This window comes from Pseudomonas sp. TWR1-1-4 (assembly GCF_049897165.1).
Taxonomy (GTDB): Bacteria; Pseudomonadota; Gammaproteobacteria; order Pseudomonadales; family Pseudomonadaceae; genus Aquipseudomonas; species Aquipseudomonas canadensis.
In genome coordinates, this window is the sequence record NZ_JAFCVS010000004.1 from 564,789 (window position 1) to 621,217 (window position 56,429).

Annotated in this window: 52 protein-coding genes and 1 pseudogene (2 of these 53 cut by a window edge); 21 read left to right on the plus strand and 32 right to left on the minus strand. The window is 61.3% G+C overall.

Annotation, left to right across the window (positions count from 1 at the left end):
* The 5 genes from ACP7C6_RS14815 to yiaY all read right to left on the minus strand — a co-directional run.
* Positions 1 to 400, minus strand: the 5' end (the start) of a protein-coding gene (locus ACP7C6_RS14815; RefSeq protein WP_028619310.1) for a hydroxymethylglutaryl-CoA lyase. It extends 542 nt beyond the left edge of the window; only the first 400 of its 942 coding nucleotides appear in the window; its start codon is at positions 398 to 400; the stop codon falls past the left edge of the window.
* Positions 397 to 1,590 (minus strand): CaiB/BaiF CoA transferase family protein, encoded by a 1,194-nt coding sequence (locus ACP7C6_RS14820; RefSeq protein WP_028619309.1) that lies wholly within the window; start codon positions 1,588 to 1,590, stop codon positions 397 to 399. Before ACP7C6_RS14820 ends, ACP7C6_RS14815 begins: the two co-directional genes overlap by 4 nt.
* 186 nt (positions 1,591 to 1,776) lie before the next feature.
* Positions 1,777 to 2,685, minus strand: a complete 909-nt coding sequence (locus ACP7C6_RS14825) for a LysR family transcriptional regulator (RefSeq protein ID WP_068937602.1) — start codon at positions 2,683 to 2,685, stop codon at positions 1,777 to 1,779.
* Positions 2,685 to 3,359 carry an NAD(P)H-binding protein gene (locus ACP7C6_RS14830; protein ID WP_426108934.1) on the minus strand — a complete coding sequence of 225 codons (675 nt, stop codon included), beginning with the start codon at positions 3,357 to 3,359 and terminating at the stop codon, positions 2,685 to 2,687. The genes ACP7C6_RS14825 and ACP7C6_RS14830 overlap by 1 nt, the downstream gene beginning before the upstream one ends.
* Before the next feature lie 91 nt (positions 3,360 to 3,450).
* A complete protein-coding gene (gene yiaY, locus ACP7C6_RS14835; RefSeq protein ID WP_426108935.1) occupies positions 3,451 to 4,599 on the minus strand; it encodes an L-threonine dehydrogenase in 1,149 nt (382 codons plus the stop codon).
* A 123-nt stretch (positions 4,600 to 4,722) separates the two neighbouring features.
* On the opposite strand from yiaY, the gene ACP7C6_RS14840 reads away from it, so the two are divergent.
* On the plus strand, positions 4,723 to 5,739 hold the full coding sequence (locus tag ACP7C6_RS14840) for a DUF4917 family protein (protein WP_426108936.1): 1,017 nt from the start codon (positions 4,723 to 4,725) through the stop codon (positions 5,737 to 5,739).
* 99 nt (positions 5,740 to 5,838) lie between these two features.
* Here the strand turns inward: ACP7C6_RS14840 and ACP7C6_RS14845 are convergent, their stop codons facing one another.
* Positions 5,839 to 6,366: a helix-turn-helix domain-containing protein gene (locus ACP7C6_RS14845; protein WP_122686406.1), complete on the minus strand. Its 528-nt coding sequence runs from the start codon at positions 6,364 to 6,366 to the stop codon at positions 5,839 to 5,841.
* 105 nt (positions 6,367 to 6,471) lie between these two features.
* Between ACP7C6_RS14845 and ACP7C6_RS14850 the strand changes: the two genes are divergently transcribed.
* The 6 genes from ACP7C6_RS14850 (at position 6,472) to ACP7C6_RS14875 (ending at position 13,487) form a co-directional block, all read left to right on the plus strand.
* Entirely contained in the window at positions 6,472 to 7,254 is a 783-nt protein-coding gene (locus ACP7C6_RS14850) for an aldolase (RefSeq protein ID WP_028619303.1), read from the plus strand.
* Between the two features lie 28 nt (positions 7,255 to 7,282).
* Entirely contained in the window at positions 7,283 to 8,161 is an 879-nt protein-coding gene (locus ACP7C6_RS14855) for a dihydrodipicolinate synthase family protein (protein WP_122686404.1), read from the plus strand.
* A gap of 115 nt (positions 8,162 to 8,276) precedes the next feature.
* The gene (locus ACP7C6_RS14860) at positions 8,277 to 8,816 is read left to right on the plus strand and encodes an RNA polymerase sigma factor (protein ID WP_016975119.1); all 540 of its coding nucleotides are present in this window, start codon (positions 8,277 to 8,279) and stop codon (positions 8,814 to 8,816) included.
* The gene (locus ACP7C6_RS14865; RefSeq protein WP_426108937.1) at positions 8,813 to 9,784 is read left to right on the plus strand and encodes a FecR family protein; all 972 of its coding nucleotides are present in this window, start codon (positions 8,813 to 8,815) and stop codon (positions 9,782 to 9,784) included. The genes ACP7C6_RS14860 and ACP7C6_RS14865 overlap by 4 nt, the downstream gene beginning before the upstream one ends.
* Positions 9,785 to 9,912: 128 nt before the next feature.
* A complete protein-coding gene (locus ACP7C6_RS14870; RefSeq protein WP_426108938.1) occupies positions 9,913 to 12,483 on the plus strand; it encodes a TonB-dependent hemoglobin/transferrin/lactoferrin family receptor in 2,571 nt (856 codons plus the stop codon).
* 104 nt (positions 12,484 to 12,587) lie between these two features.
* The gene (locus tag ACP7C6_RS14875) at positions 12,588 to 13,487 is read left to right on the plus strand and encodes a DMT family transporter (RefSeq protein WP_305384053.1); all 900 of its coding nucleotides are present in this window, start codon (positions 12,588 to 12,590) and stop codon (positions 13,485 to 13,487) included.
* An 83-nt stretch (positions 13,488 to 13,570) separates the two neighbouring features.
* On the opposite strand, the gene ACP7C6_RS14880 is transcribed toward ACP7C6_RS14875, so the two are convergent.
* From ACP7C6_RS14880 to ACP7C6_RS14895, 4 genes are all read right to left on the minus strand, one after another.
* Positions 13,571 to 14,773 (minus strand): class I SAM-dependent methyltransferase, encoded by a 1,203-nt coding sequence (locus ACP7C6_RS14880; RefSeq protein ID WP_305384051.1) that lies wholly within the window; start codon positions 14,771 to 14,773, stop codon positions 13,571 to 13,573.
* 292 nt (positions 14,774 to 15,065) lie between these two features.
* A complete protein-coding gene (locus tag ACP7C6_RS14885; protein WP_122724794.1) occupies positions 15,066 to 15,683 on the minus strand; it encodes a TPM domain-containing protein in 618 nt (205 codons plus the stop codon).
* A 28-nt stretch (positions 15,684 to 15,711) separates the two neighbouring features.
* A complete protein-coding gene (locus ACP7C6_RS14890) occupies positions 15,712 to 16,440 on the minus strand; it encodes a TPM domain-containing protein (RefSeq protein ID WP_028619296.1) in 729 nt (242 codons plus the stop codon).
* An 18-nt stretch (positions 16,441 to 16,458) separates the two neighbouring features.
* Complete coding sequence (locus tag ACP7C6_RS14895) at positions 16,459 to 17,070, minus strand: LemA family protein (protein WP_028619295.1); 612 nt, start codon at positions 17,068 to 17,070, stop codon at positions 16,459 to 16,461.
* A 225-nt stretch (positions 17,071 to 17,295) separates the two neighbouring features.
* On the opposite strand from ACP7C6_RS14895, the gene bglX reads away from it, so the two are divergent.
* Complete coding sequence (gene bglX / locus ACP7C6_RS14900) at positions 17,296 to 19,587, plus strand: beta-glucosidase BglX (protein WP_426108939.1); 2,292 nt, start codon at positions 17,296 to 17,298, stop codon at positions 19,585 to 19,587.
* A gap of 130 nt (positions 19,588 to 19,717) precedes the next feature.
* Here bglX and ACP7C6_RS14905 read toward each other — a convergent pair whose 3' ends face one another.
* The 9 genes from ACP7C6_RS14905 to ACP7C6_RS14945 all read right to left on the minus strand — a co-directional run bounded on the left by ACP7C6_RS14905 (position 19,718) and on the right by ACP7C6_RS14945 (position 28,467).
* Positions 19,718 to 20,875 (minus strand): phospholipase D-like domain-containing protein, encoded by a 1,158-nt coding sequence (locus ACP7C6_RS14905; RefSeq protein WP_028619293.1) that lies wholly within the window; start codon positions 20,873 to 20,875, stop codon positions 19,718 to 19,720.
* Between the two features lies 1 nt (position 20,876).
* Positions 20,877 to 21,467 (minus strand): YceI family protein, encoded by a 591-nt coding sequence (locus ACP7C6_RS14910; RefSeq protein WP_311894960.1) that lies wholly within the window; start codon positions 21,465 to 21,467, stop codon positions 20,877 to 20,879.
* Positions 21,468 to 21,519: 52 nt separating this feature from the next.
* Positions 21,520 to 22,278, minus strand: a complete 759-nt coding sequence (locus tag ACP7C6_RS14915; protein ID WP_311894959.1) for an IclR family transcriptional regulator — start codon at positions 22,276 to 22,278, stop codon at positions 21,520 to 21,522.
* A 64-nt stretch (positions 22,279 to 22,342) separates the two neighbouring features.
* Positions 22,343 to 23,785 carry an amidase gene (locus ACP7C6_RS14920; RefSeq protein ID WP_426108940.1) on the minus strand — a complete coding sequence of 481 codons (1,443 nt, stop codon included), beginning with the start codon at positions 23,783 to 23,785 and terminating at the stop codon, positions 22,343 to 22,345.
* Positions 23,782 to 25,092: a citrate-proton symporter gene (locus ACP7C6_RS14925; protein ID WP_308908454.1), complete on the minus strand. Its 1,311-nt coding sequence runs from the start codon at positions 25,090 to 25,092 to the stop codon at positions 23,782 to 23,784. The genes ACP7C6_RS14920 and ACP7C6_RS14925 overlap by 4 nt, the downstream gene beginning before the upstream one ends.
* Before the next feature lie 59 nt (positions 25,093 to 25,151).
* On the minus strand, positions 25,152 to 26,327 hold the full coding sequence (locus tag ACP7C6_RS14930) for a M20 aminoacylase family protein (protein WP_068936498.1): 1,176 nt from the start codon (positions 26,325 to 26,327) through the stop codon (positions 25,152 to 25,154).
* A gap of 259 nt (positions 26,328 to 26,586) precedes the next feature.
* Positions 26,587 to 27,006 carry a hypothetical protein gene (locus ACP7C6_RS14935; RefSeq protein ID WP_240039847.1) on the minus strand — a complete coding sequence of 140 codons (420 nt, stop codon included), beginning with the start codon at positions 27,004 to 27,006 and terminating at the stop codon, positions 26,587 to 26,589.
* 76 nt (positions 27,007 to 27,082) lie between these two features.
* Positions 27,083 to 27,397 (minus strand): hypothetical protein, encoded by a 315-nt coding sequence (locus ACP7C6_RS14940; RefSeq protein ID WP_028619286.1) that lies wholly within the window; start codon positions 27,395 to 27,397, stop codon positions 27,083 to 27,085.
* On the minus strand, positions 27,394 to 28,467 hold the full coding sequence (locus ACP7C6_RS14945) for a serine hydrolase domain-containing protein (RefSeq protein WP_426108941.1): 1,074 nt from the start codon (positions 28,465 to 28,467) through the stop codon (positions 27,394 to 27,396). The genes ACP7C6_RS14940 and ACP7C6_RS14945 overlap by 4 nt, the downstream gene beginning before the upstream one ends.
* Positions 28,468 to 28,653: 186 nt before the next feature.
* Here ACP7C6_RS14945 and olsB point away from each other — a divergent pair, with 186 nt between their 5' ends.
* Both olsB and ACP7C6_RS14955 read left to right on the plus strand, forming a co-directional pair.
* The gene (gene olsB / locus ACP7C6_RS14950; protein WP_003172415.1) at positions 28,654 to 29,409 is read left to right on the plus strand and encodes an L-ornithine N(alpha)-acyltransferase; all 756 of its coding nucleotides are present in this window, start codon (positions 28,654 to 28,656) and stop codon (positions 29,407 to 29,409) included.
* The gene (locus ACP7C6_RS14955) at positions 29,409 to 30,197 is read left to right on the plus strand and encodes a lysophospholipid acyltransferase family protein (protein ID WP_068936501.1); all 789 of its coding nucleotides are present in this window, start codon (positions 29,409 to 29,411) and stop codon (positions 30,195 to 30,197) included. Before olsB ends, ACP7C6_RS14955 begins: the two co-directional genes overlap by 1 nt.
* Positions 30,198 to 30,270: 73 nt before the next feature.
* On the opposite strand, the gene ACP7C6_RS14960 is transcribed toward ACP7C6_RS14955, so the two are convergent.
* Positions 30,271 to 30,864: an ACP phosphodiesterase gene (locus ACP7C6_RS14960; RefSeq protein ID WP_122814825.1), complete on the minus strand. Its 594-nt coding sequence runs from the start codon at positions 30,862 to 30,864 to the stop codon at positions 30,271 to 30,273.
* A 154-nt stretch (positions 30,865 to 31,018) separates the two neighbouring features.
* Here ACP7C6_RS14960 and ACP7C6_RS14965 point away from each other — a divergent pair, with 154 nt between their 5' ends.
* The 3 genes from ACP7C6_RS14965 to ACP7C6_RS14975 are packed head-to-tail and all read left to right on the plus strand — an operon-like array spanning position 31,019 to position 33,610.
* Positions 31,019 to 31,345: an ArsR/SmtB family transcription factor gene (locus ACP7C6_RS14965; protein WP_016975101.1), complete on the plus strand. Its 327-nt coding sequence runs from the start codon at positions 31,019 to 31,021 to the stop codon at positions 31,343 to 31,345.
* 13 nt (positions 31,346 to 31,358) lie between these two features.
* Positions 31,359 to 32,525: an MFS transporter gene (locus ACP7C6_RS14970; protein ID WP_426108942.1), complete on the plus strand. Its 1,167-nt coding sequence runs from the start codon at positions 31,359 to 31,361 to the stop codon at positions 32,523 to 32,525.
* A gap of 29 nt (positions 32,526 to 32,554) precedes the next feature.
* A complete protein-coding gene (locus ACP7C6_RS14975; protein ID WP_028619281.1) occupies positions 32,555 to 33,610 on the plus strand; it encodes an alkene reductase in 1,056 nt (351 codons plus the stop codon).
* 234 nt (positions 33,611 to 33,844) lie between these two features.
* Here ACP7C6_RS14975 and ACP7C6_RS14980 read toward each other — a convergent pair whose 3' ends face one another.
* Positions 33,845 to 34,477: a TetR family transcriptional regulator gene (locus ACP7C6_RS14980; protein ID WP_010212311.1), complete on the minus strand. Its 633-nt coding sequence runs from the start codon at positions 34,475 to 34,477 to the stop codon at positions 33,845 to 33,847.
* Between the two features lie 286 nt (positions 34,478 to 34,763).
* On the opposite strand from ACP7C6_RS14980, the gene ACP7C6_RS14985 reads away from it, so the two are divergent.
* From ACP7C6_RS14985 to ACP7C6_RS15005, 5 genes are all read left to right on the plus strand, one after another.
* The gene (locus ACP7C6_RS14985; protein ID WP_028619280.1) at positions 34,764 to 35,912 is read left to right on the plus strand and encodes an efflux RND transporter periplasmic adaptor subunit; all 1,149 of its coding nucleotides are present in this window, start codon (positions 34,764 to 34,766) and stop codon (positions 35,910 to 35,912) included.
* A 3-nt stretch (positions 35,913 to 35,915) separates the two neighbouring features.
* Positions 35,916 to 39,077 carry an efflux RND transporter permease subunit gene (locus ACP7C6_RS14990; RefSeq protein ID WP_028619279.1) on the plus strand — a complete coding sequence of 1,054 codons (3,162 nt, stop codon included), beginning with the start codon at positions 35,916 to 35,918 and terminating at the stop codon, positions 39,075 to 39,077.
* Positions 39,074 to 40,531 carry an AdeC/AdeK/OprM family multidrug efflux complex outer membrane factor gene (gene adeC, locus ACP7C6_RS14995; RefSeq protein ID WP_311894947.1) on the plus strand — a complete coding sequence of 486 codons (1,458 nt, stop codon included), beginning with the start codon at positions 39,074 to 39,076 and terminating at the stop codon, positions 40,529 to 40,531. Before ACP7C6_RS14990 ends, adeC begins: the two co-directional genes overlap by 4 nt.
* Positions 40,532 to 40,702: 171 nt before the next feature.
* A complete protein-coding gene (locus ACP7C6_RS15000) occupies positions 40,703 to 41,953 on the plus strand; it encodes an OprD family porin (protein ID WP_028619278.1) in 1,251 nt (416 codons plus the stop codon).
* Between the two features lie 84 nt (positions 41,954 to 42,037).
* A complete protein-coding gene (locus ACP7C6_RS15005) occupies positions 42,038 to 42,937 on the plus strand; it encodes a polysaccharide deacetylase family protein (RefSeq protein WP_068935542.1) in 900 nt (299 codons plus the stop codon).
* 133 nt (positions 42,938 to 43,070) lie between these two features.
* Here the strand turns inward: ACP7C6_RS15005 and pcaC are convergent, their stop codons facing one another.
* From pcaC to ACP7C6_RS15025, 4 genes are all read right to left on the minus strand, one after another.
* Complete coding sequence (gene pcaC, locus ACP7C6_RS15010; protein WP_068935540.1) at positions 43,071 to 43,469, minus strand: 4-carboxymuconolactone decarboxylase; 399 nt, start codon at positions 43,467 to 43,469, stop codon at positions 43,071 to 43,073.
* 205 nt (positions 43,470 to 43,674) lie between these two features.
* Positions 43,675 to 44,466 (minus strand): 3-oxoadipate enol-lactonase, encoded by a 792-nt coding sequence (gene pcaD, locus ACP7C6_RS15015; protein ID WP_028619275.1) that lies wholly within the window; start codon positions 44,464 to 44,466, stop codon positions 43,675 to 43,677.
* A 10-nt stretch (positions 44,467 to 44,476) separates the two neighbouring features.
* Positions 44,477 to 45,832 (minus strand): 3-carboxy-cis,cis-muconate cycloisomerase, encoded by a 1,356-nt coding sequence (locus tag ACP7C6_RS15020; protein WP_068935538.1) that lies wholly within the window; start codon positions 45,830 to 45,832, stop codon positions 44,477 to 44,479.
* A gap of 10 nt (positions 45,833 to 45,842) precedes the next feature.
* Positions 45,843 to 47,138: an MFS family transporter gene (locus tag ACP7C6_RS15025; RefSeq protein ID WP_028619273.1), complete on the minus strand. Its 1,296-nt coding sequence runs from the start codon at positions 47,136 to 47,138 to the stop codon at positions 45,843 to 45,845.
* Positions 47,139 to 47,231: 93 nt separating this feature from the next.
* Between ACP7C6_RS15025 and ACP7C6_RS15030 the strand changes: the two are divergent.
* Positions 47,232 to 47,339, plus strand: a pseudogene (locus ACP7C6_RS15030) (outer membrane lipoprotein carrier protein LolA); the annotation flags it as partial.
* A 7-nt stretch (positions 47,340 to 47,346) separates the two neighbouring features.
* On the opposite strand, the gene pcaG reads toward ACP7C6_RS15030, so the two are convergent.
* The 7 genes from pcaG to pcaR form a co-directional block, all read right to left on the minus strand.
* The gene (gene pcaG, locus ACP7C6_RS15035) at positions 47,347 to 47,913 is read right to left on the minus strand and encodes a protocatechuate 3,4-dioxygenase subunit alpha (RefSeq protein WP_068935536.1); all 567 of its coding nucleotides are present in this window, start codon (positions 47,911 to 47,913) and stop codon (positions 47,347 to 47,349) included.
* A gap of 1 nt (position 47,914) precedes the next feature.
* A complete protein-coding gene (pcaH, locus tag ACP7C6_RS15040) occupies positions 47,915 to 48,619 on the minus strand; it encodes a protocatechuate 3,4-dioxygenase subunit beta (RefSeq protein ID WP_016975086.1) in 705 nt (234 codons plus the stop codon).
* Positions 48,620 to 48,636: 17 nt separating this feature from the next.
* Positions 48,637 to 49,839, minus strand: a complete 1,203-nt coding sequence (pcaF, locus tag ACP7C6_RS15045; RefSeq protein ID WP_177003547.1) for a 3-oxoadipyl-CoA thiolase — start codon at positions 49,837 to 49,839, stop codon at positions 48,637 to 48,639.
* Positions 49,836 to 50,615, minus strand: a complete 780-nt coding sequence (locus ACP7C6_RS15050) for a CoA-transferase subunit beta (RefSeq protein ID WP_028619270.1) — start codon at positions 50,613 to 50,615, stop codon at positions 49,836 to 49,838. The genes pcaF and ACP7C6_RS15050 overlap by 4 nt, the downstream gene beginning before the upstream one ends.
* Positions 50,615 to 51,472, minus strand: a complete 858-nt coding sequence (locus ACP7C6_RS15055; RefSeq protein WP_028619269.1) for a CoA transferase subunit A — start codon at positions 51,470 to 51,472, stop codon at positions 50,615 to 50,617. The genes ACP7C6_RS15050 and ACP7C6_RS15055 overlap by 1 nt, the downstream gene beginning before the upstream one ends.
* 254 nt (positions 51,473 to 51,726) lie before the next feature.
* A complete protein-coding gene (locus ACP7C6_RS15060; RefSeq protein WP_068935531.1) occupies positions 51,727 to 53,067 on the minus strand; it encodes an MFS transporter in 1,341 nt (446 codons plus the stop codon).
* Between the two features lie 145 nt (positions 53,068 to 53,212).
* On the minus strand, positions 53,213 to 54,055 hold the full coding sequence (gene pcaR / locus ACP7C6_RS15065) for a pca regulon transcriptional regulator PcaR (protein WP_028619267.1): 843 nt from the start codon (positions 54,053 to 54,055) through the stop codon (positions 53,213 to 53,215).
* Positions 54,056 to 54,616: 561 nt separating this feature from the next.
* On the opposite strand from pcaR, the gene ACP7C6_RS15070 reads away from it, so the two are divergent.
* Entirely contained in the window at positions 54,617 to 54,817 is a 201-nt protein-coding gene (locus ACP7C6_RS15070) for a hypothetical protein (protein ID WP_003189295.1), read from the plus strand.
* Positions 54,818 to 55,129: 312 nt separating this feature from the next.
* Positions 55,130 to 56,429 carry the 5' portion of an inorganic phosphate transporter gene (locus ACP7C6_RS15075; protein ID WP_028619266.1) on the plus strand. 176 nt of this gene lie beyond the right edge of the window, so 1,300 of the gene's 1,476 nt are visible here — the first part of the coding sequence; it begins with the start codon at positions 55,130 to 55,132; its stop codon lies beyond the right edge, outside the window.

Sequence of the window (56,429 nt, forward strand, 5' to 3'; positions counted from 1 at the left end):
GGGCAAAACTGACGATGTCATCAAACGCCGCCAACGACGCCTCGCAGCGCATGCGCATATTGGCCAGGTTGTGGGTCTGGCTGGCGGACATCACCAGGTTCAGTTCATCGGCGCGAGACGCGATGGCACGCTGCGCGCCCTTGAGGTTTGGGATCAGCGCCACGTAGATCACACCCGGTTTGCGCTCGATGCCCTGGAACACTTGTTCACCATCACGCAACGCCGGAATGGCCTTGGGCGAGACGAACGAACCGGCTTCGATCCGCGAAAAGCCGGCCTGGGAAAGCTGGTCGATCAGAGCGATCTTATCGGCCGTCTCGACCCAGGTCGGCTCGATCTGCAGACCGTCGCGCGGCGACACTTCCTGCACGATCAGCGCGTCGGAATAATCAGAAATCATTGCACCACTCCCGAGGCTTTCAGGCGTTGGATATCGGCAACCGTCATGCCCAGATCGCCGAGGATAGCGTCGGTGTGCTGGCCCAACGTCGGGCCCTGCCAATTCACGCTGCCGGGGGTTTCCGAGAGCTTGGGCACGATGCCCGGCATCTTCACCGACACACCGCCGGGCAGCTGCGCAGTGAGCAACATGTCACGCGCCTGGTAGTGCGGGTCACTGACGATATCCGCGACGGAGTAGATGCGCCCCGCCGGTACCTCTGCGGCTTCAAGCGCGCTGAGTACTTGGTCGATGGGCAGGCTGCTGGTCCAGTGGGTGATCGCGGCGTCGAGCAATCCACTCTTGGCCGCGCGGCCATCGTTGTGGGCGAACTCAGGCGCGTCAGCCAGGTCGGCGCGGCCGATGGTGGTCATCAGGCGTTTGTAGATCGGGTCGCTGTTGCCGGCGATCACCACATAGGCTCCGTCGGCTGTGAGGTAGGTGTTGGATGGCGCAATGCCCGGCAAGGCGCCGCCGCTGCGTTCGCGCACATGGCCCAGCATGTCGTATTCCGGCACCAGGCTTTCCATCAGGTTGAACACACTTTCGGCCAGTGACACATCGACAATCTGCCCATCGCCCTGCCCCGTCTTGACCCGCAACAGCGACATCAGCGCGCCAATCACGCCGTGCAACGAGGCCAGGGAATCGCCCAGGCTTACACCAACCCGTGCCGGCGGTGAATCCGGATTGCCGGTGGTGTAACGGATACCGCCCATGGCCTCGCCGATGGCTCCGAAACCCGGACGGTCGCGGTAAGGGCCAGTCTGGCCATAGCCGGAAATGCGCACCAGGGTCAGCTTGGGGTTGAGGGCGTGCAGCACGTCCCAGCCCAGCCCGAGTTTTTCCAGGCCACCGGGGCGCAGGTTTTCGATCAGCACATCGGCGTCGCCGAGCAGTTGCTTGATCAGGTCCAAGCCTTCCGGCGACTTGAGGTCCAGCGCCAGGGACTTCTTGTTGCGCGATTGCAAGTACCACCACAGCGACGTGCCTTCGTGCAGCTTTCGCCATTTGCGAAGCGGATCGCCCTGGCCCATGGCTTCGATCTTGATCACCTCGGCGCCAAACTCGGCCATCAGCCGGGCGGCGAACGGCGCGGCAATCAGGGTGCCGATCTCAATCACCTTGATACCGCTCAGGGGAGCCGTCATGGGGTGTACCTCTTATTCTTGGAATGTGACGCCAAGACTAGAGGGCCGGTGCACGGGAAATCCAACCGTCAGTTGGCAACAAGCGTTCTCTAAACGCGAACGCCCCTGTAGGAGCCGGCTTGCCGGCGATGGCGTCCTCGAAACCGGCGGATGCATTGAAATGGCCATCGCCGGCAAGCCGGGCTCCTACAAGGGGTTGTGGAGGTAGTCGAAGAGCAGCCGGCTGACGGGGGACAGCTGCGCCTCATCACGCACCACCAGGATCAGGCTGCGATCCGACCAGTCGTCCGTCAGCGGCACGGCATGCAAACCCAATGCACGACCAAACAGTTCATATGCTTTCTGCGGCAGGATTCCAATGCCCATGTTCGCCTGGACCATCCGGCACATCGCATCGAACCCCGGCACATGAATGCGCAGGCGCAGCATCTTGCCCGCCTCGCGCGCAGCGGCGTGAGTGCGCATGTTGATGGAGCTGGCGGCGTGCAGCCCGACGTAGTCGCTATCCAGGGTTTCGTTGAAGGCCAGGGTTTTGCGCGCTGCCAATGGGTGATCCGCCGGCATCAGCACCACCAGTTTGTCGTGGCGATACGTCACGCTGGGCAGGCCTTTGGTGTCGGTGTCACTGGAGCAGATGCCCAGGTCCGCCACGCCATCCAGCACGCCTTGCACCACCCCATTGCTGGGACGTTCTTCCAGGTCGGTTTTCACTTCGGGATGCCGCTCGGAAAAATCCCGCAGGTCTTCCGGAAGGAACTGAATGATTGCCGACAGATTGGCCAGCATCCGCACATAACCGCGCACGCCGTGGCTGTGCTCGCCCAGCTCCAGGCCCATCTTCTCGACGTTGAACAGCATCTGCCGCGCATGGTGCAACAGGGTTTCGCCAGCGGCAGTCAGCTCCATACCCTTGGCCCGCCGTACGAACAGACTGACGCCCAGCACCTGCTCCAGCTCCATCAGCCGCTTGCTGGCGGCCGATACGGCGATAGCTTCGCGGTTGGCGGCGCGGGTCAGCGTGCCTTCCTCAAACACCGCGACGAACAACTGCAATGTGATCAGGTCCAGCCGCCGCACCAGGCTCTTGTGCAACATCAGCGACGCTCGCTGGCCAGCCGATTGATCGCGGCCTGCTCCACCACCGGCTGCGGCGCGCCTTGGCGCGCCGCCTGCAACATCGCCCGGCCCACCGTTTCGGTACTCACCACCCAACCCGGTTTCAGCCGTCGCACAAACGACAGCAACGGCCCAAACACCGAATAGAAGGACTGATACAACGGCGTCTTCGAACGCACGCCATGCAACGGCTGGATCACTCCCGGACGGAACAGGTACACCGCTTTGAAGGGCAGGCGCAGCAAGGCGTTCTCGGTCTTACCCTTGACCCGCGCCCACATCGACTTGCCCGCTTCGGAGCTGTCGGTACCGGCGCCGGACACATAGATAAACGTCATGTGTGGATTGAGCCGCGCCAACGTGCTGGCGGCGACCAGAGTGAGGTCATAGGTGAGGTGGGTGTACTTGACTTCATTCATCCCCGCCGACGAAACGCCGAGGCAGAAGAAACACGCATCAAAGCCTTGCAGCAGGTTTTCCAGGGGCTGGAAATCCAGCATGTCGCTGTGCAACACCTGGTGCAGCTTGCCGTGTTCCTGGGTCAGGGGCGTGCGGCCGACAGCGACGACTTCCTGCACGTCGGCGGCCAACAGGCACTCACGCAGCACGCCTTGGCCGACCATGCCTGTGGCGCCGAATAACAGAACTCTCATAGGGGGACCTCAGCGGCAAGCCGCAAGCTTCAAGCTCAAGTTGAACGCATTCAGCTTGTAGCTTAACGCTTGCGGCTAAAGGCTGCCCCTATCAAAACGCGCTGCGAAAGATCTCCTCAATCTGACGCTGATCCGCCTGCCGAGGGTTGGTCAGGCCGCAGGCATCTTTCAGCGCGTTGGTCGCCAGTAAAGGAATGTCCTGCAACTTGGCGCCCAGCTCGCGCAATCCTGCCGGGATCTCGACATCATGGGCCAGGCTGCGAATGGCGGCGATGGCGGCTTGGGCGCCCTCTTCATCGGTGATGCCCTTGACATCGGCACCCAACGCACGGCCCACGTCGCTCAGGCGTTTGGCGCTGACGCTGGCGTTGAAGCTTTGCACATGGGGCAGCAACACCGCGTTGCATACGCCGTGGGGCAGATCGTATAAACCTCCCAGTTGGTGCGCCATGGCGTGCACAAAACCCAGGGACGCATTGTTGAAGGCCATGCCGGCGAGGAATTGCGCATAGGCCATGTTTTCCCGGGCGGCCTTGTCGCTGCCGTCGCGCACCGCCAGGCGCAGATTGGCGCTGATCAGTTCGATGGCTTTGATGGCACAGGCGTCGGTGATCGGGTTGGCGGCGGTGGACACGTAGGCTTCGATGGCGTGGGTCAACGCGTCCATGCCGGTGGCGGCGGTAAGACCCTTGGGCATGCCGACCATCAGCGCCGGGTCGTTGACCGACAGCAGCGGCGTGACGTTGCGGTCGACGATGGCCATTTTCACATGGCGGGTTTCGTCGGTGATGATGCAGAAACGTGTCATCTCGCTGGCGGTGCCGGCGGTGGTGTTGATAGCCACCAGGGGCAGTTGCGGTTTGCCGGACTGGTCAACGCCTTCGTAGTCGCCGATATGCCCACCGTTGGTGGCACACAGGGCGATGCCTTTGGCGCAGTCATGGGGTGAACCGCCGCCCAGGGACACCACGAAATCACAAGCGCTTTCCTGCAACAGCGCCAGGCCTTTCTCAACGTTTTCCACATTCGGGTTGGGCTTGGCGCCGTCGTAGATCACCGAGTCGATGTCCTGCATCGCCAGTTTCTCAGCGATCATGCTCGCCACGCCGGCCTTGGCCAGGCCGGCGTCGGTGACGATCAGCGCCTTGCGAAAACCATAGTTGCGAATGGCGGTCATGGCTTCGTCGAGGCAGTCGGTGCCCATGATGTTCACGGCGGGGATAAAGAAGGTGCTGCTCATGGTCAATCCTCAGAGGCGTTATGCCTACAGCATCAACCTGCGCTACCCAGCGCATCTTGATCAGGATCAACGCCGACCCGTGATAAAGTCTCCGTCCAGCCGATTTCGAGTAGACCCGCCGCAATGAAGGATTTCCAGGATATTGACGCCCACCTTGAAGACTGGAGCGCCCTGCGCAGCAGTACGGACTTCAGCGGGATTCTGATCGGCAATGGCGCGAGCCGTGCCATTTGGGAAGACTTTGCCTACGACTCGCTGTTCGAAAACGCTCGCACCGTCGAAGAAAAACCCCTCAGCCAGTCCGAGCTCAGCGTATTCGACGCCCTGCAAACCCGCAGTTTCGAGCAAGCCCTGGGCGCGTTGAAGACCACCAGCCGAGTCAACAAGGCTCTGGCCGTCAGCTCGGCGGCGCCGCGCAATCGCTATTACGCGATCAAGGAAGCCTTGATCAATACCATCCATGCGGTGCATATCCCATGGCGCCTGGTGCAGCCGTCGACGCTGGCGACGATCAACGCTGAGCTGAAGCATTACTCAACGGTATTCACCAGCAACTACGACCTGCTCAACTATTGGGCCATCCTGCACACGCCGGGCATCGACGACCTGTTCCGCAGCGCCGACGCCAGCTTCGACCTGCGTGACACCCGCACCGATGCTACGCGCATCCTCTACCTGCACGGCGGCCTGCACCTGGTGCGCAACCTGGATGGTACCGCGCGCAAACTGCCGACCACCGACAGCACCTTGCTCAGCAGCTTTGCGATCAACAACACGATCAAGACCCTGGACGATGTGCCGCTGTTTGTCAGCGAGGGCAAGGTTGAGGAGAAGCTCAAGACGATCCGCAGTTCGGATTACCTGTCGTTCTGCTATGAGCAGTTGCTCAGCCACGAAGGTGCACTGTGCATCTTTGGCCATGACCTGGGACCGCAGGACAAACACCTGGTGGATGCGATTCGCCAGGCCAGGCTGACCACGCTGGCGATCTCGGTGTCGGGGCGCAGTGATGGGTTTATCCGTCAGCAGAAGCGGCGGTATTCGGAGTTGTTTGAGGGGACTGGCGTGGAACTGAAGTTTTTTGCGGCGCGCACGCATCCATTGGGCAACCCCGCATTGTCCGTCCCTGTCGAACGCTGATCCCCCGAATAACCCATTACCTGTAGGAGCCCGGCTTGCCGGCGATAGCGTTTCTGCGGACGCCATCGCCGGCAAGCCGGGCTCCTACAGAGGATTGCGTCAATCTTCCGCGCTGTGCACCACAACCAGCAATTGTGCCTGCACCGGCCCCACCGAGCGCAACCGATGGGGCTTCTGCGCATTGAAGTGCAGCGCATCGCCGCGCTCCAGGATCACCCGTTCGTTCATGAAGTCCACTTCCACCTGGCCTTCGTGCACAAACAGAAACTCTTCACCCACATGCTCCTTGAAGGTCTTGTCGGTGAACTCCGCCGGCGGGTAGATGATGAACGGCAGCAGGCTGCGTTCGCTGACCTGATGGGCCAGCACCGCATAACCCGGTGACGTGTCCGGCCGCTCATGGCTGCGCACCAGGCTGTAGCTGTCGAGGCTGACGCTGTCTTCGCTGAACAGCTCTTCGACCTTCACGTTCAACGCCTTGGCCAGCTTCAACGCGGCGGCAATCGACGGCGTGTTGAGCCCGCGCTCGACCTTGGACAGGTAACTCTTGGTCATCCCAGACTTTTCGGCCAGGACATCCAACGTCACACCAAGTTTTTTTCTCAATAATTTCAAACGGATAGACATGCGCTGCGATTAATCCATGCAGTAAGCGATGAGCTGTGCTTGCCAATGACACAAAGTGTCATATAGCATCATTAGTGTCATTTGCAGCCACCGAGGGCACCCGATATGGCCAAGACATTAGCACTCCCAAAAGACCAACTGGTCAAGCAAGCACTGGTCCAGATGCAAAACACCCTGGCGGATAATACGTGGACCGTCCGGCAAAAGCTGGCGCTTACATGTCGCATCCTGTTCGAGAACGGCCACGACTCCGGCTTGGCCGGGCAGATCACCGCGCGCGGGCCGGAACAGGGCACCTATTACACTCAGCAATTGGGCCTGGGTTTTGATGAGATCACCGCCAGCAACCTGTTGCTGGTGAACGAGGACCTTGAAGTACTGGAAGGCCACGGCATTCCCAACCCGGCCAACCGTTTTCACAGTTGGGTATACCGTGGGCGGCCGGATGTGAACTGCATCATCCACACCCACCCCACCCACATCGCCGCGCTCTCGATGCTGGAAGTGCCGCTGCAGGTGTCCCATATGGACCTCTGCCCGCTGTACGAAGACTGCGCCTTCCTGGAGGCCTGGCCGGGTGTTCCGGTGGGCAATGAAGAAGGGGAAATCATCACCACGGCACTGGGTGACAAACGCGCGATCCTGCTCTCGCACCACGGTCAGTTGTCCACCGGGGCGAGCATCGAGGAAGCCTGCGTGATCGCGCAGTTGATCGAGCGCGCGGCCAAATTGCAGTTGCTGGCGATGGCGGCCGGTACCATCAAGCCGATCCTGCCCGAGCTGGGGCGCGAGGCCCATGACTGGATCTCCCGGCCCAAGCGTCACGGTGCCGCGTTCAACTACTACGCCCGGCAGAACCTGCGTCAACACGCCGATTGCCTGAACTGACTAGCCCATTTCTGACCGGAGACTTCCCATGTCCAGCCCAACCATCCACGGCATCATCGGCTACACCATCACCCCGTTCAGCGCCGACGGCCAACGCGTTGACCTCGACGCCCTCGGCCGCTCCATTGACCGCCTGATTGACGGCGGCGTACACGCCATCGCGCCACTGGGCAGCACCGGTGAAGGTGCGTACTTGAGCGACGCCGAGTGGGACGAAGTCAGCGCCTACAGCCTGGCCAAAATCGCCCGTCGAGTACCGACCATCGTCAGCGTGTCCGACCTCACCACCGCCAAAGCCGTACGCCGCGCCCGCTACGCCGAGGCCAATGGCGCCGATGTAGTGATGGTGCTGCCGACCTCCTACTGGAAACTCAGCGAAGCAGAAATCATCGCCCACTACGCCGCGATCGGCGACAGCATCGGCGTGCCGATCATGCTCTACAACAACCCGGCCACCAGCGGCACGGACATGTCGGTGGACCTGATCCTGCGCATCATCAAGCAGGTGGCCAACGTGACTATGGTCAAGGAGAGCACCGGGGATATCCAGCGCATGCACCAGTTGCATCGCCACAGCGACGTGCCGTTCTACAACGGTTGCAATCCGCTGGCGCTGGAAGCCTTCGCGGCGGGTGCCAAAGGTTGGTGCACGGCGGCGCCGAACCTGATCCCACAGCTCAACCTGGCGTTGTATGAGGCGGTGTTGGCGAATGACCTCACCCAGGCGCGGGAGCTGTTTTACCGCCAGTTGCCGTTACTGGACTTCATCCTCAAGGGTGGATTGCCAGCCACGATCAAGGCCGGGCTGCGGTTGACCGGCTTGGAAGCGGGTGACCCGCGTCTGCCGGTGTTCCCATTAGGTGAAACCGGGATTGAACACTTGAGAAAACTGCTGACAACCGTCTGAAAAAGGCGGCAGGAGCCGGATATCCGGCTCCGACAAAATAAACGAGACAAATGACAATGGTTCTCGATACCATTCGCGACTTTCTCCAAGTCGTGCTTCGTCAAGAAGGATATCCATGTCTCGTCCCAAGCCCGACCCGCTGTCGGCCGATGCCTTTCGCGGGTTCTATACAGACATTCTGTATTTCCTGCGCAAGCGCACAGACAACGCCAGCGACGCCGCGGACATGACCCAGGATGTCTTCACTCAGTGGCTGGACTACCGCGACCGGGCCAAGGTCGAGCAGCCACGGGCGTTTCTATTCCAGATGGCGCGCAACCTGCTGCGTGATCACTGGCGCAAACAGAAGGTACGGCATACCGTCCACTCTGATCAGGCCGAAATGGACGCCGAGCCTGTCACCGACGAGCAAAACGATCCCATGGCCGCCGTGCAACGCTTGCAACGCCTGGAACAGTTGAAAGAAGTCCTCGCAGAACTCTCGCCCCGCAGGCGAGAAGCCCTTATGCTGCACCGCTTCGAAGGCTTGAGCCAGGCGCAGATCGCCGAGCGCATGGGCATTTCGACCAGCATGGTGGAAAAGCACATCGCGTTTGCCCTGCTGCACTGCAAGCGACGCCTTCAACACGAACCCGGCACGGAGCAGCCAGAATGAACCGCCTGAGCGACACCGACGCCCTGGACATCGAAGACCGTGACGCCATTGATGCCCAAGCCGCCAGCTGGTTTGCCCGCAACCGCAATAATGACGCGGGGCGTGCCGACCGCAAGGCCTTTGCCGCCTGGCAAGCCGAGCCGGCCCATGCCCGCGCCTATGCCGAATTCGAGCAACTGTGGGCAGACCTCGCCCAGTTGCAGCAACTGAACAAACCCGTGGCGCTGCCCAAGCGCAAGCCTTCCGTATGGCGCCCTGCCCTTGCCGTGGCGGCCGCCTTGCTGTGTGCAATCATGGCCACGCCTATCGGCGCGCCCCGCGAGCTGTATCACACCCAGGTCGCAGCCCACGCCAAAGGCCTGCGCACCCTCAATCTGCCCGATGGCAGCACCTTGTATGTGAATGCCAACACCCGCGTGCGGGTGGAGTTCACCGCGTACCAGCGCATCGTGCACCTGGACAAAGGCCAGCTGTACCTCGAAGTGGCCGCCGACAAGGAACGCCCGCTGTTCGTGCAAGCGGGCGAGGCCAATGTGCGCGTGGTCGGCACCGGCTTCGATGTGCGGCGCAGCCAGCAGCAACTGGTGGTCAGCGTCGCCCATGGCCAGGTCGCGTTCGAGCCGGATGCCAAAAGCCCCGTCACCCTATTGGGCGCGCAGCAGCGTGCGATCTTCAGCTACGCCAAGGGCACGTTGCAGCAGCAGACCCTCACCGCCGAAAAGGTGGCCGACTGGCGCAGCGGTCACCTGTCGTTTCGCAACCGCGAGCTGGTCAGCCTGATCGATGAATTGAGTCTGTACCGCCCACAGGCACCGTTGCAGGTCAGTAACGCCGTGGCGCACCTGAAGGTCTCGGGCAACCTGGATGTGAATGATCCCGACGCTCTGCTCAACGCCCTGCCCGCCCTGTTACCGGTGAAAACCGTGGCGTCGGCCGATGGCATCATACGCATCGAACCGAGCAAATAACCTTGCAAAATTCTTATTTGAGAATATTTTGCATTCGCAGGTGTGGTTTTTTCGAGCAGCCGCGTCTTCCCCCGGTCTGCGTTTGATACGCACACCTTTTCGGCCACTTGGCCACACCGGGGGATTTCATGTTTCGCGCGCCTTGCCACGCTTCTCACCTGTTTCTTCGACCGACGCTCATCGCTAGTTGCCTGGTATTCAGCCTCAGTGCACAGGCCGATTCGCTCACGCTGCAACTGCCAGCGCAGTCACTGGCCACATCCCTCAGCCAGGTGGCGCAACAGGCACAGATCCAGTTGCTGTTCGATGAAGAGCTGCTCAAGAACGTGCAAGCCCCCGCGCTCAACGGCGACTTCACGCCGGAAGTGGCGATTCGCACCCTGTTGAAAAACGGCGAATTCACCCTGATCAAGGTCGGCAGCACCTACGTCGTGCGCCCCGAAGAGGCCAAGACCACCAACAGCGGCGTTGTTCAACTGGATGCACTGAGCGTGATTGGTACCGGTAGCCAGGTCGACTCCAGCACCGTGGGCCGCTCCACGCTGAGCCAGGCGGATATCGATCGCTACCAGCCCGATAACATTCCTTCGCTGTTGCAGACCCTGCCCGGGGTATCCATGGGCGGTTCACCCAAGCCGGGCGGCCAGACCATGAACATCCGCGGCATGGGCGATGCCGAGGATGTGCCAATGACCGTGGATGGCGCGGCCAAAAGCGGTTTCGAGCGTTATCAACAAGGCACTATCTTCATTGAACCCGAGTTGATCAAAAGCATTGAGGTGGAGAAAGGCCCTTACTCGCCATATACCGGTAACGGCGGTTTTGGCGGCACGGTCAACATGATCACCAAGGACGCACCGGACCTGCTCAAGGACGGGCAAAATGCCGGGGCGATGGTCAAATACGGCTACGCCAGCAACACCCACGAGCAGGTCTACACCGGCGCTGTGTATGGCCGCACCGACGACGGCCGCATGGATGGCCTGGCCTACCTGACCAAGCGCGACGGCGACGACCTCAAGCTTGCCGACACACCGCCTGACCCACGCAATCAGTACCCGATCAACCCCAAACGCTTGCCCAACAGCGCGCAGGATGTCGAAGGCCAGTTGTTCAAGTTCAACGCGTACTTCACCGACGAACACAGCATGGGCCTGTCTTACTCACGCGCCCAAAGCCAACGTATGACGCCGTTCTCGGCAAAGTCCTATCCATCACCCCCGACACAATCGGCTATCGACCGCTACGGCTACGCCACGGCCGTATCACGCTTCCTGGCCGACCGCGACACGGTGGACACCACCTGGTCGAGCAAGTACGAATACCACCCACTGAACAACCCGCTGATCGACCTGAAGCTGAGCTACTCGGAGTCCAATACCGACCAGACCGATGAGCGCGCCGAGAATGCCGTCATTAGCCTGGCCACCGGCGGACGCAAGATGGACACGTCCTACACCGACCGCATCCTCGAACTGCGCAATACCAGCCTGCTGACCACCGGCCCGTTGGAACACGCGGTGACCACGGGCGTGCAGATCCGCAAGCACAAGCGCGAAACCGAAAGCTGGATGCCGGGCGCAACCTACAACACCCCCAAATACAACTATGGGCATTTCCAGCCGTATTTCATGCCTCACGGCAAGGTCGACACCAACGCATTCTATATTCAGGACGCGATTACCCTGGGCAACGTGACCATTACGCCGTCCCTGCGTTACGACCATGTGCGCAACCGCGGTCAAGCCAATGATGCGCCGTACTACAGCAGCCCTGACCCGAAAGTGGGCCACGACTACAGCGACCGCACTTACACCGGTTGGTCGCCGCGCCTGGCGGCGTTCTGGAACGTGACCCCGGATGTGGCGTTCTTCGCCAGTTGGAACCGCACGTGGCGTGCGCCGGTGATCGATGAACAGTACGAAGTCCAGGGCGCTATCAGCACCCGTAGCGCCACCAGCCTGAACCTCGACCCTGAGCGCATTACGGCGATTACCGCGGGCAACGTCACCAACTTTTCGGGGCTCTTCACCCGCGAGGACAACCTGCAACTGCGCACCACGTTGTTCCATAACCGCATCGAAGACGAAATCATGAAGGCCACCGGCATTGGCTGCGAACGGCAACTGACAGTACCGGGCAGTATCGATTCGGTATGCAGTGACGCGGCATCCAGGACCAACTATCGCAATGTGGGCGGCATGACCATCAAGGGCTTCGAGCTTGAAAGCTACTACGACTCGACCTACCTGTTCGGTTCCCTGACTTACTCCTGGGCCACAGGCAAGCGCGACAACCCCTACACCAACCCCTGGGCGACCAACCTGCACGTATGGGCGCGGGATATCCCACCGGCCAAATGGGTGGTGGTGCTGGGTACCAAGATCCCGAGCTGGGACGCGCAGGTGGGCTGGCAGGGCCAGTTCGTACGCAAGACCGATCGCGTGCCCACCGATGTTTACGCGGGCGGTTTGAACTCCAGCATCGGCGACTTTATCTACGACCAAACGGAGAACGCCAGCTACGACACGCAAGGCCTGTTCGCCAATTGGAAACCGCAGCAGGCCGGTCTCAAGGGCACCGAGATCAATTTCACCGTCGACAACCTGTTCAACCGCTTCTACCAACCTGCACTCAGCGGTGAAGGTGTCTACAGCCAAGGCCGCAACGCCAAGATCAGCATCACCCGCTTCTTCTGAAAAAACTGTACGGATAAATCCGCACCCAGCTGTAGGCCCGCAATCGGCAGGGGATGTGGCTAGATGGGCTTCCCTTGAAGCCCTCTAGATTTCGGTTCTTCCCCATGAGCTCGCGCGAAAACACCGGCATGGCCCTCGGCCTGCTGGGCGTCATCATCTTCAGCCTGACCCTGCCCTTCACCCGCATCGTGGTGCAGGAAATCCACCCGTTGCTCAACGGCCTGGGCCGCGCGTTGTTCGCGGCGATCCCGGCGGCGGCGCTGCTGCTGTGGCGCCGCGAACGCTGGCCGACCTGGCGCCAGGTGCGCGGGCTGTGCCTGGTGATCGCGGGGGTGATTCTCGGCTTCCCGGTGCTGTCGGCCTGGGCCATGCAAACATTGCCGGCGTCCCATGGCGCGCTGGTCAACGGCCTGCAACCGCTGTGCGTGGCGCTGTATGCGGCGTGGCTGTCCCATGAGCGGCCGTCAAAAGCCTTCTGGGCCTGCGCGGCGCTGGGCAGTGCGTTGGTGTTGAGCTATGCGCTGATCACCGGGGCCGGCAGCATCCAGGCAGGTGACTTGCTAATGCTGGGTGCGATTGCCGTCGGCGGCCTGGGCTATGCCGAAGGGGGTCGCCTGGCCAAGGAAATGGGCGGCTGGCAGGTGATCTGCTGGGCGTTGGTGCTGTCAACGCCGGTGCTGATCGGCCCGGTGTGGTACCTGGCGGCGCAGCATCAGGGCGCGGTGTCGATGCGTGCGTGGTGGGCGTTTGGCTATGTGTCGCTGTTCTCGCAGTTCCTGGGCTTCTTTGCCTGGTACGCCGGGTTGGCCATGGGCGGGATCGCGCGGGTCAGCCAGATCCAACTGTTGCAGATCTTCTTCACCATCGCGTTTTCGGCGTTGTTCTTTGGTGAACACATCGAGCCGATCACCTGGCTGTTTGCGTGTGGGGTGATCGTGACGGTGATGCTGGGGCGCAAGACGGCGGTGCAGCCAGCCCCCACGCCAAAAGCCACCCCAATCTAATGTAGGAGCCGGCTTGCCGGCGATGGCGGAGTGTCAGTCACCCTCGCTTTCGCCGGCAAGCCGGCTCCTACAAAAGACCGTGTTCAGGCCAGGTAGCCATCCGCGCGCAGCAGGGTTTCCAGGCAGTGTTCGGAGATGTGGTAGAACGCTTTAAGCTCCTGGATTTTCTCCAGCAACTGCGCATTGTCCACCGGCTCGGCGCGCTTCACGGCAAGAATCATCTTGTTCTTGTTGGTGTGCTCCAGCGAGATGAATTCGAACACCTTGGTTTCATAGCCACAGGCTTCGAGGAACAGCGCACGCAAACTGTCGGTGACCATTTCCGCCTGTTGGCCCAGGTGCAGGCCGTATTGCAGCATCGGCTTGAGCAGCACCGGGCTCTGGATCTGCAGGCGGATCTGCTTGTGGCAGCACGGCGAGCACATGATGATCGACGCACCGGAACGGATGCCGGTGTGGATCGCGTAGTCGGTGGCAATGTCGCAGGCATGCAGGGCGATCATCACGTCCAGTTCGCTGGGCGCCACACTGCGCACGTCGCCGCATTTGAACACCAGCCCCGGATGCTCCAGACGCGCGGCGGCGGTGTTGCACAAGGTCACCATGTCTTCGCGCAGCTCGACGCCGGTCACTTCGCCTTCGGCCTTGAGGGTGTTGCGCAGGTAGTCGTGGATGGCAAAGGTCAGGTAGCCCTTGCCCGAGCCGAAGTCGGCAACACGCACCGGCTGGTCCAGTTTCAAGGGTGACGAGGTGAGCGCGTGGCTGAACACTTCGATGAACTTGTTGATCTGCTTCCACTTGCGCGACATCGACGGGATCAGCGCCTGCTTGGCGTCGGTCACACCCAGGTCGGCGAGGAACGGCCGGCTCAGGTCGAGGAAGCGATTTTTCTCACGGTTATGTTCAGCCGAGGGCGCTTCACGCAGTTGCTGTGGCTTGCTTTTGAACAGCGAGCTTTTGTTCTTCTTGCTGTATTCCAGCTGGGCCTCATCAGTCAGCGACAGCAGGTGCGCGTTCTTGAAAGAGGTCGGCAGCAACTCGGCAATCGCCGCCACACCGTCTGCCAGCGGGAAATTCTTGGTGATGTCGCGGGTCTTGTAGCGGTAGACGAACGACAGGCAAGCCTGCTCCTTGACCGTTACCGGCTTGATGAGCAGCCGCTGCAACTCGGCCTCCTCACCGACGTACTTGGCCAGCACCAGCTTGATAAAGGCGTTCTGCGCGAGGCTTGCGCTGAGCAGTTCGATGAACTGGGCGTGATGATCCGGTTGAACAGTGACAGACATGAACAAAAACGCCTCGGGCAGGGAATGCCGGGCATTTTAGGGGGGATGGGGGATTAGGGCACGGGGTTATTTGATCAACGGTCGGCACTCAACCCCCGGCAAACACAAAACATAGGGTGAGCGGGCTTGTTGTGGTGAGCGGGCTTGCCCCGCGCTGGGCTGCGAAGCAGCCCTGAATCCAGGCACCGCATTTTGTCTAGAATGAATGGGGTGGTTTTATTGGGGTGGCTGCGCCACCCAGCGCGGGGCAAGCCCGCTCACCACAATAAGCCCGCTCACCACACAATTGACCTTATTCGAGTACCACCAGGCGGTTGGGCAGCTCATTGCGGGTCTGCGTCACCGGCACATGCACCTTCAACAACTCACCGCAGGCCTCGATGCACGCAATGAACCCCGCCAACGTCTGCCCCTGTTTCACCTGCTGGGTAAACGCCTTGACGATCACATCCCAGCTGCCGTCATCCAGCCGTTTGGAAATGCCGTCATCCACCAGGATCTCCACGTACCGCTCCGCCTCGCTGACAAAAATCAGCACGCCAGTGCTGCCCAGGGTGTGGTGCAGGTTCTGCTCCAGGAACTGCCGCCGCGCCAGGTTGGACGCGCGCCAGTGGCGCACCGAACGGGGGATTAGCCGCGTGGTGACCTTGGGCAGGCGGAACACCAGGCACAACACGATGAACGTCGCCCATTGCGCCAGCAACAAGGTGTACATGGTCAGGTAGCCCGACAGGTAATGCACCACGCCGGGTACCACCAACGCGATCAGGCTGGCCCACAACAGCGGGATGTAGGCGTAGTCATCGGCGCGGGCGGCCAGTACAGTCACCAGCTCAGCGTCGGTGGTTTTCTCGACGCGGGCGATCGCTTCCGCGACTTGGCGCTGCTCGTGTTCAGTCAGTAATGCCATGGTTGTGCTTGCTCTCTCGTTATTATCATCACCAGCCGCCTGAAGCCCCGCCGCCGCCGAAGCCGCCACCGCCGCCCCGGAAACCACCGCCGCCTCCCCCACCGCCACCGCCACGGCCACTGCTGCTGAGAATCGCCAGCAAGATCGCGCCCACCGGCAGGCCCATGCGATTGCATAGCCACAACACGCCGATCAGCAGGATAAACAAGCCGATGGAAAACCCGGGATTATCCTTGGCAAAGTTGGCATCCGCCACATGGGCCGGCACGGCCAGTGGCTCGCCGCCCACCACCTGCACCATCGCGGCCACGCCGTCGCTGATGCCTTTGCTGTAGTTGCCGGCCTTGAACGCCGGCGCAATCACTTGGTTAATGATCACCCACGACTGCGCATCCGTGAGTACACCTTCCAGCCCATAGCCGACTTCGATGCGCAATTTGCGCTCATCGCGGGCGACGATCAACAGCGCGCCGTTGTCCTTGCCCTTCTGGCCGATGCCCCACTCGCGGCCCAATTGGTAACCGAAGTCTTCAATGGGCACGCCTTGCAGGTCGGGCACGGTGACCACCACGATCTGGTCGCCGGACGTCTGCTCCAGTGCCTGCAACTGCTGGGTCAGTTGCTGGCGCGTGGCCGGGTCGATCATTTGGGCGTTGTCCACCACCCGCCCGGTCAGCGCCGGGAAGGTCAGCGCCGCCTGGGCCGCACCGACGCAGGCCAACAGCCACAGCGCCAGGCCTATCCGTAATAAACGCATCGACACCTCAGTGCAGCCTTATTTGAACTTCACTTGCGGCGCTTTATCGGCATCGGCACTGGTGGCTTCAAACGTGGCGCGGATCGGCAAGTCGCTGTACATCACGCTGTGCCACAGGCGGCCAGGGAACGTGCGGATCTCGGTGTTGTAGGCCTGCACCGCCTGGATAAAGTCGCGACGGGCCACGGCAATACGGTTTTCGGTGCCTTCAAGCTGCGATTGCAGGGCCAGGAAGTTCTGGTTGGCCTTCAGGTCCGGGTAGCGTTCGGACACCACCATCAAACGGCTGAGTGCGCCGCTCAAGCCGTCCTGGGCCTGCTGGAACTGCTTGAGTTTTTCCGGGTTGTCGAGGGTGCTTGCATCCACCTGGATCGAGGTGGCCTTGGCCCGCGCTTCAATCACCGCGGTGAGGGTGTCTTGCTCATGGGCGGCGTAGCCCTTGACCACCTCCACCAGGTTGGGGATCAGGTCGGCGCGGCGTTGGTACTGGTTTTGCACCTGGCCCCAGGCGGCTTTGGCCTGTTCATCCAGTGTGGGAATGTTGTTGATGCCGCAACCGCTCAATACGGTACTAATCAGTAACAAAACTGCGGCTTTCACGCCCCAGCGGTAGCCTTGTGCTGCTTGCATGGTGTTTCTCCTGGCGAACCTTGGTGGAATGTGGCAACGGTAAGGCATAATCCGCTGCCGCGACTGGATTGCATCAGATCAATCAGCTAAAAAGATGCCCAGCACAAATAAGAGTTCAGAAGTGTGGTGCATTTTCTGCAATAACACTCGAACAACAACATATGTTCCCCACATTTTGGCAGATCAGCGCATTTTCGCTGTGCAGTGAGCCGAAAAAGGATATTCATGAAAAAGCTGTGTTTGCTCGGCCTTGTTGCCACTCTGGCCAGTCACCCCGTATGGGCAGAAACAAAGCCTGCTGCGCTTAAAGACAAGGACGCCTTTGTCAGCGACCTGCTCAAGCAGATGACCCTGGATGAAAAGATCGGCCAATTGCGCCTGATCAGCATCGGCCCCGAGATGCCCCGCGAGCTGATCCGCAAGGAAATCGCCGCCGGCCGCATCGGTGGCACGTTCAACTCCATCACCCGCCCGGAAAACCGTCCGATGCAGGACGCGGCCATGCGCAGCCGCCTGAAGATCCCGATGTTCTTCGCCTACGACGTGATCCACGGCCACCGCACGATTTTCCCGATCAGCCTGGCCCTGGCGTCCAGCTGGGACATGGACGCCATCGGCCGTTCCGGGCGCATCGCCGCCCAGGAAGCCGCCGCCGACAGCCTCGACATCACCTTTGCGCCAATGGTCGACATCTCCCGCGACCCGCGCTGGGGCCGCACCTCCGAAGGCTTCGGTGAAGACACCTACCTGGTCTCGCGCATTGCCGAAGTGATGGTCAAGGCGTTCCAGGGTGTCAGCGCCGCGAATGCCGACAGCATCATGGCCAGCGTCAAGCACTTCGCCCTGTATGGCGCGGTGGAAGGCGGCCGCGACTACAACGTGGTCGACATGAGCCCGGTCAAGATGTACCAGGACTACCTGCCGCCTTACCACGCGGCCATCAAGGCCGGTTCCGGCGGCGTGATGGTGGCGTTGAACTCGATCAACGGCGTGCCCGCCACCGCCAACACCTGGCTGATGAACGACCTGCTGCGCAAGGACTGGGGCTTCAAGGGCCTGGCCGTCAGCGACCACGGCGCGATCTTCGAGCTGATCAAGCACGGCGTGGCCAAGGACGGACGTGAAGCCGCCAAGCTGGCGATCAAGGCCGGCATCGACATGAGCATGAACGACTCGCTGTATGGCAAGGAATTGCCGGGGCTGCTCAAGTCCGGCGAGATCGAGCAGAGCGACATCGACAACGCCGTGCGCGAAGTGCTCGGCGCCAAGTACGACATGGGCCTGTTCAAGGACCCGTACCTGCGCATCGGCAAGGCCGAGGATGACCCGGCCGACACCTACGCCGAAAGCCGCCTGCATCGCGCCGAAGCCCGTGATATTGCACGCCGCAGCCTGGTCTTGCTGAAAAACCAGAACAACACCCTGCCGCTGAAAAAATCCGCGACCATCGCCCTGGTCGGCCCGCTGGCTAAAGCACCGATCGACATGATGGGCAGTTGGGCCGCCGCCGGTAAACCGGAACAATCGGTGACCCTGCTCGACGGCTTGAACGCGGTGATCGGCGAAAAAGGCAAGATCATCTATGCCCGTGGCGCCAACATCACCAACGACAAGGCCGTGGTCGACTACCTGAACTTCCTCAACTTCGATGCCCCGGAAGTGGTGGATGACACCCGCCCAGCCCAAGTGATGATCGACGAGGCCGTCAAAGCCGCCAAGGATGCCGATGTCGTAGTCGCTGCCGTGGGCGAATCCCGTGGCATGTCCCACGAATCCTCCAGCCGCACCGACCTGAACATCCCGCAAAGCCAGCGCGACCTGATCAAGGCCCTGAAGGCCACCGGCAAGCCGCTGGTACTGGTACTGATGAACGGTCGTCCCCTGTCGATTCTCGAAGAGAACCAGCAAGCCGACGCGATCCTGGAAACCTGGTTCGCCGGCACCGAAGGCGGCAACGCGATTGCCGACGTGCTGTTTGGTGACTACAACCCGTCGGGCAAGCTGCCGATCACCTTCCCACGCTCGGTGGGCCAGATTCCGACCTACTACAACCACCTGACCATCGGCCGGCCGTTCACCCCGGGCAAGCCGGGCAACTACACCTCACAGTACTTCGATGACACCACCGGCCCCCTGTTCCCGTTTGGCTACGGCTTGAGCTACACCACGTTCAGTCTGTCGGACATGGCGCTGTCGTCCACTACCCTGAACAAGACCGGCAAGCTTGACGCCAGTGTCACCGTGACCAATACCGGCAAGGTGGACGGCGAAACCGTGGTGCAGTTGTATATCCAGGACGTGGCCGGCTCGATGATCCGCCCGATCAAGGAGCTGAAGAACTTCCAGAAGATCATGCTCAAGGCGGGTGAAGAGCGCACATTGCACTTCACCATCACCGAGGAAGACTTGAAGTTCTACAACACTCAGCTCAAGTTCGCGGCGGAACCGGGTGAGTTCAATGTACAGATCGGGTTGAATTCCCAGGATGTGCAGCAGCAGACGTTCGAGTTGCTGTAACGCCTGACGCGGTCAAAAAAATGTGGGTGCGGGCTTGCTCGCGAAAGCGGTAGATCAGTCAACTATTCAGTGGCTGACACTGCGCCTTCGCGAGCAAGCCTGCTCCCACATTTAGATCGAGTTGACTTGACTAGCCGCGTCTATCCAGCAAATTCACCACCAACCGATCAATCCACCCCCACACCCGCTGCTTCACCCGCCGCCACAACGGCCGCGACTTCCACGCCTCCAGGCTCACTGCCTGGCTCTTCTCGAAATCCCGCTCGAAACTGCCCACCACCGCCCGCGTCAATTCAGGGTCCAGCGCTTCCAGGTTGGCTTCCAGGTTGAAGCGCAAATTCCAGTGGTCGAAATTACACGACCCAATACTTACCCAGTCGTCCACCAGCACCATTTTCAGGTGCAGGAAGCACGGTTGGTATTCAAAGATCTGCACACCCGCGCGCAGCAAGCGCGGGTAATAACGGTGCCCGGCGTAACGCACGGACGGGTGATCGGTACGCGGGCCGGTGAGCAGCAAGCGCACATCCACCCCGCGCCCCGCTGCACGGCGCAAGGCACGGCGTACGCCCCAGGTCGGCAGGAAATACGGCGTGGCTAACCAAATACGTTGCTGGCCGCTGTTCAGGGCACGGATCAGCGATTGCAGGATATCGCGGTGTTGACGGGCGTCGGCATAGGCGACACGGCCAAGCCCCGGCCCGGTGGCGGGCATCCTGGGCAAACGCGGTAAACCGAAGTGGGTGGCAGGTTTCCATGCGCGGCGCGCGTTGTTGGCGTGCCATTGGCGGTCAAACAGTGCCTGCCAATCCTGCACCAACGGGCCGCTGATCTGCACCATGACTTCATGCCAGTCGGCACTGTCATTGCCCGGCGTCCAGAATTCATCGGTCACGCCGGTGCCGCCGACGAAGGCGACATTCTGGTCGATTAACAACAGTTTGCGATGGTCGCGGTACAGGTTACGCATCCAGCGGCGCCAGCTCAGGCGATTGTAGAAACGCAGTTGCACACCAGCGTCGGTCAGGCGTTTGCGCAGCCCGAGGGTAAACGCCAGGCTGCCGTAATCATCGAACAGGCAGCGCACCTGCACGCCGCGTTCGGCGGCGAGCACCAGCGCCTGCACCATGGCTTCGGCGCAGGCGCCGGCTTCCACCAGGTACAACTCCAGCTCGACTTGCCGCTCGGCGCGAGCAATGCCCACCAGCATCTGCGGGAAGAAATTCGGCCCGTCGATCAGCAATTCGAAACGGTTGGCGCTGCGCCAGGGGAACACCGCGCCGCTCATATCAGCGCGCCGTGAAGATCAGCACCGCACCCACCGGCACTGACAGACTGATCGACTTGAGCCCCGCCGCTTTGCGCAACGCCGCCACACCCGGCGCCAGGTCAAAGTCCTCGGCATGCATCACCAACGGTTCCAGAGTCACTACCTGGAAGCGTCGGTCGTCCAACCGCGTGGCCAACAACTCGGCGCTGTAGGTTTGGGTTTTGCCGTGCAGGGTCACGGACAACGGCAGGCGCAACTCCAATTGTGCGCCGGGAGCCAAATCATTGATCGGCTGCAGGTTGATCTGCGCGTTGATCAGCGCATCGGGAAAGGTCTTGATCTCGAACAACTGGTTGCGCATGCGCTCGTCACGCAGCGGGATGCCGCTGTTGACGGACTCCAGCTCCACCTCCAGTTGCGCCGCGCCCTGGCTGTCGACCTTGCCGTGCAACACCAGGAAGCGCTGCACTTCGGCGATTTCGGTGTTCTTGGTGGTGACGAACGACAGACGCGACGATTCGTTATCCAGATACCAGTCGGCATGGGCAGGCACGGCAGCGGCGGCCAACAGGGCGAAGACCAGGGGTTTGATCACAGAAGCGTTGAACATTGAAGACTCGTGGGGCGAAAAACCTGAACGAACCTTAACCGGATCGCGAGGGTTACGCCAATGCGCGCTGCACTTCGCGCACCGTCTCTTCCAGGCTGGCCATGTGCAGGTTCAACACCCGCTCCACTGGCGCCTGATGCATCGGCCAATGCAGCGCCATGCTCCCAACCAGACGACCATTGACGCGCACCGGCAGGGCGACGGCGCGAATCAGAAACGGCAAACGCACCGGATACTCCCAATAACCCTCGGTGCGCTGGCCGAAGCCCTGGTGCTGGGTTTGCTCGCAGGCCTGGTATTGCTCGTCCGCCGCCACATGGTCGCGACCCGCCAACCGTTGCACCTCTTCGGCCGGCAATTGGGTGAGGCAGGCCTTGCCCATCGCGGAATGAAACAGGCTGGCGTGCTGGCCGACGATCTGGCAATTGTTCGGATAAAGCTTGCGCAACACTCTGGGGATCGCGCTCTCCATGACTTCCAGGCGCTCGCCATCAAAGCAGGACAAATCCACCACCAGCCCGGTGCGTTCGCTGAGCTCCAGCAACCACGGCGCCGCGCTTTCCACGACTTGGCGTTTGAAGCGTTGCTGGGTGTCGCCGAACAGACGTTGAGCGCGCAGGCGGTAACGACGATCGCTCAAGCCGCGATAGACCCAGCCCTGCTCCTGCAACGTCAGCAACATGCGCGACACCGTGGCCTTGGGCAGGCGTGTGAGGTAGTGCAACTCCTCCAGCCCCAGGGCCTGGTGCGCGCCCAGCAACTCGACGATTGCCAGTGCGCGCTCGACCGAGCGTACGGTGCCTGTCTCCATGTTCGATCTCCCTGTTGCCGGTGGATGATCATTGTTCACAGCAAGATACAGGCCCGGTCGCCGCTCACCCCGTCGATGCCAGGCACGTCGGCGGCCGACGCTGCACCCATTGCGTCAGCTGTTCATGAGCATAGGCCAATTGCAGCACCGCCCGATCCGCCTGGGCCGGGCCGATGATCTGCACGCCCATGGGCAGGCCCTGGGGGTTAAAGCCCACCGGCACGCTCATGCTCGGCAGCCCGGCCAGGGTCGGGCCGATGACCCCTTCCATCCAGCGGTGGTAGGTGTCCATTTCACGCCCGCCAACGAGGCGCGGCCAGGGCTGCTGTGCATCGAAAGGGAACACTTGGGCGGTGGGCAGAAGCAGAAAATCGTAACGTTCGAACAGCTTGGCGAGGGCGCGATACCACTCGCTGCGATCCAGCGATGCCTGGTACACCTGCTGGGCCGTCAACCCCAGGCCACCCTCCACTTCCCATTGCGCTTCGGGCTTGAGCAGTGCGCGTTTCTGCGGGTTGGCGTAGGCCGCACCGAGGTTGCCGCGCACCAGCCAGTGGCGATGCACCAGCCAACTGCGCCACAGCCGCGCCATGGAAAAGTCCGGCTGGCAGCTTTCCACCGTGCAGCCCAATGCAGTGAAATCGCCGAGGGCCGATTCGCACAGGCTCAGCACGCCGTCGTCCATCGGTAGATAGCCGTTGTAATCCCCCAGCCAGCCCAGGCGCGCCCCCTTGAAGTCACGCTGCAAGGGCTGGCCGAACATCGCCGGGTCCTCCTTGGACGACAACGGCACTCGCGGGTCGTAACCCGCCTGGATGCTCAACAGCCGCGCCACATCCGTCACGCTGCGGCCCATCGGGCCTTCGGTGCCCAGTTGCTGCACGAACAGTTCCGGGGTCGGTCCGTAAGGCACTCGACCTTGGGACGGGCGCAAGCCAAACACGTTGTTGAACGCCGCCGGGTTGCGCAGCGAACCCATCATGTCGCTGCCGTCAGCCACCGGCAGCATGCGCAGTGCCAGGGCCACCGCCGCCCCGCCGCTGCTGCCGCCCGCGACGAGGCGGGGGTCGTAAGCATTGCCGGTGGTGCCGAACAGCGTGTTGTAGGTCTGCGAACCGAGGCCGAACTCCGGCACGTTGCTCTTGCCGATGATGATCGCGCCACTGCCCCGCACGCGCGCCACGCTGATGGCGTCTTCGCTGGGCACGTGCTCGGCGAACAGCGGAGAGCCCAAGGTGGTGCGCAAGCCTTGGGTAGCAGCAAGGTCCTTGATCGCCTGGGGCATACCGTGCATCCAGCCGCGCGACTGGCCTTGGTCCAACTCGCGATCACGTACCCGCGCCTCGGCCAACACGTCATCAGCGTCGCGCAGCGACACCAGCGCATTCACGCTCGGATTGAAGCGCTGGATCTGCGCCAGATACGCCTGCATCACCTCTTCGCACGACACCTGCCGCGCGTGGATCGCCCGCGACAGTTCGGTGGCATCCCAATCAACAATACTCAAGGCTTCACCTCTTTGGAAAACGGTAGCGGTTTCTGTGCCCGCGGCGCCTCATGCATGCTGTAGGTGCCCAGCAGCGTCAGCACGCAAGCGAACAACACATAAAAGGAGGGCGCGACGGGCGTGCCCAGCACTTTGGTCAGCCAAGTGACGATCAGCGGCGCAAAACCGCCGAACACCATGACCGCCACGTTATAGGCGACCGATACACCGGTCGAGCGAACTTCGATGGGAAACTGCTCGGCCAGTGCGGTCGGCGCCGGGCCGAAGAACCCACCGATGGCGGTGCACAGCATCACTTGCATCACCAGTAGACGCTCGATGGACGGCGCGGCGGCGACCCAAACATACAGCGGATAGACCATCACAAAAAACGCCAGGGTGAACGCCATCAACACCGGCCGCCGTCCCAGGCGGTCCGACAGCAAACCAGACAGCGGAATCACCACGGTCATCAGCGCCACCGCGAACATCTGCACCATCAACACCTGGTCCAGCGGCAGACCAAGGCTTTTGTGGGCGAAGGTCGGCATGTTCACCAGCACCACATAGAACGACACCGTCGCGCCACAGGCCAGGCCCATGGAGACGAGGATGCTGCGCCGATGCTCGCGCACCACCTGCATCAGGCTCGGCGCCGGGCCGGTCGCCTGTTTGCGTGCCTCGATGAATTCTTCCGGGTCTTCCATGTGCCGACGAATCCACAGGCCCACCGGGCCAATCAGCAAACCGAACACGAACGGCAGACGCCAGCCCCACAGATCGAGGGTTTGCGGCGAAAAGAAGTGCGTGACCGCAGCCACCATCGCCGCGCCACCAAACACCGCCAGGCACTGCCCCACCAACTGCCAAGAGCCATATAAGCCCTTGCGATGGGCTGGCGCGCTTTCCACCAGGAACGCCGTAGCACTCGCGTACTCACCGCCGGTGGCAAACCCTTGAAGCATGCGCGCCACCACGATCAACAACGGCGCGCCCATGCCGATGGCGGCGTAGTTGGGCGCAAAGGCGATCAACGCGATGGACACGGTCATCAGCCGGATAATCAACTGCATCGCGGCCTTGCGGCCTTTGCGGTCGGAATACATCCCCAGCAGGATGCCGCCCACCGGCCGCATGAAAAAGCCCACGCCGAAAGTGGCCAAGGCCATCAACAGCGAGGCGTACTCGTCATCCGAAGGAAAAAACTGCCGGGCAATGATGCTCGCCAGAAAGCCGTAGACAATGAAGTCATACCATTCCAGCGCATTGCCGATCACGGCCGCCACCACTTGGCGGGTGCGGGACACACCTGGTTTTGCAGTCTGCATGAGGAACACTCCATTCAACCGATCGAGGGAAAGGGTCCAGCGGCAGAAAAAGAAGGTCGTCAGGCAGGCTTGAGCCAGCTCTCGGCCAGCGCGCCCCAATAGGCGGCGCCAGTCAGCAGGATGTCGTCGTTGAAGTCATAGGCGGGGTTATGCACCATCGGCCGCGACACGCCGTTGCCGATGAACAGGTAGCTGCCGGGGCAGCGTTGCAGCATCCAGGCGAAGTCTTCGCTGCCCATCAGCGTACGGGTGTTGCCGTCCACCGCGTCGGCGCCGAGCAAGGCGACGCCGACCTGGCGGGCGAATTCGGTTTCTTCGGCGTGATTGACCAGCACCGGATAGGCCGGGCGGTGTTCGATCTGCACCGTGCAGCCAAAGCTGGCGGCCTGGGTGTGGATAATGGCGAACACCCGCTCCAGCATCTGCTCACGCACCTTGGGATTGAGCGCGCGCAGGCTCAGACGCAACAGCGCCTGCTGGGGAATCACGTTGGCGGCCTGGCCCGCTTGCAGGGCACCGACGGTGACCACGGCAGCTTCCTGGGTGTCGATATTGCGCGCCACCACTGTCTGCAACGCCATGACCATGCTCGCCGCCGCCACCAACGGGTCCACCGTCAGATGCGGCATGGAACCGTGACCACCAACGCCTTCAAGGGTCACGGTGAGCAAGTCTTGCGAAGCCATCATTGGCCCAACGCGCAACCCCAGATGCCCCGCCGGCAGCCCCGGCATGTTGTGCATGCCAAACAAGCCATCGCAGGGGAAACGCTCCAGCAAACCGTCAGCCAGCATGGCTTCGGCGCCGCCCTGGCCCTCTTCGGCGGGTTGGAAGATCAGGTTTAAAGTGCCATCAAATTGCCGCGTGGCCGCCAGGTAGCGCGCGGCGCCGAGCAACATCGTGGTGTGGCCGTCATGCCCACAGGCGTGCATGCAACCGGCGTGTTGGCTGGTGTAGGACGCGCCGGTGTTTTCGATGATGGGCAAGGCGTCCATGTCGGCACGGATGCCCAGGGTGCGCGAACTGCTGCCATTGCGCAGCACGCCCACCACGCCGGTCTTGCCGATGCCGGTGTGCACCTCATAGCCCCAGTCTTTCAGGGATTTGGCGACGAGGGCACTGGTGCGGTTTTCTTCAAAGCCCAGTTCAGGATGGGCGTGAATGTCCTGGCGTACGGCGTGCAAATCGCCGGCAACGTCGCTGAGCCAATCCAGGATGTGCTGGTGTGGGCGCATGGTGATTCTCCTCACAGGCGGGTGTTCCCGTTCTTGTTTGCTGCACATCGCCAGCTAACCGCGATGTGGGCAGGAGGACAATCAAAGGTGGTTCCACTCTGTGGAACCTTGCCGCATTACATGGTTTTCCTGAAGCTTGCCTCTCTCTGTGGTGAGCAAGCTTGCTTGCGTTGGAGGGGGAAGTGCCGCCAAAAACCAGGCGGCCAAAAATCATGAATAACTGGTTCGAATCTTGTGTAAGGAAGCGTGCTAGAGGGCATTACTTTTTTCTGTAAAACCACATCAAATAGAACCCACCAAGGGGAACGGCGAAGACAAAATAGAACAGCCATAACAGTGTGTGCCCACCATTGGATGCAGCCGTCTTCAATGGATCCGACCCCCAAAAGCGTTTCCCGGTAACACTGAAGACAATGTTTTCTACTGCGCGCCTTGAGAACGGAAACAAAAGTGCATTAGCCCCGCAGATAGAAATATAAATAGCAGCGTTATCGTTTGACCGGAAACTATAAGCGCTCAAAAAAAACAAAAACAATCCAATCATCAAACCCTCAAAAAAATGGCTTTTCTCCATGCCCATTCGCATTCTTATCATCCTGAAGTAATGTTGAGCCACACGCGCTAGAGCCAGAAACATCCGCTCTGCCTCTGAAGGGCCGCAACCCATGTCATCGGCCACCTGCAAGATTACTACATGCGCGCGGCATCAAAATCAGGACGCTGCACGTTGCGCTTGAAACGTGCAAAGGTAAATCCTACGGCAGCAGGCGACACCCCTGCCGCTCCCCCAACCACCGCGCCACATGCGTACGCCCCAACCCGCTCGCCGTCACTTCACTGCGCTCCGGGTTGTCGCTGAACGCGCTGGTCGGCACGTACTGCTTCACATACCCCCGGCAATATTCGGCCGGGTTGTTCGCCACGTACCGGCATGAGCAGTACTCCTTGGCGGTGTAGGCCGCGATGATGTCGGGGAAGGCTTGCAGGTTGACGCGTTCGTGCCAGAGCCAACCCAGCAAGGCGAGCAACAACAGCAGAAACAGACTGGTAACCGGCCGACGGCGGATCATGGTTGCACCGCCGCGAGTACGCGCTTGAGCAGTTCGTTATGGCGATAGCTGCCGTCGCGATCATCGCCATAACGCACGATGACCAAGTGTTCGTCGGGCATCACGTACAACGCCTGCCCCCAATGACCGAGGGCGGCGAAGGTGTCGGCGGGAGCATCGGGCCAGGGTCTTGACGCGCCTTTATTGAGCCACCAATGACCACCGGGGACGGCTTCGTCCTGGCCGGGTTTGTATTTATCGAAGGGCTGGCGGTTAAAGGCAACCCAGTCTTTGAGCAACAGTTGTTGATCGCCCCAGCGACCGTCACGCGCCATCAGCAAACCGACACGCGCCAAGTCGCGAGCGGTGAGGTAGGCATAGGACGAGGCGACGAAGGTTTCATCGGCGTCGGTCTCCCAAGTGGCATTGCGAATGCCCAAGGGCTTGAACAGCGCATCCCACGGGTAACTCATATAAGCCTTGTGCCCGAGCATGCCTTTAAGGGTGGCGGACAAGATATTGGTGTCGCCGCTGGAATAACGGAACACCTGGCCCGGTGCAGTGGCGGCCTCGGTGTCGGCGGCAAAGTCGGCCATGTCGCCGCGGCCTCGGGTGTAGAGCATCGCCACCACCGAGGATTTCAGCGGCGCGTATTCGTAATCTTCCTGCCAGTCGAGGCCCGAGGCCCAGTGCAGCAAGTCGGCCATGGTCACGGCCGGGTGCTGTTTCATCGGCGGGTAAAAGCGCGCGGCGGGGTCAGTGAGTTTGAAGCGGTTATCGCCGTAGGCCACGCCCAGTACGGTCGCCATCAGGCTTTTGCTGACCGACCAGGTGAGGTGCGGGGTGCTGGCGGTGGTGGGTGCGGCGTAGCGTTCGTAGATGACCTCGCCATCGCGAATCACCAGCAACGCATCGGTGCGGATGCCTTGGCGAGTGGCGTCGTCCCGCGCCGGGAAGGCGTAGGCCTCCAGGGCATCAACAGCGGGACCCGATAGCGGTGTGCCCTTGGCCCAGTCTTTATCGGGCCATGTTTCGGCGTGGGCGGTAACGATGACGAATAGCAGGGCGACGTACAACAGGCCTCTGACCATGGACGCAGACTCAAGGGGGCATTCAAGCCCGCGAGCCTAGCCGAGGGTGATGACAGATTTGCGACAGCGGGGGCTGTCATCCAAGCGTCACCATAACTTCATGGAGATGACACCGAGCCTACATAGCCTGAGTTTGGACAACAAAGTCGACCGGCCGAAATCGTGGCCGGCACTCGGAGACTCGCCATGACTCAGATCGCCCGCATCAGCGACACCGGCAATGAACGCCGTCTGCAAGCCGAACGCCTGGTTGGCGCGCAGGCGTTGCAGGAAGCCCAGGCCCTGCGGTTCAACGTGTTCAGCGGCGAGTTCAACGCCAAGCTGAAAGGCGCGGAACTGGGCCTGGACATGGATGACTATGATGTTCACTGCAGCCACATCGGCGTGCGGGACTTGAACAGCGGTCGACTGGTGGCCACCACCCGTTTGCTGGACCACCAGGCTGCCAGCACCCTGGGTCGGTTCTACAGTGAAGAAGAATTCAGCCTGCATGGCTTGCTCCATCTGCAAGGCCCGATCCTGGAAATCGGCCGCACCTGCGTCGACCCGGCCTACCGCAACGGCGGCACCATTGCCGTGTTGTGGGGCGAATTGGCCGAAGTGCTCAACCAGGGTGGCTACAGCTACCTGATGGGTTGCGCGAGCATCCCGATGCACGATGGCGGCATCCAGGCCCACGCAATCATGCAGCGCCTGCGTGAACGCTACCTGTGCAATGAACACCTGCGTGCCGAACCGAAAAAACCACTGCCGGCGCTGGACCTGCCGTCCAACGTGATCGCCGAGATGCCGCCATTGCTCAAGGCGTACATGCGCCTGGGTGCGAAGATCTGCGGCGAGCCGTGCTGGGATGAGGATTTCCAGGTGGCCGACGTGTTCATCCTGCTCAAGCGCGATGAGCTGTGCCCGCGTTACGCGCGCCACTTCAAGGCTGCAATGTGATGAGCCGCCTGCGAGTTTACGGGCGCATTGCCCGCGTGCTGGTGGTGGTGGCGCTGGGCTTGAGCATGGCCAGTGTGTTTGGGGTATTCGAGCGCATGGGCATCGCCAATTCGATGGTGCGGCGCCAGCGTTGGTCGCGGTTTTTCATGGCGCGACTGACCAACGCCCTGCCCTTTCGCGTGACGGTGCACGGTGAGTTGCCGACGCAGCCGATGCTGTGGGTGAGCAATCACGTGTCCTGGACCGATATTCCGCTGCTGGGCGCCGTGGCGCCGATGTCATTCCTGTCCAAGGCCGAAGTGCGCACCTGGCCGGTGGCAGGTTGGTTGGCGGCCAAGGCTGGCAGCTTGTTTATCCGCCGGGGTTCGGGCGACAGCCAGTTGATCCGCAAGCAGATGACGCGCCACTTGGAGCAAGAGCATCCGTTGCTGATGTTCCCGGAAGGCACCACCACCGACGGGCGCAGCCTGCGCACCTTCCACGGGCGCTTGCTGGCCAGTGCGATCGATGCGGATGTGTCGCTGCAACCGGTGGCGATCCGTTATCTGCGTGACGGCCAAGTCGACCCGCTGGCGCCTTTTATTGGCGACGATGATTTGCTCTCGCACCTGATGCGCTTGTTTGCCAACGACCAGGGCGATGTGGAAATCCATGTGCTCAAGCCGATTGCCTGCGCCGGGCAGGAACGTGCGGCGCTGGCGTATCAGGCGCAGCAGGCAGTGCAGAAGGCGTTGTTTGGTGAGGTGGTGCAGCCAGCCGAACCGCGCGGCGCGCTGATTGCCGCCTGAACCCGATTCACTGTAGGAGCGAGCTTGCTCGCGAAAAACGAATAGGCGCCACGGGCTGGCTGACAGCGCTGCGTTATCGTTGACGATCTTCGCGAGCAAGCTCGCTCCTACAGAAGTCTTGCAACAGCGGGTAGAAAACGCTGAAGTCTTCGCTCAACGGCTCATACAGCTCCCGCAGCTCCCGCATGGCATGGCTCAGTTCCTCGGGCTGTGTCAGGCGCCGGGAAATCCCCCGCAACACCTGCTCCATCACCGCAAACTCGCGGTACGAGCCCAACCAATCATCCGCCGCCATATACGGCGCAATCTGCGCCAGCCGCCCCGGCAATTGCGGCTCGGCCGCCAGCACGCGGTACACCTGCGACGTAAAACGCTCCAAGGGCTGGTCGGCATACAAGGCCCAGTCCCGCGCCAGGCAGTGGTCGAAAAACACATCGAGGACGATCCCGGCATAACGCCTGCGGGTCAGGCTGAAGCGTGACAACGCCTCCCCCACCAGCGGGTGGCTGTCGGTGAAGCGGTCGATGGAACGATGCAGCTGGATCGCCGACTCGATTTGCGGGCTGAACTGGCCCTGCAGGGGACCTTTGACGAAATCGCCATAGAGGCTGCCCAGCAGTTGCGCAGGAAGTTGGCCGCCCAGGTGCAGATGTGCGAGATAATTCATGGTGCGCAGTCTACCACTGCCCTCAACGTATCGTTATAACCCGATATACCGATTGAGCCTAGGCTCAGATCAAAATCATATTGGTCTATCGGGATAGACCGATATAAAGTTCGCCTCATCGCGATATAACGCTGCAAGACACCGAGCACCTGCCATGTCCATCGACCTCGACGAAATAATAAAAGCCCTGGCGCACCCAGTACGACGAGACATCCTCACCTGGCTGAAAGACCCGAAAGTGCAATTCCCCGAACAACTGCACAACCACGAATACGGCATCTGCGCCGGGCAGATCGACCAGCGCTGCGGCTTGTCCCAGTCGACCGTGTCGGCCCACCTGGCCACCCTGCAACGCGCCGGGTTGATCAGCAGCCAGAAGGCCGGCCAGTGGCACTTTTTCAAACGCAACGAGGACACCATCCAAGCCTTCCTCGCGGCGCTCACCACCGAACTCAGCGCGCACGACAGCGCCGCGTTGTAACAAGGAAACGCTAATGCCCCTCTCGCTACTCATACTGGCCCTCAGCGCCTTCGCCATCGGCACCACCGAGTTCGTCATCATGGGCTTGTTGCCCGATGTGGCGGCGGACTTGGGTGTGTCGATTCCCGGCGCCGGCTGGCTGGTGACCGGTTACGCCCTGGGCGTGGCCATCGGCGCGCCCTTCATGGCATTGGCCACCGCCAAATTGCCACGCAAGGCGGCGCTGGTAGCGTTGATGGGCATCTTCATTATCGGCAACCTGCTCTGCGCCCTGGCCAGTGACTACAACGTGTTGATGTTTGCCCGTGTGGTCACCGCGCTGTGCCACGGTGCATTCTTCGGGATTGGTTCAGTGGTAGCGGCCAACCTGGTGCCGGCCAACAAACGGGCTTCGGCAGTGGCCTTGATGTTCACCGGTCTGACCCTGGCCAATGTGCTCGGCGTGCCGCTGGGTACGGCACTGGGCCAGGAAGCCGGCTGGCGCTCGACCTTCTGGGCGGTGACGGTGATTGGTGTGGTGGCGTTGATCGGCCTGATCCGCTTCCTGCCGGCCAAGCGTGATGAAGAGAAACTCGATATGCGCGCCGAACTGACCGCCCTCAAGGGCGCCGGCATCTGGCTTTCGTTGAGCATGACCGCGCTGTTTGCCGCGTCCATGTTCACCCTCTTCACCTACGTCGCACCGCTGCTGGGCGATGTAACCGGCGTGTCGCCCAAAGGCGTGACCTGGACCCTGCTGTTGATCGGCCTGGGCCTCACTGTGGGCAACATCATCGGCGGCAAGCTGGCGGACAAGCGCCTGGTGGCCACTTTGATCGGCGTATTCATCAGCATGGCGGTGGTCTCCACGGCACTGACCTGGACCAGCGTCGCCGTGATCCCCACCGAAATCACCCTGTTCCTGTGGGCCACCGCGTCGTTCGCCGCCGTGCCTGCGCTGCAGATCAACGTGGTGACCTTCGGCAAGGCCGCACCGAACCTGGTGTCCACCCTGAACATCGGCGCGTTCAACATCGGCAACGCCCTCGGCGCGTGGGTGGGCGGCAGTGTGATTGCCCATGGTTTCGGCCTGACCAGCGTGCCCTTGGCCGCAGCGGCCCTGGCGATCCTCGCGCTGTTGGTGACCCTGATTACTTTCCGTCAGACCGGCGATGCCGACCTGGCCCCCGCGACTAACTGATCCACTTCAAAGACAAAGGTGCTTTCCCCATGACGACTATTTTCGATCCGATCAAACTGGGCGACCTGGAACTGTCGAACCGCATCATCATGGCGCCGCTGACCCGCTGCCGTGCCGATGCCGGTCGCGTGCCCAACGCGCTGATGGCCGAGTATTACGTGCAACGCGCCTCCGCCGGGCTGATCCTCAGCGAAGCCACCTCCGTGACGCCGCTGGGCGTGGGTTACCCGGACACACCAGGCATCTGGTCCAATGACCAGGTGCGCGGCTGGGCCAACGTCACCAAGGCGATTCATGGCGCGGGCGGCAAGATCTTCCTGCAACTGTGGCACGTGGGGCGTATTTCCCATGAGTCGTACCTGAACGGCGAAAGCCCAGTGGCCCCGAGCGCGATCCAGCCTAAAGGCCACGTCAGCCTGGTGCGCCCATTGGCCGACTACCCAACGCCACGCGCCCTGGAAACCGCTGAAATCGCCGACATTGTCGACGCCTACCGCACCGGTGCCGAGAATGCCAAGGCCGCCGGTTTCGACGGCGTGGAAATCCACGGCGCCAACGGTTACCTGCTCGACCAGTTCCTGCAGAGCAGCACCAACAAGCGCACCGACCAGTACGGCGGCTCCCTGGAAAATCGTGCACGCCTGCTGCTGGAAGTGACCGACGCCGCCATCGAAGTCTGGGGCGCTGGCCGCGTGGGTGTGCACCTGGCACCGCGCGCCGACTCCCATGACATGGGCGATGACAACCTGGCGGAAACCTTTACCTACGTTGCCAGCGAACTGGGCAAGCGTGGCATCGCGTTTATCTGCTCCCGTGAGAAAGAAGCCGGCGACAGCCTCGGTCCACAACTCAAGAAGGCTTTCGGCGGCGTGTACATCGCCAACGAACGCTTCACCAAGGACAGCGCCAACGCCTGGCTGGCCGAAGGCAAAGCCGACGCCGTGGCGTGGGGTGTGCCGTTCATTGCCAACCCGGATTTGCCAGCGCGCTTGAAGGCTGATGCGCCATTGAATGAAGCCCGCCCAGATACTTTCTATAGCAAAGGCCCAGTGGGTTACATCGACTATCCGACGCTGGCGCTGTGATGTAAAAAGCTGAAACGAAAAAGCCCCGGTTCGAAGGAACCGGGGCTTTTTCATGGACGCTGGGTAACATTCCTTCACAGCCCTGCAACAAAATCGCTACAAAATACTTAGGCGGCTACCTATCAACCCGCCGCCAGCCCGTATATAAAGTCACCCCACCGATCAGGCGGAAGGACGATTGACTGTCCTTAGGCTTTACTGTTGACACAACCTGATGCAATTACGCATTTTGTCTCAATTGCGCAGGCTGGGGCTCCAGCGCAGCATGTCCAGCCCGGCATCCACCCAGCGTTCGGCTTCCTGATGCAGTTGGAAGCTGTCGGGAACCAGCAGCCACTGGCCGATCAGCCCGTTGATGTAGGCGTGGATGCACACCGCGCCACGGGTGGTATCGAGGTTTTCCGGCAGTTGCCCGCGATGGACCGCGTTACGCAAGGTCAGGCCGATGCGCAGGTTGCACTCCAGGCTATGGGTCTGACGTTGGCGACGCATATCGCACATTTCATCGGTGAATTCGCACTTATGGAACAAGATCTCGTTGATGCGCCGGGTTTTCGGGTCCAGGGCCACTTGATGAAACAAATGAATCAACAGCTTGCGCATGCAGCCCAGCGGGTCGAGTTCATCCTCGCTTTCACTCGCCCTGGCCAACTCGTCCAGCGGCTCATGCAGCGTGTCGAGCAACGCCTGGAGCAAATCGGATTTATTGCTGAAATGCCAGTAGATGGCACCGCGCGTCACACCGGCCAGCGCGGCGATGTCCGCCAGCGTGGTCCGCGCGACGCCGCGCTCATAGAAGGCTTGCTCGGCGGCTTGAAGAATCTGGCTGCGCGTTTCCTGAGCTTCCTCTTTGGTGCGACGAACCATGGCAGTACAACCTCAATCAGGACACTTGAGACTATCGTTAACGCAGAATTAACCGTCGGTAACGATCATCCGAATATTTGTGGGACGACACCGTCATGGGTGCCGAACGTAATGAAATCGAGGCTTTGGGCGTTGCTTTGTCAACATTCCGCGCAGCCTGTCAAGAGTTTACAAACAACCATGAACGTAAGTATATTGCGTAGCAAGCTACTTATCCAGTCAGTGCTTGTTTTTTACCCTTCCACACTTCTTGTGCGCATTCTGCGCGCCTGACTCGAGGATCTTCATGCAACTTAAGCCAGCTGTTACCGCTCTGGTCACTGCCGTCGCCCTGGCATCGCTGCTCAGCGGATGTAAAAAGGAAGAAGCGGCTCCGCCCGCTCAAACCCCTCAGGTCGGCGTGGTCACCATTCAACCGCAAGCCTATACCCTGACGTCCGAGCTGCCAGGCCGCACCACCGCCTACCGCATCGCGGAAGTTCGCCCACAGGTCAACGGCATCATTCTCAAGCGCCTGTTCAAGGAAGGCGGCGACGTGAAGGAAGGGCAACAGCTCTACCAGATCGACCCGTCGGTGTACGACGCCACCCTGAAAAGCGCACAAGCCAGCCTGACCCAGACCAAGTCCATCTCCGACCGCTACAAGCAGTTGGTCGATGAACAAGCCGTCAGCCGCCAGGAATACGACACCGCCGTCGCCAACCGCATGACTGCGGAAGCAAACGTTCAAACGGCCCAGATCAACGTGCGTTACACCAAAGTATTCGCGCCGATCTCCGGGCGTATCGGCCGCTCTTCGGTGACCGAAGGCGCGCTGGTCAGCAATGGCCAGACCGATGCCATGGCCGTGATCCAGCAACTGGACCCGATCTACGTCGACGTCACGCAGTCTTCGGCCGAAATGCTGAAACTGCGCCGTGACCTGGAAAGCGGCCAACTGGAAAAAGCCGGCGCCAACGCCGCCAAGGTCAAGCTGACCCTGGAAGACGGCAGCGACTACGGCCAGGACGGCAAGCTTGAATTCTCCGAAGTGTCGGTTGACCAGACCACCGGTTCCGTGACCCTGCGCGCCGTGTTCCCCAACCCTGACCACACGCTGCTGCCGGGCATGTTCGTACACGCCCAACTGCAAGCTGGCGTCAACAGCAAGGCCATCCTGGCACCCCAACAAGGCGTGACCCGCGATATCAAAGGTATCCCGACCGCGATGGTGGTGAACAAGGACAACAAGGTCGAGCAGCGTCAATTGGTGGCCAACCGCACGGCCGGCGCCTACTGGCTGGTGGAAAAAGGCCTGAACGCCGGTGACCGCGTGATCACCGAAGGCCTGCAATTCATCAAGCCGGGCATCGAAGTCAAGGTCAAGGACGCCGACAACGCCAAGCCTGCCGGTTCTGCTCCAGCTCCTGCTGCCGCTGCTGGCCAGGGGGAGTAACCCATGTCGAAATTTTTTATCGACCGTCCCATTTTCGCCTGGGTAATTGCCCTGGTGATCATGCTGGTCGGGGCACTGTCGATCCTGAAGTTGCCCATCAACCAATACCCGGCCATCGCGCCAACCGCCATCGACATCCAGGTGACCTACCCAGGCGCGTCCGCACAAACCGTGCAGGACACCGTGGTGCAGGTGATCGAGCAACAGCTCAACGGTATCGACAACCTGCGTTATGTCGCCTCGGACAGTAACTCCGACGGCAGCATGACCATCACCGCGACGTTCAACCAGGGTACCAACCCGGACATCGCCCAGGTTCAGGTGCAGAACAAGCTGAACCTGGCGACCCCACTGCTGCCGCAAGAAGTGCAGCAGCAGGGTATCCGCGTGACCAAGTCGGTGAAGAACTTCCTGATGGTGATCGGTCTGGTGTCGGAAGACGGCAGCATGACCAAGGACGACTTGTCCAACTACATCGTGTCCAACATCCAGGACCCGATCTCGCGTACCGCGGGCGTCGGTGACTTCCAGGTGTTCGGTTCGCAGTACGCCATGCGTATCTGGCTCGACCCGGCCAAACTGAACAACTACCAGTTGACCCCGGTAGACGTCAGCACCGCCATCTCGGCCCAGAACGTACAGGTGGCCACCGGTCAACTGGGCGGTTTGCCTGCCCTGCCCGGCACCCAGCTGAACGCGACCATCATCGGCAAGACCCGCCTGCAGACTGCCGAAGAGTTCGGCAAGATCCTCATGAAGGTGAATGCCGACGGCTCGCAAGTGCGCCTGCGTGACATCGCCCGCATCGAACTGGGCGGCCAGAACTACAGCATCAGTGCACAGTTCAACGGCAAGCCGGCTTCCGGCATGGCGATCAAGCTGGCATCGGGCGCCAACGCCCTGGACACCGCCAAGGCCATCCGTGCCACCGTGGCGTCCCTGGAACCGTTCTTCCCGCCAGGCATGAAGGCCGTGGTGCCGTATGACACCACGCCAGTCGTGACCGAATCGATCTCCGGTGTAGTCCACACCCTGGTCGAGGCGATCGTGCTGGTGTTCCTGGTGATGTTCCTGTTCCTGCAGAACTTCCGCGCCACCATCATCACCACCATGACGGTACCGGTGGTATTGCTGGGTACCTTCGGGATCCTGGCCGCGTTCGGCTTCACCATCAACACCCTGACCATGTTCGGCATGATCCTGGCCATCGGCTTGCTGGTGGACGATGCCATCGTGGTGGTGGAAAACGTCGAGCGGGTCATGGCCGAGGAACACCTGTCGCCGAAAGAAGCGACGGTGAAATCCATGAGCCAGATCCAGGGCGCCCTGGTGGGTATTGCCCTGGTCCTGTCGGCGGTACTGTTGCCGATGGCGTTCTTCGGCGGCTCTACTGGTGTGATCTACAAACAGTTCTCCATCACCATCGTTTCGGCCATGGCGTTGTCGGTACTGGTTGCCCTGATCTTTACCCCGGCGTTGTGCGCCACCATGCTCAAGCCGATCGACCCGGAAAAGCACGGCCAACCCAAGCGTGGTTTCTTCGGCTGGTTCAACCGCACTTTCGACCGTGGCGTACTGAGCTACGAGCGCGGCGTGGGCAACATGATCAAGCACAAGTTTCCTGCATTCTTCGTGTACCTGATCATCTTCGCCGGCATGATCTGGCTGTTCACCCGCATTCCAAGCGCGTTCCTGCCAGAAGAAGACCAGGGCGTGATCTTCGCCCAGGTGCAGACCCCGGTCGGCTCTTCGGCTGAACGTACGCAGAAAGTCATCGACGACATGCGTGCCTTCCTGCTGCACGACAAGGAAGGCGAGCCGGGCGAAGGCAAGGCTGTGAAGTCGGTATTTACCGTAAACGGCTTTAACTTCGCCGGCCGTGGCCAGAGTTCGGGCCTGGCATTCGTGATGCTCAAGCCGTGGGATGAACGCGATTCTTCCATGTCGGTATTCGAGGTTGCCAAGCGTGCCCAGGGTTACTTCTTCGGGGCCTTCAAGGACGCCATGGTATTTGCCATCGTGCCGCCTTCGGTTCTGGAATTGGGTAACGCCACCGGTTTCGACGTGTTCTTGCAAGACCAGGGCGGTGTCGGCCACGAAAAACTGATGGAAGCGCGCAACCAGTTCCTCGGTGCGGCAGCGCAAAGCAAGATCCTGGCCGGTGTGCGCCCCAACGGCGTGAACGATGAGCCGCAGTACGAGCTCACCGTCGACGACGAGAAGGCCAGCGCCCAGGGAATTACGCTGTCGAGCATCAACCAGACCCTGGCGATCGCCTTGGGTGGCAGCTACGTCAACGACTTCATCGACCGTGGTCGAGTGAAGAAGGTGTACGTGCAAGGCGAGGCCGCTGGCCGCATGTCACCGGAAGACCTGGACAAATGGTACGTGCGCAGCGACTCCGGGAAGATGGTGCCGATGTCGGCCATTTCCTCGGGCAAGTGGATCTACGGTTCGCCGAAGCTGTCGCGGTATAACGGTGTAGCGGCGATGGAAATCCTCGGTACCCCGGCTCCGGGCTACAGTACCGGTGACGCCATGGCCGAAGTCGAACGTATCGCCAAGGAACTGCCGGCCGGTATCGGCTACGCGTGGACCGGCCTGTCGTACGAAGAACGTCTGTCCGGCTCCCAGGCGCCTGCGCTGTATGCATTGTCGCTGCTGGTGGTGTTCCTGTGCCTCGCGGCCCTGTACGAAAGCTGGTCGATCCCGATTGCGGTGGTACTCGTTGTGCCGCTGGGCGTGGTGGGTGCGTTGATCGCTACCAGCATGCGCGGGCTGTCCAATGACGTGTTCTTCCAGGTGGGCCTGTTGGTGACGGTGGGCTTGGCGGCGAAGAACGCCATCCTGATCGTGGAATTCGCCAAAGAGCTCCACGAACAGGGCAAAGGCATCGTCGAGTCGGCCATCGAGGCGTCCCGCATGCGTCTGCGTCCGATCATCATGACCTCCATGGCCTTCATCCTCGGCGTACTGCCGCTGGCGATCTCCTCGGGCGCTGGCTCAGGCAGCCAGCACGCCATCGGTACCGGCGTAATTGGCGGTATGATCACGGCCACTGTCCTGGCGATCTTCTGGGTGCCATTGTTCTTCGCAACCGTATCCGCTGCTGGCGAACGTAAAAAGACTGACACTACTGAAACTCCTAAAGAGGCTGGCCAATGAGCAAGTCGCTACTTTCCCTAGCCGTCACGGCATTCGTGCTCAGTGGCTGCTCGCTGATACCTGACTATCAGCGCCCCGAAGCGCCGGTGGCCGCACAGTTCCCGCAGGGGCCGGCGTATTCGTCGGCCCAGGCGCCGAGCCAGGCCGCTGCCGAGCAGGGCTGGAAGCAGTTTTTCCATGACCCTGCCCTGCAACAGCTGATCCAGACCGCGCTGGTGAACAACCGCGACCTGCGTGTCGCGGCCCTGAACATCGACGCCTATGCCGCGCAGTACCAGATCCAGCGCGCCGACCTGTTCCCGGCCGTGTCGGCCACGGGCAGCGGCAGCCGTTCGCGTACGCCGGCCCGCCTGTCGCAGACCGGCGAATCGACCATCAGCAGCCAATACTCGGCCGGTCTCGGGATCAGCTCCTATGAGCTGGACCTGTTCGGTCGCGTACGCAGCCTGAGTGAAGAAGCCCTGCAAAAGTACTTCGCCACTGAAGAAGCGCGGCGCAGTACCCAGATCAGTCTGGTGGCCAGTGTGGCCAATGCCTACCTGACCTGGCAGGCCGACAAGGAACTGCTCAAGCTCACCCAGGACACCCTGGATGCCTACGAGCAGAGCTTCAAGCTCACCTCGCGCAGCAATGAAGTCGGCGTGGCCTCGGCCCTCGACCTGAGCCAGTCGCGCACCTCGGTGGAAAACGCCCGGGTTGCCCTGGCGCGTTATACCCGCCAGGTGGCCCAGGACGAAAACAGCCTGACCCTGCTGCTGGGCACCGGCCTGCCGGCGGATATCGCCAGCAAGCCGCTGTCGGATGACCTGCTCAGCGAAGTGCCGGCCGGCTTGCCGTCCGACCTGCTGCAACGTCGCCCCGATATCGTCCAGGCCGAGTACAACCTCAAGGCCGCCAATGCCAACATCGGCGCGGCCCGAGCGGCGTTCTTCCCGAGCATCACCCTGACTGCCAGTGCTGGCACCGCGAGCCCGAACCTGGGCGGCTTGTTCAAAGGCGGTTCGGGCACCTGGTCGTTCGCCCCGCAGATCAACATCCCGATCTTCAACGCCGGCAGCCTGCGCGCCAGCCTGGACTACTCGAAGATCCAGAAAGAGATCAACGTGGCGAACTACGAGAAGGCGATTCAGACCGGCTTCCAGGAAGTCTCCGACGGTCTCGCCGCACGTGAGACCTACAAGCAGCAACTGGATGCCCAGCGTGGCTTCGTCGCGGCCAACCAGGATTACTACCGCCTGGCCGAGCGTCGCTACCGCATTGGTGTCGACAGCAACCTGACGTTCCTCGATGCCCAGCGCCAACTGTTCAGTGCCCAGCAATCGCTGATCACCGATCGCCTGGCGCAGCTGACCAGCGAGGTCAACCTGTACAAGGCCCTCGGCGGCGGCTGGAATGAGCAGACCGCGAAGAATGAGCCGTTGAAAGAAGAAGCACCGGCGCTGAAGTTGTTCTGATAGCACCTACGTCAACAAAGCCCACCTCTTGGTGGGCTTTTTGTTTTCAGGGGTGACCAACTTGCGTTCGATCATCGCCCACAACCCGCTCTCCCCCACTTTCATCGCCCCCATACCGCCCCGCACCATGGCCGCCACCTGCATAAACCCAATAACAACAGGTCAAACACCATGAGCACTTTCCACCCGCGCCGGCTCTTGCTGGCAACCGCTGTCGCCAGTCTCGCCCTGCCCGTCGTCGCTGAAGAACACGGCTTTCTCGAAGACGCCAGCGCCAACCTCAACCTGCGCAATTTCTTCTTCAACCGCAACTACACCAACCCCACCAAGGCCCAGGGCGGCGCGCAGGAGTGGACGCAGAGTTTCATCCTCGATGCCAAGTCTGGCTTTACCCAGGGCACGGTGGGGTTTGGCGTGGATGTGCTGGGGTTGTATTCGTTGAAACTGGATGGCGGACGCGGCACCGGGGGTACCCAACTGTTGCCGTTGGACCGTGATGGCCGCCCGGCGGATGAATTCGGGCGTCTAGGGGTGGCGTTCAAGGCGCGTATTTCCAAGACGGAAGTGAAGGTCGGCGAGTGGATGCCGGTGCTGCCGATCCTGCGCTCGGACGATGGCCGCTCCCTCCCGCAAACCCTGCGTGGCGGGCAAATCACCTCGAAAGAAATCGATGGCCTGACCCTCTACGGCGGCCAGTTCCGCGCCAACAGCCCGCGCGACGACAGCAGCATGACTGACATGTCGATGTTCGGTAAAACCGCGTTCACCTCGGACCGCTTCAACTTTCAGGGCGGCGAATACGCGTTCAACGACAAACGCACTCAGATCGGCCTGTGGAACGCGCAGCTCAAGGACATCTACAGCCAGCAGTTCGTCAACCTGATCCACAGCCAGCCTATCGGCGACTGGACCCTGGGCGCCAACCTGGGTTTCTTCTACGGCAAGGACGACGGCAGCGCCCGCGCCGGCGACCTGGACAACAAGACCTGGTCCGGCCTGTTCTCCGCCAAGTACGGCGGCAACACCTTCTATGTGGGCCTGCAAAAACTCACCGGCAACAGCGCGTGGATGCGCGTCAACGGCACCAGCGGCGGCACCCTGGCCAACGACAGCTACAACTCCAGCTACGACAACGCCCAGGAAAAATCCTGGCAAGTACGTCACGACTACAACTTCGCCGCCCTCGGCGTGCCCGGCCTGACCCTGATGAACCGCTACATCAGTGGCAGTAACGTGCACACCGGCACCATCACCGACGGCAAGGAATGGGGTCGCGAAACCGAAGTGGGCTATACCGTACAAAGCGGCGTGGCCAAAAACCTCAATGTGCGCCTGCGTAACTCCAGCATGCGCCGCGACTACAGCAACAATGAGTTCGACGAAAACCGGTTGATCGTCAGTTACCCGATAAGCCTGCTGTAAACCATCATTGACCTTGCTGTATGGTGCGCGCCTGCCGCTGCTGAGCTGAATCAGCAGCGGCTTTCATTCGAGCCCGCGCACACCATGAAATCCTTCGCTTATGCGTCCGCCCTGCTAGCCCTGGCCCTAAGCCTCAGCGGCTGCATCGGCGCGCCCATTGCCCTCACGCCGCAAACCGAGCAACGCCTGCAAGCCCAGGCGCCGATCCGCTTCCTGCTGACCTTCGATGACGGCCCGAGCGCGTCGGGCTACAACAACCCGAGCCGGTCGGTGATCGCCGACCTGGCGCAGAACCCGGTGCTGCCGGGGATCAAGGCGGTGTTCTTCTTGCAGACCGAAGCAGCCCGTTCCGGCGGCAGCGCAAGGGGCCGCAAGACCATGCAGCGCGAGTATGCGGCCGGTCACATCCTGGCCTTCCACACGGCCACGGGGTTTCACACCAACCACCGCTGGCTGAACGATGCCGAACTGGAAAGCACCCTCAGCCAAGGCGCCGCCGATATTGCCGCGATCACAGGCGCGCCGCCGGTGCTGGTGCGCCCGCCGTTCTGGAATTACGACCGACGCACCTTCGCCGCCTACCAGCGCCATGGCATGCACGTATTACTGACGGACCTGAGCGCCAATGACGGCAAGATCTGGGGCTTCAACGGCAGCCCGCGCCGCCGAGCCAATTTATACCGGCAACTGTCGGTGGTGCGCGAGCGCATTGCGTTGGGTGAGTTGCCGACAGTGGACGGGGTGATACCGGTGGTGGTGACCTTCCACGACATCAACCGCTACACCGCGCGGCATATGCAGGAGTACTTGCAGATCCTGCTGGACAGCGCCCGGATCAACGGCATGAAGACTGCCGCCGAGCCCTTCTACACCGACACCGCCCAGCTACAGCGCGCGGCGTTGGCGCGTACGGTCAAGGAGGTGAGTGAAGAGGTGCATCTGCCAGGCGTGTGGAATTGGGTGTGGGACGCCGACTCCCACTGATTTTTGAAACCCTGTAAAGATTAACTGTGGGAGCGGGCTTGCTAGCGAATGCGATGTGTCAATCAGCACAGGTATTAACTGAACCACCGCTTTCGCGAGCAAGCCCGCTCCCACATTTTTACTGTATTTCAACTCAGTCAGCCTGGCGCGACTCGATACCCAACTCATCCCACACCGACTCCGCCAGGTGGAACGTCGCATTCGCCGCCGGGATCCCGCAGTAGATCGCGCTCTGCATCAGCACTTCCTTGATCTCGGCACGTGTCACGCCATTGCTGGCGGCGGCGCGCAGGTGCAGCTTGAGTTCTTCGCTGCGGTTCATGCCGATCAGCATGGCAATGGTGATCAGGCTGCGGGTGTGTCGGGGCAAGCCGGGACGGGTCCAGATGTCACCCCAGGCGTGGCGGGTGATCATTTCCTGGAATTCACTGTTGAATTCGGTCAGGGCATTGAGGCTGCGATCGACATGGGCATCGCCCAGCACTTCACGGCGCACTTGCAGGCCTTCGGCATAACGTTGTTTCTCGTCCACGACAAATTCTCCGTATTCAAATCGATTACTTGTGGTGAGCGGGCTGGTCCCGCGCTGGGCTGCGGAGCAGCCCTAAAACCTGACAACTCCACGTTCAACTGAAAAAGTGCGTCGCCTTTATTGGGGGCGCTTCGCGGCCCAGCGCGGGGCAAGCCCGCTCACCACAGCAAGGCTGCTCACCACAACAAGCTCCCTCGCCGCAGGTTTAATGCACCAGCAGAAACTCCAGCACGCGGTCGCTGAACGCCGCACCGGCCTGCACATTGGACAGGTGCGCCGCATAGAACTCGGCGTACTCGGCACCCTTCACATGGTTTTGGATAAAGTGACCGCCGGCCGGCGGTGTGACGGCATCTTCAGTGCCGGCAACGACCAGGGTCGGGACTTTGATTGAAGCCAGTTGCTCACGGAAATCCGCATCACGCACCGCCGCGCAGTTGGCGGCATAACCTTCGGGTGAAGTGACCGCCAGCATGTCGGTAATCTGCTTGGCCTGGTGCGGGTTGGCCGCTGCAAAGTCTGCGGTGAACCAGCGTGCAATCGATGCATCGCGCAGCGCCACCATCGCCGCCGCCCCATCACGCAGCACCATTTCAATGCGCGGGTTCCACACCTCGGGCGTGCCGATCTTTGCGGCGGTGTTGCACACCACCAGGCGCTGCAGACGCTGGCCAGCATGGATGCCCAGCCATTGGCCGATCAAGCCGCCCATGGACAGCCCACAGAAATGCGCGCGTTGGATATCCAGAGCATCCAGCAGCGCGATCACATCCTGACCGAGTTGCTCGATGCTGTAGGGGCCTGGAGTCACCAGGGACTTGCCATGGCCACGGGTATCGAAACGCAGCACGCGAAAATGTTGGGTGAAGACCGGGATCTGGATGTCCCACATGTGCAGGTCGGTGCCCAACGAGTTGGAGAGCACCAGCACGGGCGCATCCTTAGGCCCGTCCAATTGGTAATGCAGTTCGCCCTCGGCGAGTTGTACAAATGCCACGATGGTCTCCTCAAGCAAAGTGTTCGGCTACGGCGCGGGTGACCCAAGTGTGGGCCTGGCCCAGGTAGTGGGCGGGATCAAGCAAACGGTCCAACTCAGTTGCAGACAACTCGGCGGTGACCTGTGGCTCATCCGCCAGTACCGCCCGCAGGTGACGGCCCTCTGCGACGGCACGCTTGCAGCACTGCTCCAGCAGATGGTGCGCGGTTTCGCGGCCCAGGCGCTGGGCAAGCACGATGCTGACGGCTTCGGCCAATACCAGGCCTTGGGTCAGGTCGAGGTTCTGCGCCATGCGCTGCGGGTCGACTTCCAAGCCTTCGCTCACCAGCAACGCCTGTTGCAACGCACCGGACACCAAGCGGCAGATTTCCGGCAGGGTTTCCCATTCGGCATGCCACAGGCCCAGGCTGCGTTCGTGCTCTTGGGGCATGGCGCTGAACATCGTCGAGACCAGGCCCGGCACGCGGGTAGCGGCGCTGATCAGCACCGCCGCGCCCACCGGGTTGCGCTTGTGCGGCATGGTGGACGAACCACCCTTGCCCGGTGCGGACGGTTCAAAAACCTCGGCGGCTTCGGTCTGCATCAACAAGCTGATATCACGGCCCAGCTTGCCCAGGCTGCCGGCGATCAGGCCGAGCACGCTGGCGAACTCCACCAAGCGATCCCGTTGGGTGTGCCAGGGTTGTTCGGGCAAGGTCAGTTGCAACTCAGCCGCCAGCGCTTCGGCCACCGGCATGGCCTGTTCGCCAAGCGCTGCCAAGGTTCCGGATGCACCACCGAATTGCAGTACCAGCAAACGCGGTTTCAACTGCGCCAGACGCTGGCGATTGCGGGTGACAGCGCCCAGCCAACCGGCGATTTTCATTCCCAGGGTGACCGGCGTCGCATGCTGCAACCAGGTACGCCCGGCCAATGGCACGCCGGCATAGCGCTGGGCCTGGGCGGCAAGAGTGTCGCCCAGACGCATCAAATCCGCCTCGATCAACCCCACCGCCCGCTGCAGTTGCAGCACCAGGCCGGTGTCCATCACATCCTGGCTGGTCGCGCCCAGATGCACGTAGCGCTCGGCCCCGGCATCTTCACTGGCAATCAACTTGCCCAGCGCCTTCACCAGCGGAATCGCCGAATTCCCCGCCGTGGCAATCGCCACGCCCAGGGCATCCACGTCGTACAACGACGCCAGGCAGGCCTGGGCAATCGGTGCGACGGCGGCCTGGGGAATCAAGCCGACCTGGGCCTGGGCCCGGGCCAAGCCCGCTTCAAAATCCAGCATGCCCTGCAAGCGTCCCTGATCGCAGAACACCTCGGCCATGCTGCCCGCCGTGAAGTAAGCGTCGAACAGTTGATTGCTCGTGCGCAGCGTCATAACGCGTCCCTTATAGATCGTGGTGCAAGTACTCTGCCTGTTTCGGCAGGCGCAAGCTGAACAGGAAGGCCACCGCCATCATGCCGGTAACGTACCAATAGAAAGTGTTTTCCATGCCCATGGATTTGAGGCCCAGGGCCACGTATTCCGCTGAACCACCGAAGATCGCGTTGGCCACTGCATAGGCCAGGCCCACACCCAGGGCACGCACGTGAGGCGGGAACATTTCCGCTTTCACCAGGCCGCTGATGGAGGTGTAGAAGCTGACGATGGCCAAGGCCAGGGAAATCAGCACAAAGGCCAGGAACGGGTTGGTCACGGTTTTCAGGGTCAGTAGGATCGGCACGGTACACAGCGTGCCAAGGGCGCCGAACCAAAGCATGGAGTTACGACGGCCGATCTTGTCCGAGAGCATGCCGAACAGCGGCTGCATGCACATGTAGAGGAACAGCGCGCCGGTCATGATGTAGCTGGCGGTCTTGGCGTGCATCCCGGCCGTGTTCACCAGGTATTTCTGCATGTAAGTGGTAAAGGTGTAGAAAATCAGCGAGCCGCCGGCGGTGTAGCCGAGCACGGTGATAAACGCAGCCTTATGGTTGCGGAACAACGCGGCCACGCTACCGGCGTCCTTGTCCTGGCGCATTTCCTTGCTGGTGGTTTCCTTGAGGGTGCGACGCAGCAACAGGGAGATCACCGCCGCAATGGCGCCGATCACGAACGGAATCCGCCAGCCCCAGGCGCGTAATTCTTCTTCGGTGAGGATCTGTTGCAGGATCACCACCACCAGCACCGCCAGCAGTTGCCCGCCGATCAGGGTCACGTACTGGAATGAGGCGAAGAAACCGCGCTGGCCCTTGAGCGCGACTTCACTCATGTAGGTCGCGGTGGTGCCGTATTCGCCACCCACCGACAAGCCCTGGAACAGGCGCGCCACCAACAGTAAAGCCGGGGCCCAGGCGCCGATGTCTTTGTAGGTGGGCAGGAAGGCGATGACCAGGGAACCGGCGCACATCATCAGCACCGAGATCATCATCGAATTCTTGCGCCCGTGCTTGTCGGCGACCCGGCCAAACAGCCAGCCGCCGATAGGTCGCATCAGGAAGCCCGCAGCGAACACACCGGCGGTGTTGAGCAGTTGGACCGTAGGGTCGTCCGACGGGAAGAACGCCGGGGCAAAGTAAATGGCGCAGAAGGCATAGACGTAGAAGTCGAACCATTCGACGAGGTTGCCGGAGGACGCCCCGACGATCGCAAAAATCCGTTTGCTGCGTTCTTCTCCGGTGTAGTGACTCGTTGTTGTTGTCATGTTTTTTCACTCAGTGGGAACGTGTGTAGCCTAGACATACTTTGCAACAACCATGACATGCAAGCAGACTTTTGGATGGGTGTTGCCTGAAGCCTGATCCCTGTAGGAGCGAGCTTGCTCGCGAAAATCGCCAACAATGACGCGGGCAGCCTGAATGAATGCGGCGCTCTCAGGCTTTTCGCGAGCAAGCTCGCTCCTACAGGAAGCCTCAATAATCGAAGAACACCGTTTCCTTATCTGTGCCCTGCAAAATCACATTCCACTGATGCACACCCTCTGCATCCTGCTTGGCAATCAAGGTTTCGCGCCGATCTGCAGGCACACACGCCAGCAACGGGTCATCCCCATTCAGCGCCTCACCGTCAAAGTAAATCCGTGTCATCAAGTGCTTCACCAAGCCACGGGCAAACACCAGCACCACCAGGTGCGGCGCTTGGGTCGTGCCTTTCAGGCCAGGAACCGCACCCGGCTTGATGGTGGTAAAGCGAAACCGCCCTTCGGCATCCACCGGCACCCGGCCGAAACCTTCGAAGTTCGGGTCGACGGCTTTGTCCTGCTCATCTTCCGGATGGTCATATTTGCCGGCGGCATTGGCCTGCCAGACTTCGAGCATGGCGTCGTTGACGACGTCGCCATTGCCGTCCACCACTTGGCCGCTGATCGCCACACGTTCGCCGAGGGTGGCGCTCACGGTGAGGTCTTCGCGGTTCAGCCAGGTCAGGCCGATGTGGTAATACGGCCCGACGGTGTGGGACGTGGTCGCGTTGAGTGTCATCTCATTTCTCCATCGGCGTAGCGTCGCGGCCGCGCAGGACGATGTCCCAGCGGTAGCCGAGGGCATAGGAAGGAATGGTTTTTTCCAGGTCGAAGCTGGCGATCAAACGTTGCTTGGCCGAAGTGTCCGGCACGCAGTTGTAGATCGGGTCGTATTCCAGCAGCGGGTCGCCGGGGAAGTACATCTGCGTGACCAGCCGCGTCAGCACGCTCGGGCCGAACAGCGAAAAGTGGATATGTGCTGGGCGCCACGCGTTGTGGTGGTTGCCCCACGGATAGGCACCGGGCTTGATGGTCTGGAACTGGTACCAGCCATCGGCGTCGGTGACGGTGCGGCCGGTACCGGTGAAGTTCGGGTCCAGTGGCGCATCGTGCAGGTCGCGCTTGTGGTTGTAGCGACCGGCGGCGTTGGCCTGCCAGATTTCCACCAGAATGCCCGGCACCGGCAGGCCGTTTTCGTCGAGCACACGACCATGAATGATGATGCGCTCGCCCTGGGGCTCGCCTTCATGCTGGGCCGTGAGGTCATTGTCCTTCTCGTTGACACGCTCGGCGCCGATCGTCGGACCAGTGATTTCCGACAAGGAATGGGGCAGGAACACCAACGGCTGGGACGGCGAACGCAGGTTCGTCGACTGGTAGGCCGGGTGCAGGTAATCAGGTTGAGTGCCCGCTTGCGGGCGCCGGTATCCAGGCTTGTCACTCATGGTGCAGTCCTCTCTTATTAGATGCGTTCAATCGCCAGGGCCAAGCCTTGGCCGACGCCCACGCACATGGTCGCCAGGCCTTTGCTGCCGCCGGTTTTTTCGAGTTGGTGCAGGGCCGTCAGCACCAGCCGCGCGCCGCTCATACCCAGCGGGTGGCCGAGGGCGATGGCGCCGCCGTTCGGATTGACCTGCGGCGCGTCGTCGGCAATGCCCAGTTCACGCAGCACGGCCAGGCCTTGGCTGGCGAAGGCCTCGTTAAGTTCGATCACATCGAAATCGGTCACGGCCAGGCCAAGACGCTCGACCAGCTTGCGCACGGCCGGCACCGGGCCAATGCCCATCACACGCGGCGCGACACCAGCGCTGGCCATGCCCAATACGCGGGCGCGGGCGGTCAAACCGTGCTTCTTGACGGCTTCAGCGGAGGCCAGGATCAGCGCGGCGGCGCCATCGTTAACACCTGAGGCGTTGCCGGCGGTGACCGTTTTGTCCGGGCCGTTCACGGGTTTGAGCTTGGCCAGGGCTTCCAGTGTGGTGTCCCGTGGGTGCTCATCGTGTTCGACCAGGGTTTCGCCTTTTTTATGGGCGACGCGTACGGGCACGATTTCTTCAGCGAAGTACCCGGCGGCTTGTGCAGCAGCCGTACGTTGCTGGCTGCGCAGGGCAAAAGCGTCTTGGTCGGCGCGGGACACCTTGTAGTCGTCGGCCACATTGTCGGCCGTCTGTGGCATCGCATCCACGCCGTACTGGGCCTTCATCAGCGGGTTGATAAAGCGCCAGCCGATGGTGGTGTCTTCCAGCTTCATGTTGCGCGAAAACGCCGCGTCGGCCTTGCCCATCACGAACGGCGCGCGGGACATCGACTCGACGCCACCGGCAATCGCCAGCTCCATTTCACCGCTGGCAATCGCGCGGAAGGCGGTGCCGATCGCGTCCATGCCCGAGGCGCACAAACGGTTGAGGGTCACACCCGGGATGCTCTCCGGCAGGCCCGCCAGCAACAGCGCCATGCGCGCCACGTTGCGGTTGTCTTCACCGGCCTGGTTGGCGCAGCCGAGGAACACTTCATCGACGGCAGTCCAATCTACCGAAGGGTTGCGCTCGATCAACGCCTTGATCGGCAGCGCTGCCAGGTCATCGGCACGCACGGTGGACAAACCACCGCCGAAACGGCCGATGGGGGTACGGATGGCATCACAGATAAATACATCGCGCATCAGGCTTCTCCAGGCGCTTGGCCATGGGCGGCCGCGGTACGTGCTTCAAGGTCACGCAGGGCGGTCAGCTCCACATCAGTCGGTTCGGCGGTGGTGTCGACCTGGTCGGCAAAACGGATCGCCCAACCGGTGGCGGCCACCACTTGCTCACGGGTCACCCCAGGGTGCAGCGCAGTGACCACAAACTCATGGGTGCCCTCTTCCGGCTCCATGATGCACAGGTCAGTAATAATCCCTACAGGACCGGCGCCCGGCAGGCCCAGGCGTTTACGCGAGTCACCTCCTTCGCCATGGCCGACCGAGGTGATGAAGTCGAGCTTGTCGACAAACGAACGCGCCGACTGCTTAAGGATGATCAGCACGCTCTTGGCCGAACCAGCAATTTCCGGCGCGCCACCGGCACCCGGCAGGCGCACTTTAGGTTGGTGATAGTCACCGACCACGGTGGTGTTGATGTTGCCGAAACGGTCGACCTGGGCTGCGCCGAGAAAGCCCACATCAATGCGCCCGCCTTGCAGCCAATAGCGAAAGATCTCACCGGTCGGTACGACGGTGTCGGCGGTTTCCGCCAGTTCGCCATCACCGATGGACAGCGGCAGTACCGACGGTTTGGCGCCAATCGGACCGGACTCGTAGATCAGCACCACATCCGGCGACGAGGTCAGGCGCGCCAGGTTGGCCGCCTTGGACGGCAGGCCGATGCCGACGAAGCACACGGAGCCATTCTTGAGGCGGCGCGCGGCGGCGACGGTCATCATTTCATTGGTCGAGTAAGCCATTACTTGGCCTCCTGCGCGGTGGCCAGTTTGGCCTGGAATTCGGTGAAATCGGCGGTGCCGTGGATGTATTCATCGATCCAGGCAGTAAAGGTCCCACGGTCGCGGGCGATCGGGTCCCACGCCTGGTAGAAGCGGTTATCACGCTCGTTGTAGCCGTGGGCGTAGGACGGGTGCGCGCCACCCGGCACATGACACACCGCCGTCAGCGCCCAGGTCGGCAGTACGCAACTGTTCATCGGCGCATTCAGGTCATCGACGATTTCTTCGACGGTGACGATGCAACGCTTGGCCGCCAGAGCCGCCTCTTTCTGCACACCGAGGATGCCCCACAACAACACGTTGCCCTTGCGATCAGCCTTTTGCGCATGGATCACGGTGACGTCCGGACGCACCGACGGCACCGCCGCCAACACTTCGCCAGTGAATGGGCAGGTCACGGTCTTGATCAGCGGGTTGACCTTAGGCAAGTCGGAACCGGCGTAGGCACGCAATACTGCGAACGGCAGGCCCGAGGCACCGGCGACGTAGGCATTGGCCAGGTCGGCGTGGCTGTGTTCTTCGATTTCCAGCGGTTGCGGCCATTGCTTCTCGACCGCGTCGCGCAGGCGATGCAAGGAGCCCACACCCGGGTTGCCACCCCAGGAGAAAATCAGCTTGCGGGCGCAACCGGCACCGATCAACTGGTCGTAGATCAGGTCAGGTGTCATACGCACCAGCGTCAGGTCTTTCTTGCCCTGACGAATGATTTCATGACCCGCTGCCGTAGGGATCAGATGGGTGAAGCCTTCCAGCGCGACGGTGTCGCCGTCGTTCACAAATTGCTTCACCGCGTCACGCAGCGCGAGGATTTCAGCCATGGGGTTCGGGCTCCCGGTATGGATCGAAAAAGGCGCTGAGGTGGCGCCGAAGTGCTTGAAGATTAAGCCGGGGAAATGGGTCAAACAATCCGATAATCGACTCAGCGTTCGATTATCGAACGGATTGTTGTCTTGCTATTTATCTGGGGTACGACGCCCTGTAGGAGCCGGCTTGCCGGCGATGCAAGCACCTCGGTCAATCAGGTTTGCCGAGGTGATGCCATCGCCGGCAAGCCGGCTCCTACAAGGGCGGGTCAGGTAGCGTCGGCGTGGCTGACTATGCCCTTGATCACCACGGCAGCCGTGGCCAATGCAGCCGGAATCACCAGGGCGGTGAGCACTTGTTCGAAATTCCAGCCCAGGCCCAGCAAGGTCGCACCCATCCAGGCACCGAGGATCGCACCGAAGCGGCCAATGCCGAGCATCCACGACACGCCAGTGGCGCGACCTTGGGTCGGGTAGAAACGTGCGGCCAAAGACGGCATTGCCGATTGCGCACCGTTGACGCACATCCCGGCAACCAGCACCAGGGTTGCCAGCAACGTGATATTGCCCAGGCTCTGCCCTACCGCGTAGGCAAACACCCCGGCCAGCAGGTAGAAGATGCCGATAACCTTGTGCGGATTGAACCGGTCCATCGCCCAGCCCACGCCCACCGCACTCAATACACCACCAAACTGGAACAACGCACCGATAAACGCCGCCTGTTCCAGGCTGGCGCCGCTATCACGCATCAGGGTCGGCAACCAACTGGTGAGCAGGTAGACGATCACCAGGCCCATGAAGTAGGTGAGCCAGAGCAGCAACGTGCCGGCGCTGTAGGTGCCGGAGAAGATCACCGCAAACACGTTGCGCGCCTTGACGGTTTTTTGCTCGGGCACGCTGAAACGGGTGGCTTGGGCGACGATGCTGGGTTCGATGGGCGAGAGGGTTTTGCGCACCTTGTCGGTACCCCGGTTACGCACCACCAGGTAGCGTGCCGACTCCGGCAGCCACAGCATCAGCACCACTACCAGAATCAATGGCAGGATGCCGCCGATCAGCAACAAGGCATGCCAGCCGAACGCCGGGATCAGCTTGGCCGAGATAAACCCGCCACCCGCCATGCCCAGGTTGAAGCCGCAAAACATGCTGGTCACCAGCAATGACTTGTGGCGTTCCGGTGTGTATTCGGACAGCAGCGTCGTGGCGTTCGGCATGCCGGCACCCAGGCCCAATCCCGTGAGAAAACGCAGCACCAGCAATTGATCGACGTTGCTGCTGTAGGCGGACGCCAGGCTGAACGCGCCAAACACCAGCACCGCGCCCACCAGCACCACTTTACGGCCGAAGCGGTCGGCCAACGGGCCGGAACCCAGGGCGCCAAACACCATGCCGATCAACGCAGCGCTCATCACCGGGCCGAGGCTGGCGCGGTCGATGCCCCAGTCCTGGGACAGCGCCGGTGCGATGAAACCCATGGCGGCAGTGTCGAGGCCATCGAGGAAAACGATCAGGAAGCACAGGATCACAACACGCCACTGATAACGTGACAGTGGCTGGGCGTTGATGAAGGACTGGACGTCCAACGTGGAACCGACAGAAGGCTGATTCATTGTTTTTATTTCCACACCGATGGCGGGCTGACGACCTGGGGTCGTCGTTATTATTGGGGCGCTTCAACAGCGCTGCCGCACAGTAATAAGTCGCAGGAAAGACCGTCAATTGAGCAAACCGGGATCTGTGCGGTGACCGAACAGCTTAAGCGAACAGTTGCGCGCTCAACTCACGGCTGGCGCTGAGCATGCTCGGCAGGAAGCGCTGTTCCAACTCACTGCGGCTGACGCGTCCGGCGTGGGTGCTGACGTTCAGCGCGGCCAGCACCTGACCCGAGGCGTCATACACCGGCACCGCGATGGAACGCAGGCCTTGCTCCAACTCTTGGTCGACGATGCACCAGCCTTGCTGACGCACTTGTTGCAGGCATTCGAACAGCGCTGCGGGGGTGGTCAAGGTGCGGCTGGTCTTGGTTTGCAGGTCGGCGTGGTCGAGGTAATCCTGCAGCGAGGCGTCGTCCAGCGCTGCAAGCAGGATGCGGCCCATGGAAGTGCAATAGGCTGGCAGGCGGCCGCCCACCGACAGGTCCACGGAAATCAGGCGTTGGGTGGTGGCCGAGCGGGCGATGTAGAGGATGTCGTCGCCTTCAAGGGTGGCCATGTTGCAGGCTTCGTGGAGCTGCTCGCTCATGCGGTCCAGGTAGGGCTGGGCCGACACGGCCAACGGTGTGGACGACAAATAGGCATGACCCAGGGTCAGCACCTTGGGCAGCAACGAGTAGGTACGCCCGTCAGTAGTGGCGTAGCCGAGTTTGATCAAAGTGTGCAGACAACGACGCACGGCGGCGCGAGGGATTTCCGTGCGGTGACTGATCTGGGCGATGGTGAGGTGACGCTTGCGCTCCTGGAACGCCTGCACCACGGCCAGGCCGCGAGCCAGGGAAGTCATGAAGTCCGGATCGCCGGTAAACGCCTGGATACGCTTGGCCGGAGAGGCAACGATCGGCGGCGCCACTGACGCGAAAGAGTTGCGCAATTGATCGTTCATGTCGGGGATCCTTTCTCTTATTGTCGACCGCAGGGGAGGTTCGCCTGCTATTACAAGCCGCGTCAGCCGGGATGCACAAGGCAGCGCCGAGAACATTGTGCGATTATCGGACGATCATTCGATTATCGCAATTTGCCGGTGAGTCCGGTAAGCCTGGCCGTAGGATTGATTGAAATTAAGCGGTCCTTATTAGTCTGCAAAGTTGGGTGGATTTTATGACGTCAGAATTCACGCAATTACCGGCACGCCCGTGTAACAAAACCCTCACACAAAGTTGACGGTTTTTAACTTTAAGCTGATAGTGTTATTCAAAGGCGCCGCTATAATGCACGCTATGTGCAGGCTCGCCTGGTTTGTTTATCTGGAAAGGACCACGCCAGATAAGATGCACCCACTGTGCAGGGTCGATCGCGATTACCTGCCTCGAATGCATCACTAACAAGTGACCGCCCGCTCCCATTCCAAACTTGAACGTTTCTACGCTCCAACTTGGAACACGCCGAGCACGCATTCCGGCAAAACGCTGCAACGAATTTACACTCAACTCAATTAGGTAACGATGTGACGAAAGATGAACTGCGCGCGGAACTTGAGCGCCAGGAGCAACGTTACAAGGACGTTTACGGCGGAGAAGTCACCACTTACGCCGCCCAACCTGAACCTGAACGCAAACCATGGCGCAAGCGAGCCAGCCTGCTCGACCAGGCATTTGCCCAGGAAATCCAAAAGATTGAACAAGAGCTGAAAACCGAAGAGCCATAAGCGATCCGGTTCAAGTCCCAAGGTTTTGCCTCGGCTGCTGGCATATAGCTAGCAGCCGGCAACCTTGAATCCCACCACCACAGTAAAATTTCATACAAATGTTTCAGGCGTGACGTTTTTGTGACAAAACCCCGCCCTGTGACCCCTCTGCTTTATAAATCAAAGACTTGCCAAAGCCCCGAAAACCCTGGGATGCATGCCTTTCCCGGTGTTTTTTTCGGTGAAGATTGTTACCGATGAGCAGCTAGTGCATCGATTACTGACGTTTTCTGGCATAATCGCGCCCCCTTACGACCGGGTCAGAAAACCTTCATGATCGATTTATTCAGCGGACTGGATGCTTGGGTTCTCGTGAGCCTGTTGCTCGCCCTGGCCTTTGTCCTCGCCTTCGAGTTCATCAATGGCTTTCATGACACCGCTAACGCGGTGGCCACAGTCATCTATACCAAAGCCATGCCGCCGCACCTGGCCGTGTTCTTCTCCGGGGTGTTCAATTTCCTCGGCGTGTTGCTCGGTGGTGTCGGCGTCGCCTACGCCATCGTGCACTTGCTGCCGGTGGAGTTGCTGATCAATGTGAACACCGGCCACGGCTTGGCAATGGTCTTCTCTTTATTGGCGGCGGCGATCACCTGGAACCTGGGCACCTGGTACTTCGGTATCCCGGCTTCCAGCTCCCACACCCTGATCGGCTCGATCCTCGGTGTCGGCCTGGCCAATGCCTTGATCAACGACATCCCCCTGGCTGACGGCGTGAACTGGCAGAAGGCGATCGATATCGGCGCCTCCCTGGTGTTCTCGCCGATGGCCGGCTTCCTGGTCGCAGCCCTGGTGCTGATCGGCCTGAAGTGGTGGCGCCCACTGTCGAAGATGCACAAGACCCCGGACCAGCGCCGCAAGCTCGACGACAAGAAACACCCGCCGTTCTGGAACCGCCTGGTGCTGGTGATTTCCGCCATGGCCGTGAGTTTCGTGCACGGCTCCAACGACGGCCAGAAAGGCATCGGCCTGATCATGCTCGTGCTGATCGGTATCGTGCCGGCGCAGTTCGTCCTTGACCTGGGCAGTACCACTTACCAGATCGAACGTACCCGCGATGCGACCGTGCATTTGAGCCAGTTCTACCAGCGCAACAACGCCACGCTTGGCGAGTTCCTGGCCCTGGGCAAAAGCGTGAAGAACGATCTGCCAGGCAAGTTCCAGTGCAACCCACAGCAGACCGAGCCGACCATCAACGCGCTGGTCGATACCTTGAAAGGCGTGTCCGACTATCATTCGCTGACTTCTGACCAGCGCATTGAAGTGCGTCGCTATCTGCTCTGCCTGGACGACACCGCGAAGAAAGTCGGCAAGCTGCCAGGCCTGGATGCCCGTGAGAAGTCCGACCTCGACAAGCTGCGCAAAGACCTGACCGCCACCACGGAGTACGCCCCGTTCTGGGTGATCCTCGCCGTTGCACTGGCCTTGGGCCTGGGCACCATGGTGGGCTGGAAGCGTGTGGTACTGACCATCGGCGAGAAGATCGGCAAGCAAGGCATGACCTATGCCCAGGGCATGTCGGCACAGATCACCACCGCGACCATGATTGGCTTTGCCAACATCTTCGCGCTGCCGG

Excerpts from the sequence above, each read along its gene's own strand:
- ACP7C6_RS14975 (WP_028619281.1), top strand. The coding sequence starts at position 32,555 with ATGACGACTATTTTCGATCCGATCAAACTGGGCGACCTGGAACTGTCG.
- ACP7C6_RS14955 (WP_068936501.1), top strand. The coding sequence starts at position 29,409 with ATGAGCCGCCTGCGAGTTTACGGGCGCATTGCCCGCGTGCTGGTGGTG.
- ACP7C6_RS15005 (WP_068935542.1), top strand. The coding sequence starts at position 42,038 with ATGAAATCCTTCGCTTATGCGTCCGCCCTGCTAGCCCTGGCCCTAAGC.
- ACP7C6_RS14860 (WP_016975119.1), top strand. The coding sequence starts at position 8,277 with ATGTCTCGTCCCAAGCCCGACCCGCTGTCGGCCGATGCCTTTCGCGGG.
- ACP7C6_RS15050 (WP_028619270.1), bottom strand. The coding sequence starts at position 50,615 with ATGGCTTACTCGACCAATGAAATGATGACCGTCGCCGCCGCGCGCCGC.
- pcaH (WP_016975086.1), bottom strand. The coding sequence starts at position 48,619 with ATGAGTGACAAGCCTGGATACCGGCGCCCGCAAGCGGGCACTCAACCT.
- ACP7C6_RS14990 (WP_028619279.1), top strand. The coding sequence starts at position 35,916 with ATGTCGAAATTTTTTATCGACCGTCCCATTTTCGCCTGGGTAATTGCC.
- ACP7C6_RS15025 (WP_028619273.1), bottom strand. The coding sequence starts at position 47,138 with ATGACAACAACAACGAGTCACTACACCGGAGAAGAACGCAGCAAACGG.
- ACP7C6_RS14895 (WP_028619295.1), bottom strand. The coding sequence starts at position 17,070 with ATGCAAGCAGCACAAGGCTACCGCTGGGGCGTGAAAGCCGCAGTTTTG.
- ACP7C6_RS15020 (WP_068935538.1), bottom strand. The coding sequence starts at position 45,832 with ATGACGCTGCGCACGAGCAATCAACTGTTCGACGCTTACTTCACGGCG.
- adeC (WP_311894947.1), top strand. The coding sequence starts at position 39,074 with ATGAGCAAGTCGCTACTTTCCCTAGCCGTCACGGCATTCGTGCTCAGT.
- ACP7C6_RS14965 (WP_016975101.1), top strand. The coding sequence starts at position 31,019 with ATGTCCATCGACCTCGACGAAATAATAAAAGCCCTGGCGCACCCAGTA.
- ACP7C6_RS15000 (WP_028619278.1), top strand. The coding sequence starts at position 40,703 with ATGAGCACTTTCCACCCGCGCCGGCTCTTGCTGGCAACCGCTGTCGCC.
- ACP7C6_RS14855 (WP_122686404.1), top strand. The coding sequence starts at position 7,283 with ATGTCCAGCCCAACCATCCACGGCATCATCGGCTACACCATCACCCCG.
- ACP7C6_RS14885 (WP_122724794.1), bottom strand. The coding sequence starts at position 15,683 with ATGGCATTACTGACTGAACACGAGCAGCGCCAAGTCGCGGAAGCGATC.
- ACP7C6_RS14970 (WP_426108942.1), top strand. The coding sequence starts at position 31,359 with ATGCCCCTCTCGCTACTCATACTGGCCCTCAGCGCCTTCGCCATCGGC.
- ACP7C6_RS14870 (WP_426108938.1), top strand. The coding sequence starts at position 9,913 with ATGTTTCGCGCGCCTTGCCACGCTTCTCACCTGTTTCTTCGACCGACG.
- ACP7C6_RS14915 (WP_311894959.1), bottom strand. The coding sequence starts at position 22,278 with ATGGAGACAGGCACCGTACGCTCGGTCGAGCGCGCACTGGCAATCGTC.
- ACP7C6_RS14830 (WP_426108934.1), bottom strand. The coding sequence starts at position 3,359 with ATGAGAGTTCTGTTATTCGGCGCCACAGGCATGGTCGGCCAAGGCGTG.
- bglX (WP_426108939.1), top strand. The coding sequence starts at position 17,296 with ATGAAAAAGCTGTGTTTGCTCGGCCTTGTTGCCACTCTGGCCAGTCAC.
- ACP7C6_RS14850 (WP_028619303.1), top strand. The coding sequence starts at position 6,472 with ATGGCCAAGACATTAGCACTCCCAAAAGACCAACTGGTCAAGCAAGCA.
- ACP7C6_RS14880 (WP_305384051.1), bottom strand. The coding sequence starts at position 14,773 with ATGTCTGTCACTGTTCAACCGGATCATCACGCCCAGTTCATCGAACTG.
- olsB (WP_003172415.1), top strand. The coding sequence starts at position 28,654 with ATGACTCAGATCGCCCGCATCAGCGACACCGGCAATGAACGCCGTCTG.
- ACP7C6_RS14875 (WP_305384053.1), top strand. The coding sequence starts at position 12,588 with ATGAGCTCGCGCGAAAACACCGGCATGGCCCTCGGCCTGCTGGGCGTC.
- ACP7C6_RS14925 (WP_308908454.1), bottom strand. The coding sequence starts at position 25,092 with ATGCAGACTGCAAAACCAGGTGTGTCCCGCACCCGCCAAGTGGTGGCG.
- ACP7C6_RS14820 (WP_028619309.1), bottom strand. The coding sequence starts at position 1,590 with ATGACGGCTCCCCTGAGCGGTATCAAGGTGATTGAGATCGGCACCCTG.
- ACP7C6_RS14890 (WP_028619296.1), bottom strand. The coding sequence starts at position 16,440 with ATGCGTTTATTACGGATAGGCCTGGCGCTGTGGCTGTTGGCCTGCGTC.
- pcaR (WP_028619267.1), bottom strand. The coding sequence starts at position 54,055 with ATGAACGATCAATTGCGCAACTCTTTCGCGTCAGTGGCGCCGCCGATC.
- ACP7C6_RS14910 (WP_311894960.1), bottom strand. The coding sequence starts at position 21,467 with ATGTTCAACGCTTCTGTGATCAAACCCCTGGTCTTCGCCCTGTTGGCC.
- ACP7C6_RS14985 (WP_028619280.1), top strand. The coding sequence starts at position 34,764 with ATGCAACTTAAGCCAGCTGTTACCGCTCTGGTCACTGCCGTCGCCCTG.
- pcaG (WP_068935536.1), bottom strand. The coding sequence starts at position 47,913 with ATGACACTCAACGCGACCACGTCCCACACCGTCGGGCCGTATTACCAC.
- ACP7C6_RS14960 (WP_122814825.1), bottom strand. The coding sequence starts at position 30,864 with ATGAATTATCTCGCACATCTGCACCTGGGCGGCCAACTTCCTGCGCAA.
- ACP7C6_RS15055 (WP_028619269.1), bottom strand. The coding sequence starts at position 51,472 with ATGGCTGAAATCCTCGCGCTGCGTGACGCGGTGAAGCAATTTGTGAAC.
- ACP7C6_RS14980 (WP_010212311.1), bottom strand. The coding sequence starts at position 34,477 with ATGGTTCGTCGCACCAAAGAGGAAGCTCAGGAAACGCGCAGCCAGATT.
- ACP7C6_RS14905 (WP_028619293.1), bottom strand. The coding sequence starts at position 20,875 with ATGAGCGGCGCGGTGTTCCCCTGGCGCAGCGCCAACCGTTTCGAATTG.
- ACP7C6_RS14825 (WP_068937602.1), bottom strand. The coding sequence starts at position 2,685 with ATGTTGCACAAGAGCCTGGTGCGGCGGCTGGACCTGATCACATTGCAG.
- ACP7C6_RS14930 (WP_068936498.1), bottom strand. The coding sequence starts at position 26,327 with ATGCGCCCACACCAGCACATCCTGGATTGGCTCAGCGACGTTGCCGGC.
- ACP7C6_RS14945 (WP_426108941.1), bottom strand. The coding sequence starts at position 28,467 with ATGGTCAGAGGCCTGTTGTACGTCGCCCTGCTATTCGTCATCGTTACC.
- ACP7C6_RS14840 (WP_426108936.1), top strand. The coding sequence starts at position 4,723 with ATGAAGGATTTCCAGGATATTGACGCCCACCTTGAAGACTGGAGCGCC.
- ACP7C6_RS14865 (WP_426108937.1), top strand. The coding sequence starts at position 8,813 with ATGAACCGCCTGAGCGACACCGACGCCCTGGACATCGAAGACCGTGAC.
- ACP7C6_RS14940 (WP_028619286.1), bottom strand. The coding sequence starts at position 27,397 with ATGATCCGCCGTCGGCCGGTTACCAGTCTGTTTCTGCTGTTGTTGCTC.
- ACP7C6_RS14845 (WP_122686406.1), bottom strand. The coding sequence starts at position 6,366 with ATGTCTATCCGTTTGAAATTATTGAGAAAAAAACTTGGTGTGACGTTG.
- ACP7C6_RS15060 (WP_068935531.1), bottom strand. The coding sequence starts at position 53,067 with ATGAATCAGCCTTCTGTCGGTTCCACGTTGGACGTCCAGTCCTTCATC.
- yiaY (WP_426108935.1), bottom strand. The coding sequence starts at position 4,599 with ATGAGCAGCACCTTCTTTATCCCCGCCGTGAACATCATGGGCACCGAC.